Genomic DNA, 57,671 nt, shown 5'->3' with positions numbered 1-57,671 from the left:
ATCCTCCAGATACGAAGAGGACTGGCCCAGCATTCCCCATACCCACGCTTTTACGGAGCTTTTTTATGTTTCCAGAGGAAGCGGCGAATTTCTTATAGAAAATCAGCGGTTTTCCATTGCCAGGGACGATCTGGTCATTATCAATCCACATATCCTGCACACGGAAACTTCTCAGAGCGCTGCGCCCCTTTCTTATTATACTGTAGGAGTGGATGGAATTAGTTTTTCTTTCCGGGATCAGAAGGAATTCCAGATTTTCAACTGCCGGAAGATTAATACAGATCTTTTGTTTTATTTCCACTCCCTTTTTCAGGAATTAGATGAGAAAAAAGAGGGTTATGAAGAGATTTGCAGACATACGCTCTCCATTCTTATTGCCCAGCTTCGCAGGATAACAGATTCCGGCTTCCAGCTGGTGCCTTCTTTTCATCCAAGTAAGGAGTGTGCACAGGTCAAGCGCTATCTGGATTCTAACTATGGGGAAGATATCAATCTGGATCAGCTGGCGGCATTAAGTCATCTGAACAAATATTATCTAAGCCACGAGTTTACACGATATTATGGGATTTCTCCCATTAATTATCTGAACCGGCGCAGGATTGAGGTTTGCAAAAATCTTCTGGAAAATACAGATCATGATATTTCTGACATTGCCCATCTTGCAGGCTTTTCTTCCCAGAGCTATCTGGCGCAGAGTTTTCGGAAATCTTGCGGTATGACTGCTATGGAGTACAGACGAAGCAGGCGTGAATAAACAGAGATATTATTTCCGGAGGATTTTTTGAAGAAACGTTACCAGTGACCAGTCACATTTTGGTTAAAATGCCAAAAAATAGTTGAAGACACAGGTGAAAAATTGTATAATTGACTATAGTAAAAAGTGAAATCGTATTAAAATCATATACAGGAGGAAACTATTATGAAAGAAGCGAATGACAAAAAAGAGAGCATGAAGCCTGTGAGTCAGGCAGTTGTTGAGTTGGATGATGAAGCATTGGATCAGGTCAGCGGAGGCCTGAAGAGGCTGGACAGCGATTGGAAGCCGGAAATAACAGAGGTTTGCAAGTTATGCGGCTCCACCAGAAACGTCCGTGGTGGTTTATGCCTGGCATGCAAAAACAAATGTTAACAGCAAAAGAAAGGATAAATTTAAAACGGTATTATGCTTTCACGAGAAAAAACAAAGACAGACGATCAAAGGCAGGATGTAAATGATTATCCGGTGAAAGAACAATATGTTTTAAGCAGATTATTGTCCGAGTATGTATCCTTATACCGGATAGAGCTTAATTCCGGCAAATATGAAATACTGAGACTGGATGCGAATACCAATGCCAGGCAGCTGGCGGAGAAAGATCCCCATCCGGCTGAAAATTTTGATGAATATGTGAGAAGATATGCAGACAATTTTATTCTGGATGAAGAGAAAGAAGAGTTTATAGACTGGCATCTTTGCGCAAATATGAAAAGAAGGCTTTTACATGAAGAGAAGTTTACTTACCATTACCACAGTGTTTCAAAGGAAGGGAAAGATAGCTATTATGAAGCCTATGTAGTGAAGGGAAAGACAGATGATGAGACCTTTAATGCTTTTCTTGGATATCGCAATATAGACAATATCCTTTACAAAGAGAAGGAAATCCAGGAGAAACTGCGAAAAGCTCTGGATGAGGCCAGATTGGGAAATGAGATCATTTCCTCCATTGCCAGAACATACCAGTATATTTCCAGAATTGATATCCAGGCAGATTATTTTGAGGAAATTTCCAACAGGGATGTGGAGCATTTGAAATATATTCATTCAGGCATTTTGTCTGAAAGCAATAGAAAAGTTTGCAGTGAACTGGTTGCAGAAGAGTATCAGGATGCTTTTTACAGATTTACAGATATCTCTACACTGCCTGAACGAATGAAAGACGAAGAATCTGTCGTTATGGAATACCGGATGAAGGATGGAAGCTGGCATAGTCTGCGCTTTATTGAAAAGAAAAGGGATGAAAACGGCCGCCTGACCCATGTTCTTTGTGCAATCCGAAGTATCAGTGATGCGAAGAGAAGGGAGCAGACTCTTATATACCAGGCTGCAGAAGCGAAGAAGGATGCGGCGGTTAAAACCAGATTTCTGTCTAATATGAGCCATGATATCCGAACTCCCATGAATGGGATCATAGGTATGATCGAATTGGCAAACCGTTATCCCAATGACCCTGAAATGCAGCAGAAATGCAGGGATAAGATCATGGAATCCTCCAGATATCTGGTTTCTCTTGTAAATGATATACTGGATATGAATAAACTGGAGTCGGGAGATATTGTTGACCAGGAGCTTACTTTTGATCTGACAGAAATCCTGAGCAGGAGCAACACAGAAAAGCAGCTTCAGGCAGCTGAGAAAAATATAGAATACATCGTGGATTGGGAAAGATCAAAGCTAAGTTATATATTATTAACCGGAAATCCTGTTTATCTGGAACGGCTTCTGAATGCGATTTCTGATAATGCGGTGAAATTTACGAAACCAGGCGGAAGGATTCATGTATGGTGTAAGGAGAAATTTGCGGATGAAAAGCAGGTAGTGTATGAATTTGGCTGTGCAGATAATGGTCCTGGTATGAGCCAGGAGTTTGTGGCACATGCGTTTGATCTTTTTACCCAGGAGAAGGAGACCAGCCGGTCGAAATATGAAGGTACCGGACTGGGACTTTCCATTGCAAAGAAGCTGACAGACAGAATGGGTGGCACAATCCGGATCGAAAGTAAAGAGGGAACCGGCACAACTGTGGTCATGACAATTCCGTTCAAAATCGGAGAAGCAGAAAAAGCCCGGAAGCTGGAGGATTTTGTAAAGGATCCGAATACGATTTCCCTTGAAGGTCTGCGTGCACTGGTAGTTGAGGATAATGAACTGAACATGGAAATCGCCAGCTTTATGCTGGAAGATAATGGAATAATTGTGGATTGCGCCAAAGACGGACTGGAGGCAATTGGAAAATTTGAAAAGTCCGAGCCAGGCTATTATGACGTGATTTTAATGGATATCATGATGCCAAACTTAAACGGCTGGGATACTACCCGGAGAATTCGTTCCATGAAAAGATCAGATGCAGAGCGTGTACCGGTTATTGCCATGAGTGCCAATGCATTTGCAGAAGACATTATAAACAGCCGGATATCCGGCATGGATGAGCATCTTACCAAACCCCTTGAACCGGCGAGGCTTGTAAATGTACTTAAGGATTGTATCTGGAGGAGAAAACATAAGCTGTAAACAGGCTGTTGATCAGTGGAGGAAGGATGCGTGCAATGAGCAACAGCCGCATCCTTGATCGTTGCAAAATCAAAAAAGAAGCTTGATATTGACAAATATATGAGTTAAAATCAGAAGACATAATTCGTTTATATTTTATTGGTTTATGTCAAAAAATTTGTCAGGAGAAAACAGATATGAGTAGTAAATCTAATACACAGGCAATGGAAACGGAAAAAATCCCACGTCTTTTGGCGCAGCTTGCAATTCCTGCTGTTGTGGCACAGATCATTAACCTTTTGTACAACATTGTAGACCGTATTTATATTGGACACATTCCCGGTGTTGGTGCGGCAGCATTAACCGGTGTGGGGTTATTTACGCCAATTCTTATGCTGATCAATGCCTTTGCCATGCTCGCAGGTTCAGGCGGTGCTCCCAGAGCCGCAATTTCCATGGGGAAAAAGGACAATGCGACAGCGGAAAAGATTCTTGGAAACTGTTTCTCGCTTCTTATTCTTATGGCTGTGGCTCTTACGGTGATTTTTTTCGCTTTTGCTCCACAGCTTCTGACAATATTTGGTGCTAGTGATAAGACCCTTCCTTATGGAGTGTCATACGCAAGAATCTATATACTGGGAAGTATTTTTGTCCTGATCGTAATGGGAATGAATCCATTTATCACCACACAGGGATTTGCAAAGATCAGTATGATGACCACTGTGATCGGTGCGGTGATCAACATTATTCTGGATCCTGTTTTTATTTTTGTATTTGATCTGGGCGTAAGCGGTGCTGCAATTGCTACTGTTTTGAGTCAGGCTGTTGGTGCCATCTGGATTCTTCGTTTCCTGTCAGGAAAAAAGACCATTCTCCATCTCAGGAAAGAGAATTTCAAATTACAAAAAAATATTATCTTACCATGCCTGGGGCTTGGAATATCCACTTTTGTCATGTTGTCTACAGAAAGTATTCTGTCCATCAGTTTCACCTCCAGCCTTTCAAGATATGGCGGAGATCTTGCGGTTGGAGCCATGACCATTATCACAAGTGTCAGCCAGCTTGCAACCTTACCGCTGCAGGGAATATGCCAGGGCGGACAGCCGATCATGAGTTATAATTTCGGTGCCGGCAATAAAGAGCGTGTTAAAAAAGCATTTTTTACGCAGTTTACAGTCTGCACGGTTTTTACCGGCTGCTTCTGGCTGATCATGCTTCTGTTTCCCAGGCTCTTTGCAGGTATTTTCTCCAATGATACGGATCTGATCACGTATACCGCATGGGCACTGAGAATCTATATGGCTGGTATTTTTTCACTGGGATTCCAGGTTTCCTGTCAGCAGAGCTTTATGGCACTGGGACAGGCGAAGGTCAGTCTGCTGCTTGCATGCTTAAGAAAACTGATCCTGTTGATTCCGCTGATCTTTATTCTGCCGCTTTTCATTCAGAATAAGGTATTTGCCGTTTTTCTGGCTGAACCAATCAGCGATATACTGGCAGCAATCATTACAACTTCAACTTTCTTCAGGCGATTTGATAAAATACTGGATAGAAGATAAGAATAAAAGCCATTTGGTTGGATATGTTTCTGACTGAATGGCTTATTTTTTTGCTACGGCAACCGAATTCAGGCTGAATATGGCGGAAACACATCTTTATACAATCTTAATACAGAATCAAATACTCTTATACCATCTTTAAAGGCAATTATATATAATGGGTGCAACAAAAAAGTAATCATTCGTAAGGAGTTTTGATCATTTATGCCGGAAAAATCATATAAGAAAAAACATCTGACATCTTTTCAGCTAATAATTCTGGGATTTGCAGGAGTGATCCTTTTGGGAAGCATTCTTTTAATGCTTCCATTTTCATCTGTAGATAGAATACCAACTCCGTTTCATGAGGCTCTTTTTACAGCCACTTCGGCGGTATGTGTAACCGGGCTTGTAGTAAAGGATACCGGAAGCTACTGGTCTCTGGCAGGACAGACGATTATTCTTATACTCATACAAATAGGCGGTCTGGGAGTGGTAACGGTGGCTGCATCTGTTTCCCTTCTTTCCGGTAAAAAAATATCCCTTATGCAGAGAAGTACCATGCAGGATGCGATTTCCGCGCCTAAGGTTGGCGGAATCGTCAGATTGACAAGGTTTATTTTAAAGGGGACATTTTTGATTGAAGCTGCAGGGGCAGTGTTACTGCTGCCGGTTTTTTTATGGGATTACAAAGGAAAGGGAATTTGGCTGTCAGTCTTTCATTCTATTTCCGCTTTTTGTAATGCAGGCTTTGATATTCTGGGAACATCTGCAAATCCTTTTCCTTCCCTGACAGGGTATTCTGCAAATGTTCTTATAAATGTAGTGATTATGCTTCTGATCATCATAGGGGGAATCGGTTTTCTCACCTGGGACGATATTTATACCAACAAAATGAAGTTTAAACGTTATCGCATGCAAAGCAAGATTATCCTTGTGACTACTGCATGCCTGATTTTAATTCCGATTATTTTTTTCTTCACCTGTGATTTAAAAAATCTATCCGCAGGGAATCGCTTATTAGCTGCGGCGTTCCAATCGGTAACTACAAGAACTGCCGGATTTAACACGATTGATATTTCAAAGATGAGTGAAGCCTCAAAAGCTGTTATGATATTGTTAATGCTGATTGGCGGTTCACCTGGTTCTACAGCTGGTGGAATGAAAACCACAACGTTTACAGTTCTTTTGTTAAATGCAATTGCCACATTCCGAAGCCAGGAAAATGCAGGGGCTTTTGGCAGGAGGCTGGAATACCATGTGATAAAAAATGCGGCGACAATAGCCATGCTTTATTTTACGTTATTTTTTTGCGGCGGACTTGCAATCAGTGTATATGAAGAGCTTCCTCTTTTAGACTGCCTGTATGAAGCTGCTTCAGCTGTGGGAACAGTAGGACTCACACTGGGAATTACACCGAAGCTTCATATGTTTTCGCAAATTGTGCTGATTATACTGATGTATCTGGGGCGTGTAGGTGGTCTGACTCTGATTTATGCGGTGCTTTCAAGAAGAAACAGGGGAAATGCAAAACTGCCTCTGGAGAAAATAACAGTTGGATAAGAAGGAGAAAATATAATTATGAAAAATGTATTGCTTATTGGACTTGGAAGATTTGGAAGACATATTGCTAAGCAGCTGAATCAGCTGGGACATGAAATTATGGCAGTTGACTGGAATGAGGAGAGAGTAGATAAAGCATTACCATTTGTGACCAATGCGCAGATTGGTGACAGTACCAATGCTGAATTTTTACGTTCCCTTGGAATAGGAAATTACGATATCTGTTTTGTAACCATTGGAGGAAGCTTTCAGAATTCTCTTGAAACAACTTCCCTTCTGAAAGAACTGGGAGCGAAACTGGTGATATCCAGGGCTGAGCGTGATGTTCAGGAAAAATTCCTTTTGCGCAATGGTGCGGATAAAGTGGTTTACCCGGAAAAGCAGGTTGCAAAGTGGGCCTCGATCCGTTACACAGATGATCACATCCTCGACTATATGGAGGTGGATGCATCCCATGCGATTTTTGAAGTGGAAGTTCCAGAAGAATGGGTTGGAAAAACAGTAGGAGAACTGGATATCAGAAAACGCTACAATATTAATATTCTGGCAGTAAAAAATGAAGGAGAATTTGGTATTGCAATTTCACCGGATACGTATTTTGAAGAGAATCATAAATTACTGGTATTAGGGGAATACAGAGCCCTTCAGAAATGTTTCCGAATATAATATAGTCATTTGTTATAAAGAGGCTGCTATAGAGGTGAAGACAATGGCAGAAGGAATATTGGCTGTTACTGTATTTTGTTTGTTTGGACTTGGATTTTATATTGCAAATAAAGCAGATCAGTTTTGGGGTGAAATTCAGGAAAATACGGAAGAAAAACAGCAGTCATCGAAGATATTGTTTTTGAATACTCTTTCGGATGAAGAATTGTTAAGAGAGATTCATGAGTGTAAAATTGAATATAAGGAAGCTGAAATTATAATTCTTGATGGACAGTCCGGGTATGAAAAAAAGGATTTTGACCATAATACAGTCGCATGATATAATTGCAAAAACGGCAGAAAAGGGGACTGGCAGGATGAGTCTGGGAATTGAAGAGGATAATAAAAAAACAGACGAACCGGATATTGATATCCATATTATTCCGGATACGGTCAAAACAGAAAACTATCAGAAACGGTCATTTACATGGTATATGGAAAAACCGTCTGCAAAGGATTATTTTCTGACAGTTTTTATATTTGCAGTATGTACTTTGATTGGTCTGCTGTTTCAGAAGCTGGATTTCACAGATACAAATATTGTAACCATATACATTTTGGGAGTTTTGCTTACTTCCATTGTGACAGATGGTTATCTATGCAGTGTGGCCGGTTCTTTCTTAAGTGTCTTTTTATTTTGCTTTTTTCTGACAGAACCAAGGATGTCTTTTCAGACCTATGCGGTGGGTTATCCGGTGACCTTTTTCATAATGCTAATTTCATCCGTACTTACAGGGGCACTTGCGGCGAAGCTGAAAACACATGCAAAGCTTTCTACACAGCTTGCCTTTCGTACACAGATTCTGTTTGATACAGACCGTTTGCTGCAAAAGGCTAAAGGAGAGAGAGAAATTCTTGATGTCACCTGTACACAGCTTCTTCGTCTGCTAAACCGCAATATTACAGCATATGTAGTAGAAAACGGAGCTTTATCAGCGGGAAAGCTTTTTTCCGGTGAGGAAAGAGAGGACGCGGAAGATTTTTTAACACCTGAAGAACAGAAGATAGCCAGATGGGCCTATGAAAACAGACAGCGTGCCGGTGCATCCACACATCATTTTCCACAGGCCAAATGCTTATATCTGGCAATCCGGAGCGGGAACAATGTTTATGGAGTAATAGGAATACCGCTGCAGAAAGAAACACTGGACTCTTTTGAATACAGTATCCTGCTGTCCGTGATAAATGAATGTGCACTTGCAATGGAAAACGCACAAAATGCCATGGAAAAAGAGAAAAATGCAGTGATAGCAAAAAACGAACAGTTGCGGGCAGATCTTCTTCGGGCAATTTCCCATGATCTTCGAACTCCCCTTTGCTCCATTTCAGGCAATGCAGACATGCTTCTTAGCAACAGTGAACGGCTGGATGAAGCTACAAAGCATCAGATCTATACGGACATTTATGATGATTCTGAATGGCTGATCGGAGTTGTGGAGAATCTGCTTTCCATTACCAGGCTAAATGATGGAAGACTGAAATTCAAATTTACAGATCAGCTGCTTGATGAGGTGATCGCAGAGGCTCTGCGGCATATCAGCCGGAAGCATGACGATTATAAAATCGTAACTGACTGTGAAGAACTTGTTCTTGCACGTATGGATGTCCGCCTTATTATACAGGTTCTGGTAAATTTAATTGACAATGCCATAAAATATACGCCGCCAGGTACTGTAATCAGCATCCGGGGAACTAAAACAGATGGAAAAGCGCAGATAAGCGTGGAGGATAATGGACCTGGGATTCCGGAAGAAATGAAGCCGCATATTTTCCAGATGTTTTATACCGGCAAAACAACAGTTGCGGATAGTCACCGAAGTCTGGGACTGGGGCTGGCGCTTTGTCACTCTATTATAGAAGCCCATGACGGAACCCTGATTCTGACGGACCATGATCCCCATGGATGTAATTTTACTTTTACTTTACCTTTAAGTGAGGTGACATTGAATGAATAAAACATTAATTCTGGTGGTTGAGGATGACAGACCTATAAGAAATCTGATCATTACGACGCTAAAAACACATGACTATAAATATCTGGCAGCAGAGAATGGTTCTTCGGCCATTCTGGAAGCTTCCTCTCATCATCCGGATATTGTTCTTCTTGATCTCGGGCTTCCAGATATGGAAGGGGTAGAGGTAATAAAGAAAATCCGTACCTGGTCGAACATGCCGATTATTGTGATCAGTGCCAGAAGTGAGGATACAGATAAAATTGAAGCACTGGACGCTGGTGCAGATGATTATATTACAAAACCGTTTTCCGTGGAGGAATTGCTTGCGCGTATTCGTGTTACGCAAAGGAGACTTGCAATAACGCAGACCGGAGAACAGCAGGAAACCTCTGTTTTTAAAAATGGTGAATTAGAGATCGATTATTCGGCTGGCTGTGCATATCTGAAGGGTGAAGAATTACATCTGACTCCTATTGAGTATAAGCTGCTCTGCCTTTTATCCCGTAATGTGGGAAAAGTATTGACACATACATTTATTACCCAGCAGATCTGGGGACAGTGTTCTGAAAATGATATTGCTTCCCTCCGCGTTTTTATGGCAACACTTCGAAAAAAACTGGAACCAGAAAAAAATGGTGTGCAATATATCCAGACGCATATTGGAATCGGATATCGTATGATCAGAATTGAAAGCAATAGTCTGGCCAGGTAATTATTTCCTTAAAAATCATTCTTGAATTACCTTCCTGTTTGTGATAAAATGCCTATTTGCATAAAAACGGGAGGTGCTATATGACATTTTATCAGGAACTTCAGTTGAATCAGGCAGGTTCAAAAGACCTGCTGAAAAAAAGTGAGACCGCAAAAGAAAAAATCTATCATCTGTTTGTATATATGGCGAAGGTAGCGGTCACAATGGCGTTTTGTTTTTTATTTGTTACTATTTTCAGCATTCTGCTTGGAAATGAGAACAGTATTGTAGGTGTCGTTGTCTTATTATGTCTTATGGTATTTCGAAATGCCGATCTCGGAATCCATACCGGACAGTCTACCATACTTCTGGCTTTGTTTTTCGCAGTTATGACTGTGTGTCCACATCTGGCAAATCAGCTTTCCCCGGTACCGGGAATGCTGTTAAATATTGCTGCATTGGCAGTGCTGATTCTGTTCGGCTGTCATAATCCATTTATGTTTAATCAGTCCACACTCGTTCTTGGATATCTGTTGCTGTATGGATATGACGTAACAGGGAAAAGCTATGAGATGAGACTGGTGGGAATGGCAGCAGGAGCTGTACTTACCTGTCTGGTATTTTATCGGAATCACAGAAACCGGGTTTATAAAAGAAAGATACAGGATGTACTGCAGGAATTTGATCTCTCTTCTTCCAGGACAAAATGGCAGTTATGCCAGATCCTGTGTGTACCGGCTGTACTTTGTATTGCAGAGCTTTTTAAAATGCCACGTGCAATGTGGGCAGGTATTGCAGCTATGTCAGCGATCTTACCGTTTATGGAAGACATGCAGTACAGAGTGAAGAAAAGAATTGTGGGAAATATTGCAGGAGTTCTTTGTTTTACAGCATTGTATTTCCTGCTTCCGTCATCCATCTATGCATATATAGGAATCCTTGGCGGAATCGGTGTAGGATTTTCCGCAAAATATGGCTGGCAGGCTGTATTTAATACATTTGGCGCTTTGGCTATCGCTGCAGAGAGTTATGGATTAAAGGGTGCAGTCAGTCTCAGGGTGATTCAGAATGTATTTGGTGTTGTGTTTGCTCTGGTATTTTGCGCTGTGTTTTATTTGGGTATGTCAAAAAAAATGGCAGGAGAAAACTGATATAAGTAGCCATTTGGTTGGATGCAATTCTGACTGAATGGCTTATTTTTATGCAATAGAAAATATAAAATTTCAAAAATATATACGCTGAAATCAGCCTATTGCAGTATACGAAATCTCAATAACGTGATATAGTTAGCTTAAATAGGCTTTTTAGAAAACATGCCGTATTTCATATGGCTTCCTGTAGAGCATTGCATCCGCGGTACCTATGGTTGGGAAATCAGGGAGGAGATTGCAGAGCTTCTGGAATCTGGTCCCATTGATAAAACTACCTTTGGAAGCCATTTTTGCCGGAAGTGCCAATCATTGTAGATTCGCTCTGTTGCGCAGGAGTAACGCCAGAGAGTCATGAACTGGCTCTGGAAGCTATGAAAGCGTGTTAGATCAAGGTTATTTAAGCAATCATGATATCTGGGAAAGGTGATATTATGCATTATATTAGAATTACAAAAGAAAACATTGACAAGGAACATATCTGCTGTGCTATGTCAGGAAAAAACAGTATCGTAAAAAAAGAGTGGTTAAAACAGCGTTTTGAAGAAGGATTGGTTTTTTATCGGAGTGCAGAGCGCGGAAAGTGTTTTATTGAATATATTCCTGCTGAGAATGCCTGGGTGCCCATTGATGCAGACGGATATATATACATTAACTGCTTATGGGTTTCCGGTTCCATGAAAGGACACGGCTATTCCAATGATTTGCTGAATGAATGCATTCGTGATGCAAAAGAACAAGAGAAAAAGGGAGTCTGTATTCTGTCTTCAGAAGGACGAAAAAAAGAATTTCTGGCAGACCCGAAATATTTAAAATTTAAGGGATTTTCTGTTGCAGATACTTCGGACTGCGGAATCAATCTTATGTATTTACCATTTGACACAGATACTGAGCCGTCAAAATTCAAAGAATGTGCAAGACACCCGAAAGTAGAAGAGGAAGGATTTGTTCTCTATTATACAGATCAATGTCCTTTTACCTGTTACTGGGTGCCTCGTGTAGTGGAAGTGGCAAAAGAACACAATATTTCTTTAAAGGTAATTCATGTTACAAGCAGAGAAGCTGCACAGAACGTTCCGGCACCGGTGACAACGTATGCGCTATTCAGAGATGGAAGGTTTCTGACACAGGGAATACAGTCTGATAAAAAATTTCTGGCTCTTGCAGGCCGGGAATCTGATAGAAAATGAGTTGGCAGAGGAGAAACGAATATGGTAAAAATTATTTCAGACAGTACCTGCGACCTTTCGCAGGAATTATTGAGAAAATACGAGATTGACATTCTTCCACTTCATATTCTTCTGGGTGATAAAGAATATGGGGATGGAAAAAACATTACCCCGGATCAGATTTATACCTGGTCTGACGCAAATAAGACAACGCCTAAAACTTCTGCTCCTGCCCTGGCAGATGCCATGGAACTTTTCCGCCCATATGCAGAGGCTGGAAGGGAAATTGTCTGCTTTTCTATTTCAGCAGGTATGTCCACCTCTGGAAATGTGATGCGCCTTGCTGCTGAAGAGCTGGGGGCTTCTGACAGGATAAAGGTAATCGATTCTGCAAATCTTTCTACAGGTATCGGTCTTCTTGTAATAGAGGCTGCAATTATGGCAAAGAATAACCGGACAGTTTCCCAGATTGTTTCTGAGATAGAGAGGCTAAAGCCAAATGTGCGAGCAAGCTTTGTGGTTGATACCCTCACCTATTTATACCGCGGTGGACGCTGCAATGCAGTAGCGGCTATGGCCGGAGGTATTTTAAAACTGCATCCCAGGATTATAGTAGAAAATGGCGCCATGAATGCTTCTAAGAAATACCGGGGGAAAATTAATTCTGTTATCATGGACTATGTTAAAGATATGGAAAAAGATTTAAAAAATGCGAGACCAGAACGTGTATTCATAACACATTCTGGCTGTAAACAGGAAACTGTAGAGAAAGTGCGGGCTTATCTGGAAGAGCTTGGCGTTTTTGATGAGATATTGGAAACCAGGGCAGGTGGTGTTATATCAAGTCATTGTGGACCTGGCACATTAGGTGTGTTGTATATTGCAAAATCGTAAAGCATGCCCCCCTTTTTATAAAACTGCACAGTATAGTTTTTCATTTGGCTTTGTAATTGTTATTCATCCCTGACACACTTCCATAAATTGCTCAGCTCGCTTTTTTCCTGGCTTTTGATAAATTCATCAACCCCAATCATGGCAGTATCACCAAAATCATCAAAAGCGCTTGCAGGAGTCTTACAGAAAACAAATCGGATACTTGAAACATCGTAATTTGGTGATTCGTCGAAGTGCAATGCAACATCCTTTGCTCGCCGAAGGCTGTTGATTGCTTCTTCTTTTTTACACAGCGACAGCAGAACATCCGCTCGCAGTGCCCAAAGAAATGCTTCGCTTTTGTCCATATATCCCTGTTTTTCGGGATCTTTTAGCCCGGGATAAAAGGCAAGAGCCCAATCCACAAGAGCTAGAGCATTTGCATAATCTTTTGTCTTACAGAAAACATTCATATATCCCACCACAATTTCAAAGTGCGTCACAGTTAAATCTAATAATGCCCTCGATAAAAAGGGAAGTGCTCCCTCCGGATCATTGCAAGAGGACGCAAGCACCATTCCAATCGAAGAGTGGTTCAGCCGACATGGATTGTTCTCTTTCAATAATGCAATTCCTTTGTCATATTCCCCAAGCGCAAAATGGATTTCAGCCATTTCCCTGCGAACAGAAACATCACTTATCTCCGGATCTTTGTTTTGTCCGATCAGTATACATGCACGTTCACAAAGGGAAAGCGCCTTCTTTGAATAAACAGCATTCTTTTGCGTCAGTCCTCTTAAACGGTAGATTCTGGCACTGTAATAAACAACATCAAAACAATTCGGATAACACTGTAATGCCTTTTCAACATCAGAAAAAACATCCTCAGTATCTCTGTCGTGAGAATACTGCTTCAGCCTTGTAATTACAGTTTCTCTGTTATTGTTTCTAAACTGGTATCCGATAAGCGCATCGATAGACACCTCAAACAGATCTGCCATCTCCGCAATCAGGTTTAATTCCGGCGTCGCCACACCCCGTTCCCATTTTGAGACAGATGCAAAGGTAACGCCTAAAGCTTCCGCTAACTGCTCCTGTGTCATAGCGTGTTCTTTTCGCAACTTGCTTATATTTGCAGAAAGTGATAATTTCATCTTTGGTACCTCCCTTTTTCTTTATATCTATATTTTACTGCAAATTTGCAAATAAGGAAGGTATCAAGAGTACAATTAGTTTAGTTTTTTTTGGACTGTTAGTTTAGCATTTGCATAGTCAGCTTATCATAATTATTTATGCGAAAATGAATTATTGGGGGATATTTTTGTTTTCTATGCGTCTAATAGATGTAAAGAAAAAGCTGGCCGGCATGAAAAAGAGGTGGTATTTAAATGACAAAAGAACAACTGGGAAATCTGATCCTGGATTCGGAAAGACAATTATACTCAACTGCAAAAACAATCTTATTCAGTGACCAGGACTGTGCAGATGCTATCCAGGAGACAATTGTAAAAGCTTTTTCCAAAATAGACACATTAAAAAACGATAAATATGCCCGTACCTGGTTGATCCGAATTTTGATCAACGAATGTTACAACCTCGTACGTAAGTCCAGTAAGTTTATTTCGTTTGAAGATCTGGAGGACAGACTGGAAATGGAATCAGAAAAGTCAAAGGATTACAGCGAATTGTATGCCGCTGTAAATTCCTTAAAAGAGGAGCTGCGTTTGCCCGTTATTTTGTATTACATAGAAGATTTCAGCGTAAGAGAAATCGCCCAGATCCTTGAAATATCGGAAGGTGCTGTTCAGAAGAGACTTGCAAGGGCAAGGGGAAAATTAAGGCAGGAATTGCAGGAGGTGCTGGTATGAGATTAGAAGATATGAAAAGCGATATTCCCGAAACACCTGATTTTATCCATAAAATGATTCAAAATGAGGTTGCAAAGCAGATACAGGATACAAAGGTGATGAATCTTCAAAGAAGAAAAACATGGACGATTCCCAAAATCGCAGCTGTAGCAGCTGCTTGTACGCTGGCAGTTTCCACAGCAGCATATGCAGGTGTAAATCTGTATCACTGGTTTCTGGAGAAGCAGGGCGCTTATGGTGTAGCGGTTAAAATTGATGCCGATAGCATGGCAAAGGAAACCATGCTTCCAGATGAGGTTCCAGAGGTAAATCTGTTTGCCAGATACATTCCAAAAGGCATGAGCTGGAATGACGAGTATCATCTTCAGTATCCGGAACATGAACAGACCGGCGGGTTTAGCTTTGCATCTGTTCTGTTGGATAAAAATGATCTGGGACAGGTTGTGCAGGATCAGAATGTTATTGATAGCGAGGAGCGTACATTTGGAGAATATCAGGGAGTATACCTAAAGTATAATAGCATCGCCAAAAGTGGAACTTTTAACCAGAGAATTTACCTTGTCTGCCCGGATTTATACCGTGTGATTATGATCTACATAGGAGATGACGTATCAAAAGAGGATGCCATAAAGGTGGCTGAGAATCTGGTGATTACGGGAAACACAACTATGGTAAAAACTGCCGGGATGCCTACCTGGAGTGAAGACATGATAGCTGAAAAGATAGAAAATGATGATGATGAAATAATCACTTCTGTAAATGAGAAGGAGCTGCCTGTTTACCAGATCGGTGACACCTTTGATCTGAATGCGACTGGGGAAGACACAAATGGTGAGTATCTGACGAAAACCATTTCTGCAAAGGTGGATTCCATCCAGATCGCAGATGACCTTCAGCTTCTTGAGCCTGACAAAATACCGGAGGAATGGACAGAAGCAATTGGGGCTGATGGAAAACTGTCTGCAAATACATTGAATTATGTAAAATCTGGTGATGGAATCAATTCCCTGGATGAGATTGTGAAGTCAGAAGCTGTGAACCAGAAACTGGTTTATGCCACAGTGACCTATACAAACAATTCAGATGAGGAAATCGACCATATGCTTTATCTTGGTGCTTTGCTAACCATGACAAAGGAAAATGGAAGAGTACAGATTTACGTTCCAACGGAACAGTCCGGCGATGGCTATGACCGCATCACCTGGGATGGCATGGCAAAGACCGGAGAAATGGTTTATTATAATGTCTCTGAAAATTATGGCAATGGCGGAAACTACATTTCCTCTATAAAGCCAGATGAAAGCGTGCAGCTGAACATGGCCTGGATCGTAAATGAAAATGACCTGGAAAATCTGTATCTTAATGTAACCGGTGATGGAGCCTCGTATGAGTTTTCTGAAAATATACTAAAAAATGGACTTGTAGATATTCGCAAATAATAGTTTAAATATGTAAAAAACGAAGCAAATTAACCATTTCCGGCAGTCAACAGCTGTCGTGTTAAAAGTCCCGGAATGCCAGTAATGTGGATTCCGGGACTTTTGGATAAAAACTAAAAAATGGTTGTCTCACGTTTAATTAGAGTGGGTAGTACTGTTTTGTGAATGGGGGTCTCCATAATAGCTGGGCGACGCTTTTTACGGTTTTTCATCTGCATGACGAGGATATCCATGGCTTCTTTAGTAAGAACATCGATTTGCTGATGTATCGTGCTGAATGGTATAAGGTATTCTGACGCAATCGGTGAATCGTCAAAACCAACAACCTGATAGGTTGGAGGTAATTCTCCGTATTTCTTTAGAACCAAATTTAAAAAAATAGATGCCAAAGGATCCTGACGCAGGACTTTCACTTATTCGAATCTATGATCAACTGGAAAATTATATTGGAAAAGAACTTTACTTTGTGATAGAAAACGGAAATGAAACAGGCTTTTCTTTTATCAATGTGGATGATTTCAGGACTTCTATGACGGAAAAATATGCCCTGCTCCGATACGAAGTTATGATGCCAAAGCAATCAGGCTACCGGATGGGACAAGTATGAATCGAGCAAATCATATATTGCTGGGCTGGGCAGAAACACGAAATACCAATGTAATTGATCCTGCCACCAATGAAGATGCTTACGCACAAATAATTTATATGCCAGGTAGTTCATATCCGATTCAGGATAAAGATGTTACATTGTATGCAGTTTAGGCACAAAACAGTGGAACGCTGATGGAAGATATTACGATTGCGGTAAGAAATGATGGCAAGGTACCCTCAGAACCCGCCATTTAAATAGCGTTTTTCGAAATCAGAAATGAAATCGAGAAACGCTTCTTATTTCCGCAATTTTGCTTCGTCCTGTAAATTTCAGTGTACCTATTCTTTTGGGTCAGATCATATCGTAAAGGAAAATTATTGGATTAAACATAATTTTACTGGCTGTAATGATAGTGACAATAAAATTCTTTTACTATATTCTGATAATGTAAAGATTTCATAATATTGATTGTGGAAAGGGGGCAGCAGAATGAAGAAAAGGATATTGACTTTGTTGACTGTAATTGCAATACTGGCAGGAATTGCGGTACCGGTAAGGGCAGAAGAAACTGTTTCGGAAGAAGCCGTGGAGTGCCTGACAGAGATGCCTTATGAAGCATTACCGGAAGAGGATTTTGAGTTTGATGAAGACAGCAGAACAATTACTGCGTATATCGGAACATCTGTGGATGTTATTATACCGCGTACGATTGGTGATGTGCCGGTAGAAAATATTTCTTATAATGCTTTTGAATGTGCAAGAGATTATGTGCATTCGGATATGGCAACCAATCAGAAGGAAGGCGAGTGGCTGCCAATGCGCTGTCTGATTCTGCCGGAGACATTGAAGTCTATAGAGGATAGTGCTTTTACCCACTGCCATGATCTGGAAACTGTGATTTGTTATGCACCTCTGGAAAATACGAATAAAGGTTTATTTGAGGAATGTAAGGGATTGAAAACAGTGATTTTTGTGAACGTGGTTGGAGAGATGGACAATTACCTGTTTAATTACTGTAAGAATTTGAAGACCGTATGGTGGAAGGGAAGGGATTGATCCAGATGTAATGGAAGCAGACTGGGTGAACTTACAGAACAGCACAGTTACTATCCTGGTGCCAGAGGATACTACTGATGAACAGCTGCAGCTTGTGACTCAGAAGTTTGCAAGTGCATATATAATTATAAATAAATCCCAGGTACAGAAGGGTAGCTGCCAGCTGTCGGAGAATCCAATGCCGGATATTGATGGCATAGTTGGTGAATATGGTATTTAACCGAATCAAGTAGCGAAGCGGACCTGGAATATCCGCTTGACAGGGAAATCTGATTAACCGTCGAGGTACATTAACATTGTATGCATGAAAAGATCCCAGTAAAGTGGAGGCGTTTTAGCCATTCGCTTTGCAAAGGGATCTTTTTCTGATTTGCATACTCAAATGTCTGCAAAAACAGGTTATTTTGATCCGAAGAATATAGAATAGTTAAGCTATATATGATAATATAAAGATATCATACACATAGGAGCTTCGATAATTTGAACACAGGTCACGAAGCGACTGCGTTCATGAGCAAGTAGCAAAGCGGACCTGGAATATCCGCTTTACTTTCTCAGAAAGGAAAACAAATGAGAAAAGCAATCGTATATGCATCTGTGCATCATGGAAATACAGAAAAATTAGTAAAGCGCATAGCAGAAGAGTGTCAGGTTGATTTGATTGATGCTGTAAAGCAGCCAAATGCAGATCTGAGCAGCTATGATATGATTGGTTTTGCATCGGGAATCTATTTTTCGAAATTTCATCAATCATTATTGGGATTTGCGGAGAAAAACTTACCAGACAACAAAAAGGTATTTCTGATTTGTACTTATGGTGGAAATGCGAACTATAAATCCATAGAGCAGATTTTGAGTAAGAAGCATTCTAAGGTAATTGGAAAATTCGGATGCAAGGGCTATGACACATTTGGTCCATTTAAACTGGTTGGTGGAATTGCAAAAGGGCATCCAGATGCTGAAGATATTAAAAATGCAGTTGAGTTTGTAAAAGGATGCCAGATAAAACATGGTTGATAGTATTTCTTGATTTTAGAGATGGAAATATTGCGATTGGGGAAGGAAAATGAGGATAAATTAATCTGTTAAAAGGAGAGCGAAAATGATGATTAGAGACGCAAAAGAAAAAGACATTCCGAGAATTTTAGAGTTATTAAAACAGGTGCTGCAAATTCATGCAGATATAAGACCTGATATTTTTATTCCGGGTACAACAAAATATACCATAGACGAATTGAGAGAGATTTTGAAGAATAAAGAAACACCAATATATGTTGCAGTAAATGAGGCTGATGTTTGCGTAGGGTATGCATTTTGTCAATTACGGGAGCAGCCTTTTTCAAACAATATGGTTCCATTTAAATCTCTTTTTATTGATGATCTGTGTATTGATCAGGAAGCACGAGGTCAGCATATTGGTGAAAGCCTGTTTGAATATGTAAAAAACGAAGCAAAGCAGCTGGGCTGCTATGAAGTGACATTGAATGTATGGACAGGAAATACTTCAGCAGAAAAGTTTTATGAGAAAATGGGGATGCGAACAAAAGAAAGACAAATGGAATACATATTATAAGTCCTGTTTTTATGGTATTATTAAAAAACAATGTGGACTGGATATCAGATGGAGGGACCTATGACAGAAAGAGAAAAAATGCTGGCAGGAGAACTGTACGATTGTGGAGATGCGGAACTGCTGACACAATGGCATAAGGCAAAAGATCTGGTAAGAGATTATAATCAGATGAATTCTGCGGATGCAGATGAAAAAGAACGAATTCTGAATGAACTTCTTGGCGGAAAAGGCAAAAACTTATGGATAACGGCTCCTTTTTACGTTGACTATGGTAATAATATCTACTTCGGAAATAACTGTGAAGTAAATATGAATTGTACCTTTCTTGATGACAATATAATTCGTATCGGTGATAATGCCTTAATTGCACCGAATGTACAGATTTATACGGCATTTCATCCGACAAATGCCATAGATCGCTTCGGGATACCTAAAGAAGACGGATCATTTGAATTTTGTAAAACACAAACAGCACCAGTTATCATTGGAAATAATGTATGGATTGGTGGCGGAGCTATTATTTTACCGGGCGTTACCATCGGGAATAATGTTGTGATTGGAGCAGGCAGTGTTGTAACAAAAAATATTCCCGACAATGTGATTGCTGTAGGCAGTCCTTGCAGAGTGGTCCGTAGGAATCAGTAACAAACATGTTTTATCCAGATAAATATACAAGTGGGAGATATTATGCTTGAAATACAGAAGAAAATTGAATTACTACAGAAAATTGCACATCGATTTAATGAGGCAAATATAGAGTGGGCTTTAGGCGCATCTATGCTGCTGTACTTTAAAGGGATTATTTCAGAATTTCATGATATTGATTTAATGATCTCTGTTCATGATGCTGAACAGGTCCGGACGATTTTATCAGAAATGGGAGAACTTCACACACCGATTTGATTTCCGGTATTATTGCAGTTATATCGGTATTGGTAGGAACTTATATGACGTCAAGTGGAATCAAAAACTGTAAATAAAAGATTTTAGGGTTAGGAGGGATTAAAAGAACTATGAGCAAAAGATTGCTGGTAGAGCAGAAGCATACAAAAGCGGGAATAGAGTTTATCAAAGAAGGTCTGGAAGAGTTTGGCATAGAGAAAAAGCAGACCATAAAGACAATGCTTTTAGTAGAGGAAGTATTGGTGAAATTAAGGGAGCATGCCAAAGACCCTGATGAAAATATCTGCATTATTTTGAATAAAAGGTTTGGCAGGGTATATGTGAATCTGTCACTCCGTGGTGAGAAATTCCAGTTTATTTATGGTCATACCATAGAAGAAGTACTGGACCAGGAAAATGATGATCTTCAGAGCGCACAGGAAAAAGAAGAAAAAATAATCCGGGATGTCCTTCTCAAGGCGAATGAAGAAAGACTGCGCTATAAAAACAAGAACAACATGAACCTGGTAGAAATTACAGTACAGAAAAATCCCCATGCCATGGTATTACATACAATGCTGGCTTTAATAGCTGCAATCGTAATAGGTGTATTGATGAAAGTGTTTGTACCTTCAGGCGTGAACGAAGCACTGAACAATACTATTTTTACATCTATCAGCACAATGTTCCTGAATGCTTTGAAGATGATTGTAGGCCCGGTAGTATTTTTCTCCATAGCATGCTGCATTTCCCAATTTGGAGATCTGAAAGAAGCCGGACGTATTGGTGGAAAAGTCATGGGCTTTTACCTGCTTACCACGGTTCTGGCAATTCTTACGGCAACAGGTGTGTTTGAATTATTGAAGCCAGGTAATCCAGAGCTTGCGGCAAAACTGGCTGGAGATGCAGCTACGGTGTCGGTTTCGGATGTAAGTATTTCAATCAAGGATACAATTGTAGGAATCATTCCGGCAAACTTTGTAAAACCGTTTTTAGATTCCAACATGATGCAGCTCATCTTTTTGGCAGTTCTGATTGGAATTGCATTAGAGAAGATCGGGGAGCATTCCAGATTATTAAAGGATATATTCGAAGCATGCAATGACCTGTTCCTGAAGATTACAGTGATGCTGGTACGCTTCATACCTGTTGCAACCTTTTGCTCCATTGTATCGGTTGTATTAAAGACAGGACCGGATGTGCTGTTGTCCATGCTGGCCATGCTGGGAACTTTTGCAGTAGGAATCGTGGCGATGATCACTGTATATTGTATATTACTTGGAGTAATCGGCCGTTTGAATCCGATTCCCTTTTTGAAAAAATACAGTCCCACAATGCTTCAGGTGTTCGGCATGGCTTCCAGTAATGCGGCGATCATTGTGAACATGGATGCCTGCGAGAATAAACTTGGTATATCAAAGAAAATCTATTCCCTGTCTATTCCCCTTGGGGCAACGGTAAATATGGACGGAACCTGTATATATCTGGTGATATTTGGCATGGCACTGGCAAGAGTTTTCGGTGTTGATATCAACGGTGGAATGATGCTGTCTATGTTTTTCTCCGTGTTTGTTCTTTCTGTAGGTGCGCCAGGAGTTCCAGGAGCGGGGCTTGTATGTCTGTCTGTACTTCTGACACAGTTGAATGTTCCGCTTGCAGGAATCGGACTGGTCATGGGACTGGACTCCCTGCTTGGAATGATGCGTGCAATGAGCAACAGCCTGGGCGATGTGACAGCATCCCTAATTGTTGCAAAATCAGAAAAGAAGCTTGATATGGAAAAATATATGAGTTAGATTGAAGAAACTATAAAAAATAGGTATTAAGCTTTCGTATAGAAGCTACATGCCAATCCATGGTTTATGTTAGGTACATGCACTTGCTTATAATATATTTAATTAGTTTAGATGATTGGCGTTATCTGCAAATATGAGAAAACAACGCATAGAATTTCTCCAATTTTTAAATTTTCGACGACGGTCAGGATGGTGATTTATACTACAAATACCATTGAATCCCTGAATTCTACCTACCGGAAACTGAATCGCCAGAGAAGCGTATTTCCAAGCGATACAGCTCTATTAAAGGCACTGTATCTTGCCACATTTGAAGTTACCAAGAGATGGACCAGTACGATCCGGAACTGGGCACAGGTGTATGGTGAACTGAGTATTATGTACGAAGGGCGCCTTCCAGAGTAACGAATAAACAGGCGAATAAGACGGGCGGAAAACCGTCTGCTCTCACAAAGTTCTTCCTCAGCTTAGCATCCCATTTCCTTCGTATGCCACGCCCCCACGCAGTGAATAGTCCCTCACGTCCCCTTTTCCAACGCGGAGACGTATAGTGGTGTCATGAGCAGGAGTTAAGGTGTAGGTGACATTCTTCCCCTCCCATTTAAGATCCACGCAGATGTTTCCGCGGGCAATGAACCCGGTGGCTTCCCCATTTTTCCAGGAGGGTGGGAGCGCAGGGAGAAGGACAAGCTCTTCGCCCTGGCTTTGAACCAGAATCTCGGCAACAGCAGCACTGTAACCTAAGTTTCCGTCAATCTGGAACGGTGGGTGGGCACAAAATAAATTGGGATAGATACCACCTCTTCGTATTCCCATTTCTTCCATTGGATCTACTACATAAAACAGGTTTTTCATAATTTTCTCCACATGAGCGCCATCTTCCATACGGGCCCACATCAGAACCTTCCAAGCCAGACTCCATCCGGTTCCCTCATCCCCCCGAAGTTCAAGACTCTTTCTCACTGCTTTATATAATTCTGGTGTCTGTGGAGTAATGCCGCAGCCAGGATGAAGCTCATAAAGATGAGAAACATGGCGATGATGCACATCCTGTTCTGGAAATTCCTGGTTCCATTCCAGAATCTGTCCCTTGCTTCCAATAGCAGTAGGTACCATGCGCTCCAGCGCTTCCAGCACATCACACATTATCTGATTCTGCAAGTCAAGCGCTTCGCAGCCTTTCACATAATCCTGAAACAGATTCCTTGCAATGGCCAGGGTATTTTCGCTGTATTCTGCCACGGAACAATCCTCATAAAATAGATTTTCCGGTGAGGTGGCGGGACAGATAGCAAGTCCCTGATCTGTTTCCTGAAGCTGAGCCAGACAGAATCGCACATTTTCCTCAAGTATAGGCATGATTTCTTTCAAATACTCTTTATCTTCTGTAAATAAGTACTGGTCGAACAGATTTCGGCAGAGCCATGCCTCCCCAAAAGGCCAGAACGCCCACACCGCTTTTCCTGTTGCAGGAGAAGTTTTACCCCAGATATCCGTGTTGTGAAAACAGGCAGTTCCTTCACAGTTAAGCAGTTCTCTGGCGGTTTTCTGTCCATTTTTAACCAGCGCTTTGCAAAGATTTACCAGTGGTTCCTGCATTTGGGCAAGATTCAGAGGCCCTGTCATCCAGTAATTCATTTCGGTATTGATATTTACGGTGAAATCACTGAACCATGGTGGAATAATATCATTGCTCCAGATTCCCTGCAGATTGGCAGCCTGGGTCCCTGGTCTGGAAGATGAGATGAGCAAATATTTTCCGAAAGCAAACAGGATTGCATAAAGCTCCGGGTCAGATGCGCCCTCATGAAATGTTGCAAGACGCTCCCGCAGATCATACTGAGAAGTTTCAGCAGAAATCTTCGGTACATCATCCCACAGTCTCAATGAAGTTCTCCCATAAAAAGACCTGTATTCCTCTACGTGCTCGTTCAGCAGCTCTTCAAATGGTTTTGAAAGTTTTTCTAAATCGGTAGCCAGCATATGATGAATTTGGGCATCGGAATATTGTTCAGTATATGCTTTGTCAAATCCCCGGAAGCTGGTACGGATTGCCATACGGATTTCCACCCCAGTTACATGCTCCAATAGAATTCCGTCAGCAGCTCCAGTAGCTCTTCCACCTTCTGCAGTTACGCACCCTTCTCCTATAAAGTGTACACCCTGAAGCTCTGGTTCGTCCGGGAAAAGGAATTCTTCCGGTTTATTTTCCTTAGTAACTTTCAGTCCGCTTCTTCCCGGACAGATTCCGGTAAGCGTGAAATGATTTTCCGTATAATTTTTCTCACGGATAAAGGCTCCGTCACAGTGGACCAAAATAGAAAAGGGCCGGCTGCTTTTAATCTGATACACAAGTCCCTGAGCCGGTGCGCTGATAAAGCAGGTACGTGTAAGCTTAGCGCCATTTCTCACATAGCACTCAGAAGCCACAGCCCGGTCTAAATTCAAATGTCTCTCATAATCTGTCACAGCTGTATCTGAATCCGGCGAAGTACCTGCAGCTGTATCTCCATCAGCATCATAATTATCATCCACAAAATCCAGATGCAGATCCCCAAAGGGCAGATAAACCTGTACATCCTCAGCTTCTTCCAGCTTCTTTTCCATAACCTGTTTTGCTTCTTCATATTTCCCGGCTTTTGCAAGCTCCCGGGCTTGCTTCACTACTTCAGGGGAAAGTCCGGTCTGTCCGCTGTAAGGAGAGCCTGACCATAAGGTATCCTCATTTAACTGTAATACCTCATGGTCCAAAGCTCCGTGAATAACCGCTCCCATTCGTCCATTTCCCAGTGGAAATCCCTCCAGCCAGCATTTTGCCGGATTTTTAAAATACAATTCCATATATTTATTCCTTTCATTATGATTTGCCTACTGATGATACCTCTTTCCATATTCCGATGGCGAAATTCCCATGCATTTCTTAAACAGCCTGCTGAAATAAAGCTGATCATCAATTCCTACCATGGAAGAAATCTCTTTCATGGACATGGTATTCTCCTTGATCAAGGTTGCAGCCTTGCGTATCCGCAAATTATTCAGATAGTTGGTAATGCTTGTGCCAACCTCAGATTTAAAAATCCTGCACAGATAACTGGAGCTTAAATTTACGTTTGCAGAAATAGAAGACAGGGTCAGCCTGTACATGTAATTTTCCTCCATGTACTCCAGGGTCTTCGCAACGTCAGTTTTATAGTGTCCCTCATTAGAGGAAAATTCCCGGAACACACTTCGCGCTTCTTCGTAATTTTTCAGCATCTCCTGATAGGGCATATCCGGTGCAAAGGACTGGTACATGGTAAAACGATTGTATAGCTTTTTTACCAACTGTTCCACCTTAATTTCACTGCCGGACAGCTCAGTCTGGGAAAAAATAACCAGTGCGCTATAATCGTTCAGCACCAGAATATAGGGCTGCAACACTCCCTGAACCGCATCCAGGATCATATCCCGCAGAAGACTCCCGGAGATGGAAAATGCTTCATTAGATAAAAACTTCTCAAAGGTTACATAGCAGACGGCGCAGGAAGCTTCCATAAATGCAAGTCTGGTTTTAGCATGCTGTCCCATAAAATCTGAAAGCTTTATATCCTTCTGGAAAAATTCCAGCAGCAGCTTTGATATATTCTCTTCCTGATCCCTTTTTTCAGTTTCCCAATGCCTGGGTGCTCTGTCCTTTAATTTTTCTACCGTTTTATTCAGACAGGCAAGAAGGGTATCTGGCTGGATCTTAATTTTCAGCAGATAATCTGCCGCACCAAGCAGCAGTGCACTTCGCACAGAATCAAAATCCTCGTAATTGCTAAGCACCAGAATTTCTCCCGGACAATTCTTTTCCTTTAAAGTCCGAATCAGCTCAAGCCCGTCCATCCCAGGCATTTTCAGGTCTGTGATGATCACATCCGGATGATGCTGTTCGATCAAAGGCAGAGCCTCAAGTCCATTTGATGCCGTTCCGCAAATAGAAAAGCCATGCTCCTCCCAGGGTAGGATGGAACGAAGCGCAATTTTTACAATGGGCTCATCATCCACAATCAGTATACTGTACATGTATCGTCCTTTCTGACCAGAGCGTGTTTGAAAAAGGCTCTAGTTGTGTATTTTATGAAAGCGTGTCCGCATAAAGCTCCGGCAGGGTCAGGGTACAAGTAGTTCCTTTTCCCGGCTGGCTGTTAATTTTCAGCCCGTATTTTCGTCCGAAATTCAGCTGGATCCGGTCATTTACATTGGCGACGCCAATCCTTTTCCGCTCCGGGTGAGGCGCCAGGGCGTCGTCTGTCACCTCAAAGCCTTTACCGTCATCAGACAGTTCGATAATTACATCCTCATCTTCCCGCCAGCAGGTAATCTGAATCTCCATCACCGTGCCATTATCTGACGAACCGTGCATCACCGAGTTTTCTGCCAGAGGCTGCAGAATAAGCTTTGGAACCAGACAGGAGAGCAGCTCATCCTCCTCTACATGAAAAGAATATTCAAAGCTTCCTGCATATCGGATCCTAAGAATGGAAAAATAATTTTCCAGATTTTCCAGTTCCTCCTGAATCGTAATATATTCATTCTTATTAGTAAGAGTATTCTGTAAAAGACTGCTTAGCGCCTGGATTCCGTCACTTACAATCTGATCCTTATGCATGGCAGCCACAAACCGAAGACTGTTCAGAGTATTGAAAAGGAAATGAGGATTCAGCTGATACTGAAGCATCTGCAGCTCCAGCTCTCTTTTTTTCTTTTCCTGAGTCTTCTGCTGGTCCATCAGATGTTCGATGGTATCTGCCATATGATCCATGCTGCCGGAAAGCCGGGAGAGTTCATCCTTATGCTTGTCCTGAATACGCACAGATAAATTTCCTTCGGAAACCTCACTGCAGAATTCCAGCATTCTTTTAATAGGAGACATAATTCCCTGATATACCATGGCTACAATTACGATGCATAGTAAAACCAGAAACACTACCACCACAAGAATCTGTTTCAGCATGGCATAAACCTCTGAATTGATATAGTGGTAAGGCATGGTATATACAAACAGCTGATTCAGATTTTTATTAAAAATATAGGTCACCAGCTGTTCCTCTCCATCCTCCTGAATACTAAAGGAATCGGTTTTCTTTGGAAGCCTTTCCTGGATTTTTTTCAGAAGCTCCTCATTAGTTTTCTCCCCCAGGGCGATACTTCGGTTCCAGGAAGAGAGCACCGTTCCATCCAGATTCATATACATAATATTGGAAGAATCTGACAGTCCCACAGGCTCCAGTACCGTCTTGGAAAAGATTTTTTCTTCAATAGAAATCAGAGTGTATCCGATCACCCGGCTTTTGGAATATTGCTCGTAAATCCTTCTTCCGAGAACCAGAATATTTCTGTCACGGTAAGTATGTGCATAAGCCCACACATCCTGTTCCTGCTCCTCAAGCTGCGATAGGATCCGGTCCACATCTTCCTGATAGAACCCGTCATAGCCCAGATCATAAAAAATATTTCCATCTGTATCATAAACAGTAATATTTTTCGCCTGAGCAGGGTAAATGATCTTGCTCCGGATCATCTTCTGGATTTCGATAATTGCCTGATTCTTTTCCATATCAGTCATATCTTTTTTCAGAAGACCTTCCTTGATTTCCTGGCTGATACAGATGGAACCACACAAATACTGATATTTCTCGACTTCACTTACCATATTCAGATTGATCATGGACAGGGTCTGGGAAATAGATGCAGAAAGCTTCTCTTGAAGTGCCGCGGAAAATATATGAAAAGAATAGCCGCTGATTCCTGCTAATGGGATAATAGAAATCATCAGAAGGGCAATTACAAGTCTTGTTTTGATGCTGAATTTACGAAATCCCTGAAAATGATGTTTTTTTTCCATGGAGGCTCCTCCTGTTGCTGACCACTGACGGGTATCTGTCAAAATATTATTATTTTCATTCATTATACAGGAAAAAAACAGAATAATCTATGTAAAAAGCAAAAGATGAAAAAATAATACATATATGCTGCAAGAAAATCCATATCAGATATTATTTACAAGAAAATGTTCCATAATGAGAATTGTTTTGTTAATTTACGACAAAAGATTTTTGCACTATAATAGCATCATCAGGCAAACGTAATAAAAGCCAACAAGAAGGAGGAAACAACCTATGAAAAAAAGATTTGCAGCATCTGCAATGATTCTTGCCATGAGTGCAGCTACTGTACTTTCCCCGCTCACAGCATTTGCGGAAGCAGAAGAACAGGAACTGAACATTGCCATTTTCCAGGGTGGATACGGAGATGCTTACTGGAACCAGATGGTAGAGCTTTTCGAAGAGAGCCATGAGGGCGTGAAAGTAAACATGACTATTAGCCCGACTATTGGTGATATTATCCGCCCACAGATCGTAGCCGGAAACGCACCGGATTTTATCTGCCTTAATGATGGCGCTGAGGATGGCGTAATCCTTTCCCTGATCAAAGAGCATGCGCTTCTGAACCTGGACGATGTATTTGACGGAGAGAACTATGCAGGAACCGGAACTCTTCGGGATGATATTACAGACGGTATTCTTTCCAGTACCAAATGTGCTCCTTACGGAGATGGCGAAATCTATCTTGCACCATTTAGCAGCGGTCCGCAGGGTCTGATCTACAACAAGACCTTTTTCGATGAGAACAATCTGGAAGTTCCAAAAACATGGGACGAGTTTTTTGCACTTGGCGATACCTTAAAGGATATTGACGGACGTGCTCTTTTTACCTATCAGGGAATTTATCCGGGATATATGGAAGAAATGCTCTGGCCGGCAATTGCAAATGAATGCGGCGAGGAAGCTCTTACCAAGATTGCCAATTATGAGGAAGGCTCCTTCAACAACGAAGGTGTGTTAAAGGCTCTTACCCATATCAAAGAAATTGCAGAGAAAGGCAACCTGTTAGAGGGTACTGTAGGTATGAACCATACTGAGTCCCAGACAGAGATGATGCTTGGAAAAGCTGCATTTATCACGAACGGAACTTGGATGGAAAATGAGATGCAGGATGCTCCAAGAGAAGACGGATTCGAGTTTGCAATGGCTCCGATCCCAACCGAGAATGCTGATGATGTGCATTATGTATTTGACAGCTGCGAGCAGTTCTCTATTCCGGCAGCTGCCAAGAACCCAGAGCTTGCAAAAGAATTTCTCCGTTTCCTGTACAGCGATGAATCCGTATCTGCTTTTGCAGAGGCTTCCGGTGCCCTCTATGCTACCAAGAGTGCCCGTGAAGTAGCAAAAGATAAGCTGTCTACTGCAATCTACAATATGTACGGAATCTACGAAGAGGCAAATGCTTCCTCCCTGATCATGAGCTTTGCAGCAGTTCCGGCTGACTGCAAGATCAACCCGAAAGATGAGATTTTCAACCCGATCACTTCTGTTATGAACGATGAAATGACAGTAGAAGAGTGGGCACAGAACGTAGAAGCTGCTTTCGCACAGGTTCGTGCTGATATGGAAGCTGCCAACTAAACTTCATATGCCAGCCGGATAAAAACGGTAAAGCATGGAAAGGCTGCTGCACAATGTATGCGGCAGCCTTTTGTAACCCTAAATAGATATATTGCCAATCGGTGATGTCATCCACAGTTATTCAATATTTAAATTTAAAGAGGTGAGCAAGCGTGGTAAAAAAGCCCAGATTATTTATAGCCCTGTGTACGCTTCCTGCATTGATCTTAACCATTGTTTTTATGATTGTCCCTATGGTAAATGCCATTTATCTGTCTTTTACCAGTTCCACTGCACTTAGCGTAGGCTTTAACAGCAAATTTGTATTTTTGGATAATTACAGGTATATGTTCCAGGATAAGGATTTTCTTCAGGCACTGTTTAATACTCTTAAGCTGATGCTGGTAATCCCGGCTGTGACCATATTTCTAAGTCTTGTATTTGCATTTATCCTTACTCAGGGACAGCTTAAGGAAAAGTCATTTTACCGGACCGTATTCTTTTTCCCAAGTATTGTTTCCATGACTGTAGTTGGTATTGTGTGGTCCTTTGTGTTTAATCCCACAAGAGGAATTCTGAATCATATACTGGATCTGTTCCATCTCTCCACCTGGAAACATGCATGGCTTGGAGAGGGAAAAACAGCTCTCTGGTGTATTGGTGCGGCCTTGGTGTGGCAGGCCATTGGTTATTACATGGTCATGCATGTGGCTTCCATTGATGGGATTTCCCAGGAGGTTTATGAAGCTGCTTCCATTGATGGCGCAACAGGAGTGCAGAAGTTCTTTAAGATCACCATTCCGCTGCTTCGCAGATCTATTGGAACGACCTATATACTTTCCCTGTCTGGTACTATCAACTTAAGTTTTACCCTGTCCAATGTTATGACAGGTGGAGGACCAAATGGTGCTTCCAGTGTACTTTTACAGTATATGTATACCCAGGGTATGCGAAACGCCAATTTTGGATATGCCATGGCAATTGCCATGTTTACCCTGATTCTTGCAATCGTGCTTGCAATGATTTCTAAAAAAGTATCATCTGAAAAAGAATAGGGAGGGAGACTGATGAAAACTGTAAGAACCTGGTGTATCAGGATCCTGATGATTCTGTTTACCGTTATCTTTTTGTATCCGCTTTTCTGGAATCTGATGTCTGCGTTTAAGACAAATGCAGAATATCTGACAGATCCTTATGCATTGCCCGCAGCTTTGAATCTGGATAATTTTGTGGCAGCATGGCAGAAAGCAAATATCGCCGCTTATTTTGGAAATTCCATATTTGTGACAGTGCTTTCCACTGTATTGCTTCTGCTTTTTGTCATTCCCATCTCTTATGTACTGGCAAGATACCGTTTTGTGGGCAGCAGGCTGATTTCTACGGTCTACATGGCTTGCATTTTTCTGCAGGCTACTTACATTATGATTCCTTTGTTTCTGGAATTACAGGCTGTGAACGGATTAAATAACCTGCCGGTATTATGTCTTGTTTATGCAGTTATGCAGTTTCCTTTCTGTATCTTTACCTTGCAGGGATTTATGTCTGCGGTACCAAGGGATTATGAGGAGTCTGCAAGAATTGACGGTGCTACTAATATCCAGCTGTTATTAAGAGTTATGGTGCCTCTTGCAAAACCCGGAATCGCTACCATTACCATGTTAAGTGCCATGGGCTTCTGGAATGAATATCCACTGGCACTTGTTCTTCTTACGGAAGATGCAAAGAAAACCCTTCCCATCGGTATGGCAAATTTGTTTGAGGTGCAGAAATATGCTACAGACTGGGGTGCCCTGTTTGCCGGACTTGTAATCGTTATGATCCCAACAATTATTATCTATCTCATTGGACAGAGATATCTGCTTCAGGGAATCGGTGCAGGCGGGTTGAAGGGATGAAACTATTTTTTGCAGCTGTCTGCATAGTATCTTCTTTCTGAAAAATATATGAAAATTAAAGGAGAAATCATATGCCAACTGATCAGGAATTAATAAAAATTGTTCCCTCCCGCCGTCAGCTTGCCTATCAGGCAACAGAGTTTTATGCGTTTTTTCATTTTGGAATGAATACATATACCAATCGGGAATGGGGAGATGGAACGGAAAATCCGCAAATTTTTAATCCTACAGAGTTTGACGCAGACCAGTGGGTGACTGCAGCACAAAATGCCGGCATGAAAGGCGTAATTCTTACCTGTAAGCACCATGACGGTTTCTGCCTGTGGCCTACCAGATATACCAGTCACAGCGTTGCAGCAAGCCCATGGAAAAATGGCAGGGGAGATGTGGTTCGGGAAGTGTCCGAAGCATGCCACCGCCATGGAATGAAATTTGGAATTTATCTTTCCCCATGGGACCGCAATCAGCCTTGCTATGGAAGTGGAAAAGAATATGACGATTACTATCTGGCACAGCTGACTGAGCTTCTCACCGGCTATGGGGATATTTTCAGTGTCTGGCTGGATGGTGCATGTGGGGAAGGACCTAATGGGAAAAAACAGGTCTATGACTGGAATCGCTATTACGAATGTGTTCGAAAATATCAGCCAGACGCATGTATCTGTGTGTGCGGGCCAGATATCCGATGGTGTGGAAATGAAGCTGGCGATGTAAGAAAATCTGAGTGGAGTGTTGTTCCTGCGCGTACAGCACTTGCAGAGAGTGTACAGGAAAGAAGCCAGCAGACCGATGATGAGGAATTCAGAATGCGCCGGATTACCAGTGATATGGAAGATCTTGGAAGCAGAAAAGCGCTTGAAGGTGAAACGGATCTGATCTGGTATCCGGCAGAAGTAAATACTTCTATAAGACCTGGATGGTTTTATCATCCAGAAGAAGATGATCAGGTGAAAAGTCTGGAAGAGCTGGTTCATATCTATATTGGGGCTGTTGGAGGAAATGCAACCTTTTTGTTAAACATTCCACCTATGCCAAACGGACTTCTTCATAAAAATGATGTTAAACGTCTGGAAGAATTTGGAAGCTGGAAAAAGAAATCTTTTGCTCATAATTTAATGAGTACAGCACATGTTTTTTCGGAAAATGAAGATCCAGCGCATCCGGCTTCCAATTTGACAGAGGATACTTTGGAAGCATGGTATCAGCCTGAAAGCAGTGAGCTGCCAGTAGAGATAACGATTTGCCTGGACGACTCATACAATTTGGGGTATCTGGTATTAAAAGAGGCTGTCTGCTATAGCCAGAGAGTAGAAAAATATGAGGTATTTGTTAAAGAAGGGGAAATATGGAACAGTATTTACACAGGAACGGTAATTGGCTATCAGAAGATCATTCCTGTTAAGGGGAAAAAAGCCAGGGAAATGAAAATTGTTTTACATGATTTCCGTGTACTTCCGCTTCTAACGTTTATTGGGATTTATCCGGAAAATACCTGAGCGGTTAAGTATTGTTTTATATTATTTCATAAATTAAATAAATAATTATTTATAAAAATACCCTTTAGGAGTAGAAATCATCCTAAAGGGTATTTTCCTCTTAAGCGATATACAGGGGAGGGGTGGTAGTTTCTACCTTAAGAGGGAAACATATGGCAAGTACAACGCCATATGATTTTCGAGTACATAATACGCTTGACGTAGAAATAAGTAAAAACTATAATTGATATAGCTGGAATAAACATATGATACGCCAAAAGAAAAGGAAAAATATTATGGACGTTAACTTCGAGTATTATAAGATCTTTTATTATGTGGCAAAATACCACAACTTTACCAAGGCGGCTCAGGCGTTAAACAACAGCCAGCCTAATATTACCCGGGCCATGAATTGGATTGATTTTGCAGTAGTTTCCACTCCGGCAGAGGTGGATTCCCCATTGAAACAGATCATGCTCATGCCCTTTCAGGAGATCCTGGTTGGTGGCACTACTTTTACCGCCCTTGGCAGCCAGGAACTTTCCCTTCGGGAGGTAAAGAACTATCCGATGATTTCTCTTGGGCGGGAAACTATGACCTATAAATTTTACAACAGCGTATTTTTATCTCATGGCCTGGATCTTTCCCCGGATACGGAAGCTGCCACTGCGGATCAGATCCTGCCTCTGGTAAAATGCGAGCTCGGGCTTGCCTTTTTGCCCCAGCCGATGGCTGCACCTTCCCTTTTGAAAAAAGAGATCGTACAGATCCCATTAAAAGATGAAATTCCGGAGCGCCAGATCTGCCTGGTGTATGACAGCCAGCATCCTATGGGAGCTGCGGCATGAGAACTAAAAAATACAATTCTATTGAATTGATTACATAAAAGAGGTGAAAGCGGAATGAATCCATATGTATCAGTAATCTTGACAATAGCAGTATGCCTTTTGCTATTTGTTTTATGGATTATATATGAAAATTATAAAAATAAAAAGCGTATCTTGACTAAAATTCGAAGAAACTGGGGGAAGCCGTATACCAGACAATATGAGCCTGGTGACATTGAGCAGATTTCCCATTATTTTAGGCGAAGAGAAAAAGAAGGTTTCGCAATAGATGATATTACCTGGAATGATCTGGATATGGATCGCCTTTATAAGATGGTAAATCAGACGATTTCTTCTCCTGGGGAAGATGTGCTTTATGATATGATGCGAAGACCGGTATTTTCTCAGGCTGAAATAGACAAAAGAGATGAGTTGATAGATTTTTTTTCCCAACATGAAAAAGAACGGGAGCATATGCAGCTGCTCCTGTCGCAGATTGGAAAAACGAGATTAGGTTCTTTGTCGGATACGGTATTGGCTCTTAAAAGTTCTTCTGAGGTAAAAACAGGAATCCATTGGTTTATGTTGATACTGCTGGTGTTGAATGTTGCAGTGCTTTTACCTGTGAAGCCAGTAGTTGGCTTTTTTTGCTTCATAGTCTTAATGATAACAAATATTACAATTTATTATGCAGGCAATGACCGAAAATTAATCGAAGCTTACCTGGATTGTTATGCACACTTGCTTCGAATGTTATCTGTTGCAGAAAAAATAAAGAATGTGCAATGGTCAGAAACAAGAAAGCAGATGTCTGCTATTGCAGAAGCCAGAGCGGTGTTTAAGGGTCTTAACCGGAAAGCAATTTTTTTGACCAGTAAAAATACAGATGGAGGAGATCCGGCACAGATTCTTATGGACTATATCAGAATGCTGACTCATATAGACATTCTGGTTTATAACGGTCTTTTGAAAAAAATTCAGGACAAAACGGACTCTATTTTGAAGCTTATTGATAATATTGGAGAACTGGACGCGTGTATTTCCATTGCATCTTTTCGGGAACTTCTTACGCTTTGGTGCAAACCTGAGTTTAAAAGCTGGGAAAGTGGTGTCACGCAGATTGAAATGGCTGTAGAAGATCTGTATCACCCACTGCTTCAGGAGGCAGTTGCCAATAGCTTTCAAGTAGCCGGAGGAACTTTGGTAACCGGTTCTAACGCATCCGGAAAATCTACATTCCTAAAAAATGTTGCAATGAACAGTATTCTTGCCCAGACGCTTGTTACCTGTACTTGTTCATTCTACCAGGCACCGTTTTTGAAAGTTATGACATCTATGGCATTGCGGGATGATATAGAGAGTGGAGAGAGCTATTTTATTGTAGAAATCAAGTCGCTGAAACGAATATTGGAAGAAAGTAAGAAAAGGGAGCCACTTTTATGTATTATTGATGAAGTGCTTCGAGGTACAAATACGGTTGAGAGGATTGCTGCTTCATCCAGAATTTTAAATGCACTTCGGCAAAAATGGGTGCTGCCTTTTGCAGCTACTCATGACATAGAACTGTCGTACATTTTGGATTCCCAGTATGAAAACTATCATTTTGAGGAAGACGTACAGGAAAAAGAGGTGGTATTTTCCTATATCCTGAAAAAGGGAAGAGCCACATCCCGAAATGCGATTCAGCTTTTGGATATGTTAGGTTATGACAAGGAAATTGTAGAGGATGCACGAAATGCGGCATTTAATTTTGAAAATAAAGGAATCTGGGATGCCTTATAAATGCAGCAGATCATGTCTGGAAACAGTATTGTCAATGCTGCGTGGATTTTGGAAGTAGGAGAACAGTTTGAGTATATGTATCGGCTGTTCTTTTTCTATTTTTAAGTGTTAAAGCGGTGAGGTTTTTCTTGTGTAAAGTAGAGCAATGGAGTATAATAAAATAGGTTTTTGCATAATTTTAAAAGCTATAATAAGAAAATCGGCAAAACAGACGAAAGTCTGTGACGCAAAGCTACAGGGCCTGTAAAATGGTAGCCAGTTGCATGAACTGAGGTGCACTGTCTGTGAGACAGTGTTTTTTTACGGTGTTATTTCATAGACATAACAATAATAATTTTATGGCAGGGAATCAGATATGAAAAATACGAGAAGGATAGTTAGGATAGACAGAAAATGAAAGGAAAAAAAGTGATTGCAGGCATTCTGCTTGCGGGAATTTTAGCAGTCACCCTGGCAGGGTGTAAAAACACAGATAACACGAAAGAAGAAACTGAAAAGCCTGTTATTACCCTCGGAAGCGATAACTATCCACCATACAATTATCTGAATGAGGATGGTGTACCGACGGGTATAGATGTAGAACTGGCTACAGAAGCTTTCAAAAGAATGGGATATCAGGTGGAGGTTGTCCAGATCAACTGGGAGAAGAAAAAAGAACTGGTGGAGAGCGGAGAGATTGACTGTATCATGGGTTGTTTTTCTATGGAAGGACGTCTTGACGATTACCGCTGGGCAGGACCGTACATAGCAAGCCGTCAGGTGGTCGCTGTAAATGAGAACAGTGATATCTATAAACTGAGCGATCTGGAGGGAAAGAACCTGGCTGTCCAGTCCACAACCAAACCGGAAGGCATTTTTCTGAACCGGACAGATGATAGAATCCCAAAACTGGCAAATCTGATCAGTCTCGGACACCGGGAGTTGATTTATACGTTTCTGGGGAAAGGATATGTAGATGCAGTTGCTGCACATGAGGAATCTATCGTCCAGTATATGAAGGATTATGATGCAAGCTTCCGTATCCTGGAAGAGCCTCTGATGATCACCGGAATAGGTGTCGCTTTTGCAAAAGGTGATGACAGAGGAATCTGTGAACAGATGGAACAGACATTGGAACAGATGCGTCAGGATGGCACATCCCTGAAAATTATTGAAAAATATCTGGATGATCCCCAGAAGTATCTGGAGGTGGATGACCTTGGATATTAAGAGAAAGAAAAAAGAAAAACGAATCCAGATGATCGGAGGTCTGATTGGATTCTGTGTGGCTGTAGTCTCTCTGTTTTATTTCTTCCATATAGAGAAAGCGGAAGCAGAAAAAAGAATGGTGGAGATCGTAAATTATGTTAAAGTGCAGTGTTCCACCTACACCCATTATAATGAATCTTCCGAATCCAAAAGTCTTCTCCGCTCAATTGAAAGTGCCAGACAGATGAGTACAAATATTAACATGGAAATCGAAAACGGCGGTCAGCTAAGCCAGGATTTCCTGAAAGAAAACCTGCAGACTCTCTGGGCGGATGGTATCATTGTACTGGATACAGAAGGAAAGACGGACTGTGAATACAGCACGGACGAGGCTTTGGCTAATGAGATTACGGAGTATCTGCAAAAAGAAATTATCATGGATTTTGCCGGATATGAAGAAAGATCTTATTCAGAACGGTTTGCCAGGGAAGATGGATCCTATATTGACATTGCAGCCTGTGCCAGAAAAGATGCACCTGGTATTGTTGCAATCTACTATTACACATCTCCCGAATTTACCAGAAATTATACTTTGACGATACAGAGTCTTTTAAATGGCTATAGTACCCGGAAAGATGGAACGATTATTGTTGCAGACGAGGGATTCGTTGTTGCCAGCAATGATCAGAGCCTGTTGGGGCAGAATACGGCTGACAACGAAGTTGTTCAGGCAATGAAGAGGCATACAGACAGTCAGCACATTTATCATTTGAAGAATGAAGGAACAGGATGCTACGGAATCATGCTGAAGCAGAGGGATTACTATATTTATGCATATCTTCCGGATACAGAAGTGTTCCATAATCTTCCATTAAGTGTGATAAGTGTTATTTTTCTTTATTTTCTGATGTTCAGTATATTCTGGTTCTGGACATACAGAACCAATCTGGCGCACCGGAAACAGGAACAGGAAAAAGATGAAAAATATAAAGCAGAACTTCTGATAGCAGCAAAAAAGGCAGAAGCCGCCAATGAGGCAAAAACAGAATTTCTCCAGCGGATGAGCCATGATATCCGGACTCCGATCAATGGAATCTGCGGTATGGTAAATATGGCAGACCATTATGCAGATGATATGGAGAAGCAGACGGAATACAGGACAAAGGTGAAAGAGGCATCCAATCTGCTGCTGGAACTGGTAAATGAAATTCTGGACATGAGTAAGCTGGAGTCAGGCGAAATTGTTCTGGAAAAGATTCCATTTAATCTGAGCAGTATTTCAAGGGAAGTACTTGCTGTAATCGAGCAGATGGCTGCAGAACAGAATATCAGGATTGTGTGGGAGAAAAAAGAAATCACACACCGGGATTTTATTGGAAGTCCGGGGTATGTGAAACGGGTGATGATGAATATCCTGTCCAATGCGGTGAAATATAACAGAGAAAACGGACATATCTATATCAGCTGCATGGAAATCCCATCCGAACAGCCAGGAATGACCACAATGGAATTTGTCTGCCGGGATACAGGAATCGGAATGACTGAGGAGTTCCAGAAATGTGTGTTTGAACCATTTGCACAGGAACACACAGGAAGCCGCACAAAATTTGCCGGAACAGGACTTGGGATGCCGATTGCAAAGAATCTGGTCGAGAAAATGGGCGGAACCATTACCTTTGAAAGTGAAGAAGGCACAGGAACTACATTTGTGATCCGGGTTCCGTTCAAAATAGATATGAATGCGGATAAACGTGAAAAACAGAAGGATGTATCAGAAAAATCTATAAAGGGGTTGCACATTCTTCTGGCAGAAGATAATGAGCTGAACATGGAAATTGCAGAATTTATGCTCCAGAATGAAGGCACTGTAGTGACGAAAGCATGGAATGGACAGGAAGCTGTTGAGCTATTCAGAAAAAGTAAACCTGGTGAATTTGATGTCATTCTTATGGACATTATGATGCCGGTTATGAATGGTTATGAAGCTACAAAGAAAATTCGTTCTCTGGACAGAGAGGATGCAAAGGTGATTCCGATTATTGCAATGACAGCAAATGCATTCACGGAGGACAGACTGAGAGCTAAAGAAGCAGGAATGGATGAACATATAGCAAAGCCTGTTGATGGAAAATTATTGATAAATATAATTTATAAACTAATGAAACACAGTTTCAGGGGGAGTCATAATGAAAAAGAAAAACCGGAGTAAGTTACTTGCTGTACTTCTGGTGATGACGACAGGCACATCACTTTTGTCAGGCTGCGGCAGAAAAATTGCAGAAAAAGAAGATGCAGAAACCATCACAGTGTATTTATGGAGCACCAGCCTGTATGATAAATATGCACCATACATCCAGGAACAGCTTCCGGATATCAATGTTGAATTTGTAGTCGGCAATAATGATCTGGATTTTTATAAGTTTCTTGATGAAAACGGTGGTTTGCCGGATATTATAACCTGCTGCCGGTTTTCCCTGCATGACGCAAGTCCGCTGAAGGACAGTCTGATGGATCTTTCCACAACCAATGAGGCAGGTGCTGTCTATGATACCTACCTCAGCAGTTTTATGAACGAGGATGGCAGCGTAAACTGGCTTCCCGTGTGCGCGGATGCCCATGGTTTCGTGGTCAACAAGGACCTTTTTGAAAAGTATGAAATTCCGCTGCCAACCGATTATGAAAGCTTCGTTTCTGCCTGCCAGGCATTTGACGAGGTGGGAATCCGTGGCTTTACTGCAGACTATTATTACGATTATACCTGTATGGAAACACTGCAGGGTCTGTCTGCATCAGAATTGTCTTCTGTAGACGGACGCAAGTGGCGCACCACCTACAGTGACCCAGATAATACAAAGAGAGAGGGTCTGGATGGTACCGTCTGGCCGCAGGCTTTTGAACGTATGGAACAGTTTATCCAGGATACAGGGCTGAACCAGGATGATCTGGATATGAATTATGATGATATCGTTGAGATGTACCAGAGTGGTAAGCTTGCCATGTACTTTGGCACCTCAGCTGGTGTAAAAATGTTTCAGGATCAGGGCATTAACACAACATTTCTGCCATTCTTTCAGGAGAATGGCGAAAAGTGGCTGATGACGACCCCATATTTTCAGGTGGCCTTAAACCGCGACCTGACACAGGACGAAGCCCGCCGAAAGAAAGCAATGAAGGTATTGAAAACAATGTTTTCAGCGGAGGCACAGAACCGGATCATTAGTGATGGACAGGATCTGTTGAGCTACAGCCAGGATGTGGATTTCAGGCTTACGGAGTATCTGAAGGATGTGAAACCTGTGATCGAAGAAAACCATATGTATATCCGCATTGCGTCAAATGACTTTTTCTCCGTTTCCAAGGATGTGGTGTCTAAGATGATTTCAGGAGAATACGATGCAAAGCAGGCCTATCAGTCATTTAATTCCCAGCTTCTTGCGGAAGAATCTGCTTCAGAGAATACCGTGCTGGATTCACAGAAATCCTATTCCAACCGTTTTCATAGCAGTGGGGGAAATGCGGCTTATTCGGTTATGGCAAACACTCTGCGTGGTATTTATGGAACGGATGTACTGCTCGCAACTGGGAACAGCTTTACGGGAAATGTACTGAAGGCAGAATATACGGAAAAAATGGCTGGCAGCATGATCATGCCAAACAGTCTTTCTGCGTATAGCTGCAAGATGAGCGGGGAAGAACTGAAAGAGACAGTCAGAAACTTTGTAGAAGGCTACCAGGGCGGCTTCATTCCCTTTAACCGTGGTTCGCTGCCTGTGTTCAGCGGGATTTCCGTGGAAGTCAAAGAAACAGATGATGGCTACACATTGAGTAAAGTTACAAAAGATGGAAAAAAAGTTCAGGACAATGATACATTCACGGTAACCTGCCTTGCGATACCAAAACACATGGAAGCTTATCCCACAGATGAGAATATTGTGTTTGAGGGAGGAGATACCACTGTGAAGGATACCTGGACAGGATATATTTCAGATGGTGATGCCATTCTTGCAGAGCCTGAAGACTACATGACTCTGAGGTGAGAAGAATGGATATTAAGAATCGTAATAAAGGCAGAAAGAAACCTGGCATGGGAAAACGATCCCGGATTGCTGTCTTTACAGCTGTTTTACTGGGAATTGTTCTGATGGTTTTTCGATATTTTGACTTTGTGTCGAAAACCATTTATGAGGAAAGCGTTTCTCATCTGACAGAGATTTTTCATCAGTCTGATAATATGCTAAGGGAACTGACAGATAAGAACCTGACTTATCTCCATATATGGGGGGAGAATCTGCAAAATATCTCCAGTGAAGATGAAATCCGTCATTATATAAAGAATGCGCAGGAGGATGCCGGATTTTTGGATTTCTTTTTTCTGTCAGCCGACGGAAACTATAAGCTGGTGACAGGGGAAAACGGATACCTTGGATTACAGGAAGATATTGAAGAGGACATCCGGCAGGGAAATGATGTGATATCAAATGCAGCAGTTCCAGGAAAATCCCAGCTGCTTGTTTTTGCCACTCCCAGGGCCCATGGAAGCTATCAGGGATTTGAATATGATGCCATCGCCATTGCCTATGAAAACTCTGATATCGTAGATGTACTGGATATTTCTGCTTTCAATGGAAATGCACAGAGTTTTATTGTTCATCCGGATGGCCGTGTTGTGATCGATCATTCTTCTGAGTCATGGGGGAATGTATATAATTTCTTCGGTGTTCTGAGAGAGCATTCTGATATGTCTGAGAAAGAGGTCAATAAGCTTTCGGAGAAGTTTAAAGCAGGACATACCGGTGCGCTGCTGATAGATCTGGATGGAAGGAACTATTATCTGGTTTATGAAAAATCGGATATTCAGGACTGGGTATTTCTGGGACTTGTACAGGCGGATATTGTCAATGCCAGTATGAACAGTCTGCAGCGTAACACAATGTTCCTTGTAGCTTCTGTTGTGTTCTGTATTGCCGTCTTTTTTATCAGCCTTATTATCCAAAAAAACAGGACAAGCCTTAGAAGAAAGGACACACAGATCCGGTACAGAGACGAACTGTTTCAAAAGCTGTCAATGAATGTGGATGACGTTTTCCTGATGCTGGATGCCAAAACATATTATGCAGATTACGTCAGCCCGAATGTGGAAAAGCTGCTGGGCATTACGATAGAACAGATCTGTAAAGATATTCGTGTTCTGAGAAAACTGCATCCAGAGGAACAAGAAAATCCGGAGAAAAATTATCTGGAGGAAATCCAGGTGAATGAACAAAGAGAATGGGATTATGAATATGTTCATCAGAAAACAGGGGAAAAACGCTGGTTCCATAATATAGCAATGGGCAGTGGGATAGACGGAAAAAAGAAATATATCCTGGTTATGTCGGACCGTACCGCTGACTGGAAAATGAACCAGGCACTTTCTGAGGCAGTCCGTGCGGCGGAAACTGCAAACAGGGCAAAGAGTACCTTCCTTTCCAATATGTCTCACGATATCCGGACACCAATGAATGCAATCATCGGTTTTACCACACTGGCTGTAAGTAATATTGATGATAAAAACAGGGTTCGGGATTATCTGGGCAAGATCCTTTCCTCCAGTAACCATCTGCTTTCCCTGATCAATGATATCCTGGATATGAGCCGGATTGAGAGTGGAAAGATCCATCTGGAAGAAACGGAGGTCAGTCTGTCGGATGTGCTTCATGATCTGAAAACGATCATCAGCGGGCAGATCCATGCGAAGCAGCTGGAGCTCTATATGGATGCCATGGATGTGACAAATGAGAATGTCTATTGTGATAAGACACGACTGAATCAAGTGCTGCTGAATCTTTTGTCCAATGCGATCAAGTTTACTCCTGCTGGCGGAACCGTTTCTGTTCGGCTGAAACAGTATCCGGGGCTACAAAGAGGCAGTGAACTGTACGAGATCCGGGTAAAGGATAACGGAATCGGCATGAGTCAGGAATTCGTGAAGAAGATCTTTTCTCCTTTTGAGAGGGAGCGGACTTCCACTGTGAGCAGGACTCAAGGTACAGGACTTGGTATGGCCATCACCAAGAATATTGTGGATATGATGGGCGGCACCATTGAGGTCCGGACAGAGCAGGGGAAAGGTACCGAATTTATCGTCCGTCTGCCATTCCGGACTCAGCCTGAGAATCACCGTATAGAGAAGATTGCAGAGCTGGAAGGTCTTAAGGCTCTGGTTGTAGATGACGATTTTAATACCTGTGACAGCGTGACCAAAATGCTTGTGAGGGTTGGAATGCGTTCGGAATGGACACTTTCCGGTAAGGAGGCTGTTCTGCGTGCACGACAGTCTATGGAGCTTGGGGATGCCTTCCATGCTTATATCATCGACTGGCGTCTGCCGGATATGAATGGTATTGAGGTCACCAGACAGATTCGCAGTCTTGGTGACGATACACCGATTATTATTCTGACTGCTTATGACTGGTCAGACATCGAAGTGGAAGCCAGGGCTGCAGGGGTAACTGCATTCTGTGCGAAACCTCTGTTTATGTCTGATATCAGAGATACCCTGATGACTGCCATTGGCCAGAATCAGGCTGAGCAGGAGAATCCTGTTCTTCCGGCGGCAGTCCCAGATTTCAGAGGCAAATGTATATTGCTTGTGGAAGACAATGAGCTGAACAGTGAAATTGCGGTGGAAATCCTTAATGAATATGGCTTCCTGGTGGATACTGCAGAAAATGGGGCAGAGGCAGTAGAGAAGGTCAAGAGGTCGAAACCGGGCGGTTATGATCTGGTGCTGATGGATGTGCAGATGCCGGTAATGAACGGATATGAGGCCACGAAGCAGATCCGTGCCCTTAGGGATCCGGCACTGGCAGGAATCACCATCCTTGCCATGACGGCCAATGCTTTTGACGAGGACAGAAAGAAAGCGTTGGAATGCGGTATGAATGGATTCTTATCCAAGCCAATCGTTATAGAGGAATTGATCAGTACATTACAAAATAATCTGACAGATTAGTAATAAAAACCTGCTAAGAAGTTCGGTTAACAACTTTTTAGCAGGTTTTCAAATTATTTTTAAGCGTTAAAGCGGTGAGGTTTTTCTTGTGTAAAGTGGAGCAAGGGAGTATAATAAAATCAGTTTTTTTGTATAATTTTAAATGCTCTAATATGGAAATCGGCAAAACAGATGAAAGTCTGCGACGCAAAGCTACAGGGCCTGTAAAATGGCAGCCAGTTGCATGAAATGAGATGCGCTGCCTGTTTGGCAGCGTTTTTATCACCCGGGGCATTGCAGAGATGATGGAAATTACACAGCAGCAGTACACAGCAACAGGGATGAATGCACATATTGCAAAACCGATTGATATAAAAACAATACTTGCTGTTTTTGACCTGGTGTTTGGAACATCATAAAACACAAACGGATGAAGGAAATAAAAAATATGGATAAAAGTAGAAAAAAATCAGCCGTACTATTTGCATGTATATTTGTGGTCCTGGGAATGTGGATGATGTTATCGGTACACTGCCAGGCTGCTGAAACGAATAATGATGAAAAACAGCCACAGACCATCCGTGTCGGCTCATTTGAGGATACCTTTAATTATGTCGATAAAAACGGTGTCAGACGAGGTTATGGCTACGAGCTCATGCAGGCTCTGGCAGGTTATACCGGATGGAAATTTGAGTATGTGAAATGTGACTGGTCCAACTGTTTTGATAAGCTTGAAAATGGTGAGATTGATATCATGGGCGATATTTCTTACACCGATGAACGTGCACAGAAGATGCTTTTCCCGGATGAACCCATGGGTGAGGAAAAATATATCCTTTATGCTGATTTATCGGATACGGATATTGGGACGTCTGATTTCAAGTCTATGGATGGGAAACGTGTAGGTGTGCTCATGGGGACTGAGCCTGAAATCATGCTGACAGAATGGGAAAATAAGAATGGCATACATACAAAACATGTAAATGTGAATAGTGATGATGATGTCGAAAAGAAATTAGCGAATCATGAAATCGATTGTTTTGTATCTCTGGAGGAATCCATCTGGTCTGAACAGGGAATATCATCCGTTACCACGATTGGTAAATCCGGCATATATTTTGTAATAAATAAAGAGCGCAGCGATATCAAGACAGAGTTGGACTGGGCTATGCGTCAGCTGGATCAGGATAGTCCTTTTTTCAAGGCGGATCTGTATAAAAAGTATTTTACGCTTGATTATTGTCAAAGTCTTACAGGCGGAGAAAAGTCCTGGTTGGAAGAACATGATGGGATCCGGATCGGATTTCTGAGTAATGATGCGGCAGTATTTTCCCTGGACGAAGAGACTGGAAAACTTACCGGTATGCTGGCAGAATATTTCTCTTATGCCAAAGACTGTCTGGGAAATCAGATACTGGAATTTAATATACAGGAATATGATGAATATGATGAAATGCTTCAGGCTTTACAAGAACGAGAGATTGACATGATTTTTTATGCTGGCAGGAATCCATATTTTGCAGAAAAAAACGGATATACACTTACAAACACAGCCTGGACCTACAGCCTGATGGCGGTAACAGATGAGGAAAAATTTGATGAGAATAAGGTGTATACTGTAGCTGTGCCCAGGGAAAAATATGCCTTAAAACAGCATATTGCATTCAGTTATCCCCAATGGAAGCTTATAGATTGTGATTCGCTTGACGATGCAGCAGATATGGTCATTCATGAAAAAGCAGACTGTTTCCTCATGGGCGCAAGTCAGGCACTAATATATGATAACAGTCAAAATTTCAAGAGTATTCCACTTACAAAAACAATGGAGGCATGCTTTGCAGTTAGAAGTGGAGAGGGAACCCTCTTATCAATATTGAATAAAACCTTAAAGGCTATGCCGTCTGACATGCTTACAAGTGCACTTGCTATTTATGACAGTACAGCAGATAAGGTAACATTTTTGGATTTTGTAAAAGACAATATGCTTGCTTTTTTTGCTACGGCAGGATTTTTTGTACTCACTATCATTAGTATTATCCTCGTACTTTTACGGAAGGCAAGGAAAGCAGAAGCTGTCGCAAAGCTTGCTGCAAATGATACACAAAAGCTTAATGACAAGTTGGAAATCGCTCTGAAAAAAGCAGAAGAAGCTAATCTGGCAAAGACTCGTTTCCTTAACAATATGTCACATGACATCCGTACTCCTATGAATGCAATTCTGGGCTATGCACAGCTTATGGAGAATGAACTGAAAGGAAAGGATTTGCCTGAAACTTCAGAACATTTAAAAAAACTTCAGCAGTCAGGAAACCTTCTTCTGTCAATCATAAATAATGTACTTGATATGGCTCGGATTGAGAGCGGAAGGATGGAAATTGATGAGAACTATGGACGGATTGAGGATATCCGGCAGACTCTGTTTGAAATATTTGAGGATGAAGCAAAGAAAAAGAATCTTGCTCTTCATTACACAATAAATGTAGAACATGAAAATATACTGACAGATACTACCAAGGTAAAAGAAATATTTGTCAACATCCTGAGTAATGCCGTAAAATATACTCCAGCCGGTGGTTCTGTTATGGTAGATATAGATGAATTACCCTGCGAGGAGCCTGGGTACATGATTGTAAGGACCAGGGTGAGCGATACCGGAATTGGTATGAGCCAGGATTATCTGTCAAAAATTTTCGAAGCATTCACTCGTGAACGAAACACCACGAAGAGCAAAATCACAGGAAGCGGACTTGGAATGTCAATCGTAAAGAAATATGTTGATCTGCTCGGTGGAACAATCGATGTGGAGAGTGAGCTTGGAAAGGGCAGCACTTTTACTGTAACACTAAAACACAGGATAGCGGATGAAAGCTATTATGTAAAAAAACATGCTGAAAATCCAGAATCCTGCAGTGAAATACTTGAGGGAAGGAATATCCTTTTGGCAGAGGACAATGATCTGAATGCAGAGATTGCAGAAGCAATACTTGAGCGTGCAGGTCTTAAAACAGAACGTGTGGAGGATGGTATCCAGTGTGTAAACAGGATAATGCAAATGCCGGTTGGAACATATGATGTGATCCTCATGGATATCCAGATGCCTAAAATGGACGGTTATAAGGCAACACAGGAAATCAGAAATTTACCAGATAAGGACAAGGCGTGTATACCAATCATTGCAATGACAGCAAATGCATTTGAGGAAGATAAGCGGGAGGCTATTGCAGCCGGAATGAATGAACATATAGCAAAGCCAGTCCAGGCTGATAAGCTGCTGTCAATATTATCAGAAGTAATAAGGCAGCAGGAAAAATATTAATTGCATGTTATACTAATGGAGTGCCACTCTGGAAAATTGCATAGGACTTTTTTCTTTAAAGAGTGCTTTAACAATTTAATCTTTGAAAGTACCACGATATAAGAATGGGGAGGATTCCCTCCCCAAAAATATTTTTTCAGAACTTACATAAGTTCCTTTCAGATGCCATGATATGACCGGTATTCCAGGTACATTTCAATCATATTTTTTCTTACTGGAAGGTCTGTTTGTTTGAGAATTTCGCTGATTCCAGTAGCAGAATATCCATTTTTCCATAATAATTCAGCCGCACACTCAATCAGGAGTTGTCTGGATTCTTCACCTTTTTTCATTTCGCATTTCCTCGTTCAGTCTGGAAAACAGATGTGTAAGTGCAAACATAAGCGTTTCATAATGCATGTAATCTAAAGTATTCCTGTCTGCAAGAATTTGAAGACTTGCCGGGAACTCATCATCAGCTTCCCAGAAACGAATGATAATCGGCAAAAAAGGAAAAAGATTTAATTTAAAAGCAACATCTCCTTTTTCCAGTTCCTTTCCGGAAAGTGCTATACAGGCATTACGCAATTCAACGGTTTTTCCGTTAAAAAAGTCAGCGGTATTCTGAAAAAATCCGCTGCTCGTTGAGAGATTTCCTGTTCGGACAGAGGAAAGGCTGTTTATGTTTATAAATTCATGTGACAGATGGCATCTATCCTTTGAATAACATAAAACATCATAAATAGTCATTGCTTCATTGTGATTGGCTTCATGAATTATTTCAAAATCATTATCTGACCACTGAACACTTCCCGTTTTTCGATTAATACGATAGGTACGGTTAATAAAAGTAATATATAACCAGTCAGAATTGTAATCTAATGAATATTTATGTATCATTGTAGCCTGATTATATTGCAGGAAAACATGTGCTGTAGAAATTTTTATTTTATCATAATTAGTCAGAGCTTTCGTCATATACCCCTCCAAGAATATTTTTGTTGTAGTTATTTTAGAATAGACTAATTGGTCTATAAAATCAATGCTTTTTGTGCCATTTTGTTATAGCAGGTCAAAGGAACAATGGCTGTAATGAGGATCAGAGGGATAATAGTAGTAACGAATAATACGCGAGAGTTTTGTAGAGGGTCTGGCGTTAGAGGATTGGATTAAGGAAGTATCTTTTTTGTCTGACTGGTTGTTTTACGGCATTTCCGTTACAATAGAAATATAAAAAATCGCGGAAAGAAGGTGGTCTGAATGCCAGTTAATATCACAGAAGAATTCGTTCGTTTTCTGATGAAGCAAAACGAAGAACAAAGTGCTCGCATTGCTGAGCTTTCTGCTGAGATTACAAGTCTGAACCAGACCATCCGAGAACTGAAAGAGCAGTTAAACAAAAACTCAAAAAACAGTTCCAAGCCACCTTTATCTGACGGACTTAAGAAGCATGATTGTAAAACACAAACAGCACCAGTTATCATTGGAAATAATGTATGGATTGGTGGCGGGGCTATTATTTTACCAGGAGTTACTATCGGAGATAATGTTGTGATTGGAGCAGGCAGTATTGTAACAAAAAGTATTCCCGACAATGTGATTGCTGCAGGCAGTCCTTGCAGAGTGATCCGTAGGAATCAGTAACAAACATGTTTTATCCAGATAAATATATAAGTGGGAAGTATTATGCCTGAAATACGGAAGAAAATTGAATTACTACAGAAAATTGCACATCGATTTAATGAGGCAAATATAGAGTGGGCTTTAGGCGCATCTATGCTGCTGTACTTTAAAGGTATTATTTCAGAATTTCATGATATTGATTTAATGGTCTCTGTTCATGATGCTGAACAGGTCCGAACAATTTTATCAGAAATGGGAGAACTTCACGCACCGGCTTCTGCTTCTGATCCAATGTATCGTACAAAGGTATTCATGGAATTCACCATTGATTCTGTAGATATTGACGTTATGGCTGGATTTTCTATTGTAAGCGAAGGGAAGGTTTATGATTGTTCTCTTGACAAAGAACAAATCGTGGAACGAATGACACTTGGAACAGAAATCGTTCCTTTGCAATCGCTGCGATTATGGTGTAAATACTATCGGCTGATGGGGAGAAACAAAAAAGCTGACATGATTGAAAATAATTGTAAATAAATATAGTATCTGATATATGTAAAAAAGGAAACTGCCTGGAAGCAGGGTTCGGTCTGTTTCATTTGGGCTGTGATAATACAAGATCACGTATATAAATTAGCAGTTGTTACAAATGCCGAATTAGAGTATAATATAACTATATTCGGAAAAGGATTTTTGAATATACCCGAAAAGGAGTAATGCCAGTGAATACAGAAACGAAGAATGCAATTCTCATAACTGATAAAGATGCACAGTATGATGAGAGAGCGAAAAGACTGCTTGGTCAGAAAAGCATTCTGGCACATATACTGGTAAAAACAGTAGATGAATTCATGGGAATGAATCCAAAAGATGTAATATCTTACATTGAAGGAGAGCCATTTATTAATACTGTTCCGGTTGAACCTGGGCTTACGAATACTGTTGTTGAAAAAGATAGTCAGCGAGTCGTAGGTTTTAATTCTGAAAACCAGGAGATTCATGAAGGAACTATAAGGTTTGATATTATCTTCTATGTACGGATGAGAGATGGATTATCACAGATTATTGTGAACGTGGAAGCACAAAAGGATGAGCCTGAGAAATATGAGATTTTAAACCGAGCTATCTTTTATGTGAGCCGCATGATTTCTTCACAGAAAGAAAAAGATTTTTCAAACTCAAACTATAATGACATCAAACGTGTTTATTCCATCTGGGTGTGTATGAACATGCCGGAAAATAGTTTAGAGCATATTCACTTGGTAAAGGATAGTCTTGTCAATTCGCATGTCTGGAAGGGCAAGTTGAATCTGATTAATATTGTCATGATCGGACTGGCAGAAGTGCTTCCTGAACATGAAGAAAAATATGAGTTACATAGATTACTTGGAGCATTGTTATCCCAGGATCTGTCTGTAAATGAAAAACTGAATATCATCGAAAATGAATATGATATTCCAATGGAAGAAGACTTCAGAGAGGATGTGAGTGTTATGTGTAATTTAAGTCAGAAAATTAAAGAAACTGGAATTGAGACAGGAATTGAGATTGGTAAAAAAGAAATGATTGTAAAAATGCACAGCAAAGGTTATACAACCGCTCAGATCGCTGATGTGGCGGAAATGGAAGAGAAAAAGATTGAAGAAATTATTAAAAATGAGGAATTGCTACCAGCATAATGTAGTGTGAAGGAAAAGTCATTCAAATGGATGTTCATTTGGATGGCTTTTTATCCATTCCCAGATAAAAGGAGAACAGCTTTTCCTTGAACAAAAGGAGATTATAAATGCGTGAATTAGTAGCGACTCTGGTAGGCGTAATTGTTGGCTGGATTTTGAATGAGATTACGATGTTTTTTCGTGAAAGACCAAAGCTTACTTTTCAAATGGTTTCTACACCCGAAACGGAACTGATAGATAAAGAATACCGTACTAAAACAAGTTTATCAGAACATGGAATTGAAATTTATAATACAGGTAAAAATCCATTTATACTAGAGAGCTTTGAATTGTGTTATAAAAACAAATTGCTTGTAGATTGTCACATAGTAGAAAATGCCAAGGTTCTTATGCCCTCTGAAAGTTTCACATATACACTTATGGAACAAGAGGCAGATTCTCTACAATACCATTGCAATCAAGAAAAATTTGAAACTTGTGACGTGACGGCTTATAGTGTGGATGGTAAGAAAATAAAAACAAAATTATGGGTTCCATTGTTTTATATAAGGGCTGGCAGATAAAATGCAATATCATCGGAAACGAATATGATATTCCATTGTGAGAAGACTTCAGAGAGGATGTGAGTGTTATGTGTAATTTAAGTCAGAAAATTAAAGAAACTGGAATTGAGATGGGCAAAAAAGAAATGATTGTAAAAATGCACAGCAAGGGCTATATGATTGCTCAGATCGCTGATGTAGCGGGAATGGAAGAAAAACAAATTGAAGAAATTATTAAAAATGCGGACTTGCTGACAGCATAAATGAAGAAGTTGTCGCCATCTGGTTGGATAAATATCTGATCGGATGACAATTTTATTATAGAAATTCAACTATTTCCCTATATCGATACAGAAATCATTTTATATCATCAAACCCTGCAAATCTAAAGTGGTAATCACATTTCAATTCCATTTCTTTTATAAATCGAGAAAATCTTAAAAAAATCGCAATTTATTTTCAAATTTTTACACTTTTCGTCGAAAATTTTTATTATTTATAAGTAGGAGAGTAAAGAACCACTCCATATTATGAAAACGGAGGGATAAAAGAATGTGGGTATTTTGGCTTGTGTTCTTCGTTCTGATGGCAGTGGTGATTACGCTTATGTATTGCTGCCTTATCAGAGCTAGTGTGGTGGACGACGAAATGGAGAAGGCGTTTCAACAAAAGATGAAATTACGAAAGGATGAGGCAGAAAAATGTCAAGAGGACGAGCAGGAGTAATATCGAAAGAATACAAAGGGGAAGAGAATACAGAATTTCATGACATCATAAAACTTTTTAAGATTTACCGAGTAGTAAACTGGCAAATGCAGATTAAGATCAATCAGGTAAGTGTCATGCTTTCGCTTATGTATCAGGCAAATCATAGGAGTTCGAATTACTGGTTACGAAAAGAAACTAATATTTTTTCTGTTCTTTTTTCCTTGTTTATGATATGTGGAAGATTATTATATGGTGTACACTGGTGTACAGATATCATCGGAGGTGTTCTATTGAGCTTCGGATTGTTTGGAATATATCGGGGAGCCACTTTACTTTGCTGTAGGAATCAGTGACAGATTGGAGAAAAAACGGGTAGAGAAACATATGCAATAGCAGTAGGGGTGCTGTTTCTGATAATAAAAAGAATCATCCTTTGTATCGTGTGAAAAACGAATAAAGTTTTATAAAAAGGGATTGTTCAGAGTGAACATTCCTTTTTCTATTGGAAATTTGCCATAAATTGTCAAATAACAGTTGCTTAAAGGTGCCAAATAATATATAATTGACTATAATCAATAGTTGAAATATCATTGTAATTACAAGAAAAGGCAAAAGCATTGCCAAAAGGGAGGAGGAAATGTATGAAGCATTTCAGAAAAACAATTGCACTCTTTCTGGTGGTAGTTATGCTGACAATCACAATGGGAAGTACTGTGCTTGCAGGAAATGAAAATCAGGGATTTTCGGATCAGGCAGAAACGACCGTGGATAGCAGGTTTCTGGATGGAATTGATACAGCTGGTTACGATTACGTGATCACATCCCAGGAACAGGCCGATGAACTAAGGGTGTCGGATGATTCCAAATCCATTTTGGTTGCATGTGGGTCGGTTTATCTTTCCGGCATCACAGCAGGAACCATCACAATCCGCAATACAACAAAGATCCAGCTATCTAATGTTACTGCGAAAGCACTGGACATCAGCCAGGGTACTGCGATCAGCTTCACTGGTGTGAAAGCAGACCAGCTGTTGATAGCCGGGGAAAAGACAGAAGAGTCTTCCCTGCAGATTGATTCTGAAACGAATATTTCCAAACTGGAATTAAACGGCGGCCAGGCAGTAACACTGGAAGGAAGCGGAACCATCGGAGGTGTGGAAGTAAAAGAACCGGTAAGTTCCCTGGCGGTTTACGCCACCTGTAAAGTAACAAACCAGTCCGGAAAAGCACTGGAACTGGAAAAACCAGACGGAAGCAGTGAAACCCTTCCAAGTGGTGCAGCAAGCTCTCTGAAACTGGAAACTTACACCGTTACATTTGTAGCTGATGGCAGCGAAGTGGCTGTCCGTCAGACAGTTCCCGGAACTCCGGTGGATGTTACCGGGATCACGCCGGAAAAAGAAGGATACATATTTACTACCTGGTATCAGGATGCAGCCTGCACAGAAGCATATTCCCAGTTTGACTGTGTGAACGGACCTCTGACCTTATATGCAGGATTTACAGATGCTGCTGAAGCTGTGACTGTTACCTTTGAAACGTTTGGTGGTACACCGGCAGCACCTCTTACCTTTGCAAAAGGGGAAACACTTCTTTCCAAACCAGTATCCAGAATTTCTACAAATAAGGAGGGCTATACCTTCGGCGGATGGTGCCGTGATGAAGCGTGTACCGAATTATTTGCATATACAGAGCCGATTCAGGAAGATATGACTCTGTATGCGCTTTTTACTTCCAATGAAGCCATAAGCCAGGAAAAGGATGGAAGCTGTGCGGAGTTAAATGATTTCGACTGGCAGGGAGAGATCCCGCTGATTACAGATACCAAAATGACAGAAGACGAGGTTCTGTCCGCTGTCTCCTTAGAGCCGGGAGCCGGTGATCTGGATCCGATCCTGTCTGTAAAAAAGACACCGAACGGTTTCTCCATTTTCGGTGAATATTACGAAAAAGATGGAAAAAAAGGATTTGAGCCGGGAGCCACATTTACAGTAAGGCTTCCTAAAGAAATTAATTTTGCAGATTATTCCAAAGATGTTCGCTCAGTTACAGTTTCTGTTTATAAAGAGAAGGTGGAGATTGTTGGTTTTTCAGAAGATATCGATTATATTCTCTGGGACCAGGTAATATCCTACACCCCTGCTGTTGAGAAAGAAAATTCAGAAGAAACAGCAGGACAAACAGAAAAAGAAACAACTGAACTCCTTCAGGAGGAAGAAAAGGAAATTCTTTCCCGGCAGGAAGCGGATGAGCCTTCCACAACAACAGAAGAAAATGAAGAACTTCCTTCCGAAGAAAAACCGGAAATTGAAACAGAAGAGGATGTACCGGAAACCGAAACTCCGGCATATGAGCCTGGGGAACTTCTTGTAAATGGGACGCTTAACTATGAGCCCGGGGAAATCGTAGCCTTTTATGACGGCGAAATCGGCCGGGATGAAAAGAGCATGGATTCCTATACCGAAGGCTCTTTTGACGGATATGTGCTTTTTGCTCAGGTTGTGGATGTCCAGAGCGAAGGGGATCAGACAAGGATCTGGTTCGGATATGCCAATCCACAGGATTACCTGGCAGATTTTGATGTAAACACTACAGATGATGTAGATCTGGAGAGCCAGCTGTCCGAAGAAGAACTCCAGGTAGTGGAATCCAAAATCGTCAGCCAGGTAGAGGAAAACGAGGAATTAAAAGCCCAGATGCTGATGGCGGTTATGACTTCTGAGGAAACCCAGAAGATGATCAATGAAAAATACGGGGAAGGAGTTTATTCCCTGGCAGGAATGAATGCCACCCTGAAGCCGGGCAAACCATCCGTAAAGATCTCTGCATCCGGCAGCAATGTAACTGCGACGATCAGCATCTCGGCAAGTGCAGCCATTAAGAACGGTTCGAAGACGATTCTTACCATTTCACCTAAGCTGTCCTTTACCCAGAGCCTGTCCGTACAGACTAATGTAAAAGGTGGAAAATTCTGGATCGATATGTCCGTAACTTTGCGTTCCACATCCAAGATTTCCCTTACGGTTACCGCATCCTCCGGCGGCTCTGTAAAGCTGTTCAATGATGCGAAGAAAACACTTTCCGAGATCGTAAAACCAGAAGGGTTAAAGGATTCCAACGACTACAGCCAGTATGACAAAAATGTTTCCGAACTAATGAAGACAGTTGGTTCCATTGTAAATTCCTCCCTGGTCTACAATGATATTTTCAACGTCGTTCTTTTGAAGCTGCGGTTCTCTTTCTACGGAATCATTACCTTGGGTGTGGATATTGACCTTGTGGGCCAGGTCGGTGTGCTGGCAACCTTTGGCGTGGAAATTGAGGTAAAAAGCGGAGAACGCATTGGATTTGAGTATAAGTTCCTGAAGTTTGAAGGAAGCTCCTATACACAGAAGCTGGAAAGCAGCGTGACCAGCAGTGTTTACCTGATTGGTAAAGTAGGGGCAAGGGTGGGAATCCGTGTTACGATTTCCATTACCTTCTGCGGCTTCATCTCCACCAGCATAGAAGGCAGCGTCTACGCTTACGCAGAATTGTCTGGCTTCTATTATAACACCGCGAATCTGGTAAGCGGTGCAAGCACAGAGCTGGGCGCATTGAAATTTGAGGTCGGTATTGATGTGGTTGTCAAGCTTCAGCTGAAAGTCAAGCTTATCTTTAAGACCAAGAAAAAGAGCTGGACCGTATACAGCGGCAGATGGCCGTTGTGGTCGAAAAGCTATTCCAGCGGTTTTTCCTATATGAACCAGACCACGTTGGCTGACATGTGGAAGGTTGTGTCCAAAAATGCAGACCAAAAAGATTCCTTCGGTTTTTCTTCCATTCCGATGAAAAACTGGGATATGGCGAAAGGCACATGCAAAGAAAGCTTCGTTCTGGCGACCCAGAAGGATGCAGGTATTTCCCTTCAGATCCAGAATCTGAAAGTTGATGGGAAAGCAGTATCGGACAAAGATCCCCTGGCAAAACTCTTTTATGTAGGAAATGGAAAGAACAACACCAGCCCCGGATTTATTTATCTGGATCAGGGCCTAGCGGCAAAATATAACTGTAAAAAGGCAGAACTGGACCTTGTTGTAACTTATACCAACAACAGCAAATCTGCTATCGTGAAAAAGCAGGTCAGCAGGTTCCATCTTAGTAAAAAAATTTATGTTGCAACCACAAACCACACGATAAAAGTCGTGCTCAGGGACTGGTGCGCAGACGAATGGGGACTGGATCCTGCCGGCTGGGACAATGCCCTGGTTTATCAGAACACTTTTACCAGTTATCTAAGTACAGGCCAGAAAACAGCAGAGTGGAAAACCGTCAGCCTGAATTTAAACCAGATCATCCAGAAAGCAAAAGATGCTTATCCGGAACTGGCAGGTATGGAATGTAAGTGGATAAATGGAAGCGGTTCCCTACAATCCGGAATTGGTTCCGTGAAGGACTGTTCACTGGATGCGCAAAATGGAACCTTAAGATATAAAGTTTTTGCGGATGACCAAAATTATGAAACAACTTATTATCTTTATGTGCACAGATTCCCGGGTGAAAGCAGCCAGGTAAATTATCACATAAGCCTGAACGGGAAAGAAGCAGATACCACTTATAAGCTGTGGGTAACTGCTGCGGACGGTACCGTGAAGGAATTTAAGAAGCAGAAGAACGGCAGCTATGACCTCACCATAAACAAACGGGATTTTAACGGGGAACAGCAGGCGGTGATGATGTCCGTAAATAACGAACCGGATCAGAAGACCAGCCTGTCCATAACCGGCAGGGAGAGCCAGAAAGACGTCTACCTGAAACTTGATCTCCGTCAGGTACAGCTTGTCATACAGGCTGGAGACGGAATCAGGACTTTTAAGGCATATCGGAAATCATTTTTTAGAAATGTGCTGATCCGTTCTGAGGAGATCCGTTCCGGAACGAAAGTGGAAATAAGGACTGTGCTGGACCCGGATTACAGTGACCTGGAAGTCGTCAGTACATATGATAACTTTAAATACAGCGTTACTGGTGAGAATAAAATCACCTTTACCATGCCACAGAGAAATATCACGCTGGTTCTTCGGGCCTATAAACGCCATAAGATCACATTTGATTATAATTTAGACGATTACGGGGTTTATAAGACCATTTACTCCACAGAAAAGCAGGATGTAACAGCACCAGAGGATCCGTCTGTGCCTGGTTACGTATTTAAAGGCTGGTATCTGACAGCAGATGGAAGCGGGGAACCGTATGAATTTGACCGTAAGTTAAAAGAAGACAGTACACTTTATGCACAGTGGGAACCATTAGTTTCACCGGAGCAGATACTGGAATCCATAACAGGAGTTTTATCCAATCATTATACGGACTCCCTGGAAAAGTATCTTCCACTGGAAAATACCCCCAAAAAGCTTCAGGCAGAAATCACTGGAAGACTGACAGAAATCCTGGAAAAGGAAAATGTGTATCAGCTGTATGGGAACCGGATTTCTTTCCATGTGGTGCTCTCTGACAAAGTAGAAGAGACAGAAAACCAGTATATCTATACTTACCAGGCAGATATCCTTTATAAAGATCTGGCTGGAAAAGAATGGGAAGGTACTGCCAAGGGCAGTTTTGTACTGGGAAAAATGAAACCTGAGGTTTCGGTACTGCCACTGGCTGGAAACCTGAAATATCAGGAAAAACTGGCGCTCAGTCCGTTTACGGGAGGCGAAGTGACCTACAAAGAAAACAAGGTGACCGGAAGCTTCCGCTGGAATGAACCGGAGCTTGTGCCTGCAGGAGAAGATAACGGAACCGCAAAATACAAAGCGACATTTATACCGGATGGTGACAGCGCAAAGCTTTATACCCCTGTAGAATTTGAATTACCAGTGAAAACACAGATCGGTGTCCGCGTAAGCTGTAAAGCTGACAGCCGAGATTATGAAAAAGGTAATGTTACCACCACCGGAACCTATGAACTGACACGTGCCGGTGACGGTATGAAACTAACGGATCTGGAACTGACAGACGGTATCTTTAAGTTTGAACAGGAAACACCTGGTGAAAACCTTAAAGTTACCTTCAGCGGTTATAAAATCCGGGAAGACCAAAATGCAGATAACCTGTATGTGCTTCTGGATACTACAGCTG

General features: G+C 41.4%; 49 protein-coding genes, 3 pseudogenes and 2 riboswitches (1 of these 54 running past the window's edge). Of the genes and pseudogenes, 45 read left to right on the top strand and 7 right to left on the bottom strand.

Annotated features, from left to right (window positions below):
* From LIZ66_RS04690 to LIZ66_RS04630, 13 genes and pseudogenes are all read left to right on the top strand, one after another.
* A protein-coding gene (locus tag LIZ66_RS04690) for a helix-turn-helix domain-containing protein (RefSeq protein ID WP_148462020.1) crosses the window boundary here: on the top strand, positions 1 to 754 show its 3' portion. It extends 71 nt beyond the left edge of the window; the window shows 754 of its 825 coding nt (coding positions 72–825); its start codon lies beyond the left edge, outside the window; it ends in the stop codon at positions 752 to 754.
* 165 nt (positions 755 to 919) lie between these two features.
* Positions 920 to 1,129, top strand: coding sequence for a hypothetical protein (locus LIZ66_RS04685; protein WP_187564817.1), 210 nt, complete (start codon positions 920 to 922; stop codon positions 1,127 to 1,129).
* A gap of 33 nt (positions 1,130 to 1,162) precedes the next feature.
* Positions 1,163 to 3,268, top strand: a complete 2,106-nt coding sequence (locus LIZ66_RS04680) for an ATP-binding protein (RefSeq protein ID WP_195991023.1) — start codon at positions 1,163 to 1,165, stop codon at positions 3,266 to 3,268.
* Positions 3,269 to 3,444: 176 nt separating this feature from the next.
* Positions 3,445 to 4,806, top strand: coding sequence for an MATE family efflux transporter (locus LIZ66_RS04675; RefSeq protein ID WP_118578079.1), 1,362 nt, complete (start codon positions 3,445 to 3,447; stop codon positions 4,804 to 4,806).
* A 204-nt stretch (positions 4,807 to 5,010) separates the two neighbouring features.
* On the top strand, positions 5,011 to 6,348 hold the full coding sequence (locus LIZ66_RS04670) for a TrkH family potassium uptake protein (RefSeq protein WP_173717782.1): 1,338 nt from the start codon (positions 5,011 to 5,013) through the stop codon (positions 6,346 to 6,348).
* Positions 6,349 to 6,366: 18 nt separating this feature from the next.
* Entirely contained in the window at positions 6,367 to 7,014 is a 648-nt protein-coding gene (locus LIZ66_RS04665) for a potassium channel family protein (protein WP_173735587.1), read from the top strand.
* A 43-nt stretch (positions 7,015 to 7,057) separates the two neighbouring features.
* Positions 7,058 to 7,333, top strand: a complete 276-nt coding sequence (locus tag LIZ66_RS04660) for a hypothetical protein (protein WP_148462027.1) — start codon at positions 7,058 to 7,060, stop codon at positions 7,331 to 7,333.
* A 37-nt stretch (positions 7,334 to 7,370) separates the two neighbouring features.
* Positions 7,371 to 9,008 (top strand): ATP-binding protein, encoded by a 1,638-nt coding sequence (locus LIZ66_RS04655; protein ID WP_227200496.1) that lies wholly within the window; start codon positions 7,371 to 7,373, stop codon positions 9,006 to 9,008.
* A complete protein-coding gene (locus tag LIZ66_RS04650; RefSeq protein WP_118578082.1) occupies positions 9,001 to 9,720 on the top strand; it encodes a response regulator in 720 nt (239 codons plus the stop codon). Before LIZ66_RS04655 ends, LIZ66_RS04650 begins: the two co-directional genes overlap by 8 nt.
* A gap of 80 nt (positions 9,721 to 9,800) precedes the next feature.
* A complete protein-coding gene (locus tag LIZ66_RS04645; protein ID WP_173717784.1) occupies positions 9,801 to 10,850 on the top strand; it encodes an FUSC family protein in 1,050 nt (349 codons plus the stop codon).
* A gap of 180 nt (positions 10,851 to 11,030) precedes the next feature.
* Positions 11,031 to 11,236, top strand: a pseudogene (locus LIZ66_RS19020) (amidase); the annotation flags it as partial.
* Between the two features lie 45 nt (positions 11,237 to 11,281).
* Positions 11,282 to 12,037, top strand: coding sequence for a YoaP domain-containing protein (locus LIZ66_RS04635; protein ID WP_187564821.1), 756 nt, complete (start codon positions 11,282 to 11,284; stop codon positions 12,035 to 12,037).
* A gap of 21 nt (positions 12,038 to 12,058) precedes the next feature.
* Positions 12,059 to 12,910, top strand: coding sequence for a DegV family protein (locus tag LIZ66_RS04630; RefSeq protein WP_227200495.1), 852 nt, complete (start codon positions 12,059 to 12,061; stop codon positions 12,908 to 12,910).
* 59 nt (positions 12,911 to 12,969) lie between these two features.
* Here the strand turns inward: LIZ66_RS04630 and LIZ66_RS04625 are convergent, their stop codons facing one another.
* The gene (locus LIZ66_RS04625) at positions 12,970 to 14,043 is read right to left on the bottom strand and encodes a helix-turn-helix domain-containing protein (RefSeq protein WP_227200492.1); all 1,074 of its coding nucleotides are present in this window, start codon (positions 14,041 to 14,043) and stop codon (positions 12,970 to 12,972) included.
* A 234-nt stretch (positions 14,044 to 14,277) separates the two neighbouring features.
* Between LIZ66_RS04625 and LIZ66_RS04620 the strand changes: the two genes are divergently transcribed.
* Complete coding sequence (locus tag LIZ66_RS04620; RefSeq protein WP_118578087.1) at positions 14,278 to 14,757, top strand: sigma-70 family RNA polymerase sigma factor; 480 nt, start codon at positions 14,278 to 14,280, stop codon at positions 14,755 to 14,757.
* Entirely contained in the window at positions 14,754 to 16,196 is a 1,443-nt protein-coding gene (locus LIZ66_RS04615; RefSeq protein ID WP_148462034.1) for a hypothetical protein, read from the top strand. Before LIZ66_RS04620 ends, LIZ66_RS04615 begins: the two co-directional genes overlap by 4 nt.
* Before the next feature lie 113 nt (positions 16,197 to 16,309).
* On the opposite strand, the gene LIZ66_RS19815 is transcribed toward LIZ66_RS04615, so the two are convergent.
* Positions 16,310 to 16,609: a substrate-binding domain-containing protein gene (locus tag LIZ66_RS19815; protein WP_148462035.1), complete on the bottom strand. Its 300-nt coding sequence runs from the start codon at positions 16,607 to 16,609 to the stop codon at positions 16,310 to 16,312.
* On the opposite strand from LIZ66_RS19815, the gene LIZ66_RS04605 reads away from it, so the two are divergent.
* The 10 genes from LIZ66_RS04605 to LIZ66_RS04560 all read left to right on the top strand — a co-directional run bounded on the left by LIZ66_RS04605 (position 16,579) and on the right by LIZ66_RS04560 (position 22,500).
* Positions 16,579 to 16,803, top strand: coding sequence for a hypothetical protein (locus LIZ66_RS04605; RefSeq protein WP_227200525.1), 225 nt, complete (start codon positions 16,579 to 16,581; stop codon positions 16,801 to 16,803). The two genes, LIZ66_RS19815 and LIZ66_RS04605, sit on opposite strands and share 31 nt — an antisense overlap.
* Complete coding sequence (locus LIZ66_RS04600; RefSeq protein WP_173771427.1) at positions 16,800 to 16,958, top strand: hypothetical protein; 159 nt, start codon at positions 16,800 to 16,802, stop codon at positions 16,956 to 16,958. Before LIZ66_RS04605 ends, LIZ66_RS04600 begins: the two co-directional genes overlap by 4 nt.
* 319 nt (positions 16,959 to 17,277) lie before the next feature.
* On the top strand, positions 17,278 to 17,844 hold the full coding sequence (locus tag LIZ66_RS04595) for a leucine-rich repeat protein (protein ID WP_227200490.1): 567 nt from the start codon (positions 17,278 to 17,280) through the stop codon (positions 17,842 to 17,844).
* Positions 17,845 to 17,869: 25 nt separating this feature from the next.
* Positions 17,870 to 18,064: a hypothetical protein gene (locus LIZ66_RS04590; RefSeq protein WP_227200488.1), complete on the top strand. Its 195-nt coding sequence runs from the start codon at positions 17,870 to 17,872 to the stop codon at positions 18,062 to 18,064.
* A gap of 350 nt (positions 18,065 to 18,414) precedes the next feature.
* Positions 18,415 to 18,861, top strand: a complete 447-nt coding sequence (locus LIZ66_RS04585; RefSeq protein WP_173717304.1) for a flavodoxin family protein — start codon at positions 18,415 to 18,417, stop codon at positions 18,859 to 18,861.
* A gap of 85 nt (positions 18,862 to 18,946) precedes the next feature.
* Positions 18,947 to 19,417 carry a GNAT family N-acetyltransferase gene (locus tag LIZ66_RS04580; protein ID WP_148462037.1) on the top strand — a complete coding sequence of 157 codons (471 nt, stop codon included), beginning with the start codon at positions 18,947 to 18,949 and terminating at the stop codon, positions 19,415 to 19,417.
* 60 nt (positions 19,418 to 19,477) lie between these two features.
* Positions 19,478 to 20,062 (top strand): sugar O-acetyltransferase, encoded by a 585-nt coding sequence (locus LIZ66_RS04575; RefSeq protein WP_118578091.1) that lies wholly within the window; start codon positions 19,478 to 19,480, stop codon positions 20,060 to 20,062.
* A gap of 42 nt (positions 20,063 to 20,104) precedes the next feature.
* Complete coding sequence (locus LIZ66_RS04570; protein WP_173717303.1) at positions 20,105 to 20,320, top strand: nucleotidyltransferase domain-containing protein; 216 nt, start codon at positions 20,105 to 20,107, stop codon at positions 20,318 to 20,320.
* A gap of 110 nt (positions 20,321 to 20,430) precedes the next feature.
* Positions 20,431 to 22,095, top strand: coding sequence for a dicarboxylate/amino acid:cation symporter (locus tag LIZ66_RS04565; RefSeq protein ID WP_227200486.1), 1,665 nt, complete (start codon positions 20,431 to 20,433; stop codon positions 22,093 to 22,095).
* A 114-nt stretch (positions 22,096 to 22,209) separates the two neighbouring features.
* A complete protein-coding gene (locus LIZ66_RS04560; protein WP_308768380.1) occupies positions 22,210 to 22,500 on the top strand; it encodes a transposase in 291 nt (96 codons plus the stop codon).
* 57 nt (positions 22,501 to 22,557) lie between these two features.
* Here the strand turns inward: LIZ66_RS04560 and LIZ66_RS04555 are convergent, their stop codons facing one another.
* Genes LIZ66_RS04555 through LIZ66_RS04545 form a run of 3 tightly spaced genes read right to left on the bottom strand, consistent with a single transcriptional unit; the run spans position 22,558 to position 27,964 of the window.
* The gene (locus tag LIZ66_RS04555; RefSeq protein ID WP_227200483.1) at positions 22,558 to 24,936 is read right to left on the bottom strand and encodes a glycoside hydrolase family 95 protein; all 2,379 of its coding nucleotides are present in this window, start codon (positions 24,934 to 24,936) and stop codon (positions 22,558 to 22,560) included.
* A gap of 27 nt (positions 24,937 to 24,963) precedes the next feature.
* On the bottom strand, positions 24,964 to 26,142 hold the full coding sequence (locus LIZ66_RS04550) for a response regulator transcription factor (RefSeq protein WP_195982960.1): 1,179 nt from the start codon (positions 26,140 to 26,142) through the stop codon (positions 24,964 to 24,966).
* 52 nt (positions 26,143 to 26,194) lie between these two features.
* Positions 26,195 to 27,964 (bottom strand): cache domain-containing sensor histidine kinase, encoded by a 1,770-nt coding sequence (locus LIZ66_RS04545; RefSeq protein ID WP_227200481.1) that lies wholly within the window; start codon positions 27,962 to 27,964, stop codon positions 26,195 to 26,197.
* 274 nt (positions 27,965 to 28,238) lie between these two features.
* Between LIZ66_RS04545 and LIZ66_RS04540 the strand changes: the two genes are divergently transcribed.
* The 11 genes from LIZ66_RS04540 to LIZ66_RS04490 all read left to right on the top strand — a co-directional run bounded on the left by LIZ66_RS04540 (position 28,239) and on the right by LIZ66_RS04490 (position 47,020).
* The gene (locus tag LIZ66_RS04540; protein WP_173771442.1) at positions 28,239 to 29,585 is read left to right on the top strand and encodes a carbohydrate ABC transporter substrate-binding protein; all 1,347 of its coding nucleotides are present in this window, start codon (positions 28,239 to 28,241) and stop codon (positions 29,583 to 29,585) included.
* 152 nt (positions 29,586 to 29,737) lie between these two features.
* Positions 29,738 to 30,619, top strand: coding sequence for a carbohydrate ABC transporter permease (locus tag LIZ66_RS04535; protein WP_173771444.1), 882 nt, complete (start codon positions 29,738 to 29,740; stop codon positions 30,617 to 30,619).
* Between the two features lie 12 nt (positions 30,620 to 30,631).
* Positions 30,632 to 31,459, top strand: a complete 828-nt coding sequence (locus tag LIZ66_RS04530; protein WP_173771446.1) for a carbohydrate ABC transporter permease — start codon at positions 30,632 to 30,634, stop codon at positions 31,457 to 31,459.
* A gap of 71 nt (positions 31,460 to 31,530) precedes the next feature.
* Positions 31,531 to 32,955, top strand: coding sequence for an alpha-L-fucosidase (locus tag LIZ66_RS04525; RefSeq protein WP_173771449.1), 1,425 nt, complete (start codon positions 31,531 to 31,533; stop codon positions 32,953 to 32,955).
* 275 nt (positions 32,956 to 33,230) lie between these two features.
* On the top strand, positions 33,231 to 33,782 hold the full coding sequence (locus tag LIZ66_RS04520) for a LysR family transcriptional regulator (RefSeq protein WP_227200480.1): 552 nt from the start codon (positions 33,231 to 33,233) through the stop codon (positions 33,780 to 33,782).
* A gap of 153 nt (positions 33,783 to 33,935) precedes the next feature.
* Positions 33,936 to 35,543: a MutS-related protein gene (locus tag LIZ66_RS04515; RefSeq protein ID WP_227200478.1), complete on the top strand. Its 1,608-nt coding sequence runs from the start codon at positions 33,936 to 33,938 to the stop codon at positions 35,541 to 35,543.
* 191 nt (positions 35,544 to 35,734) lie between these two features.
* Positions 35,735 to 35,810: riboswitch (cyclic di-GMP riboswitch) on the top strand.
* Positions 35,811 to 35,936: 126 nt separating this feature from the next.
* Positions 35,937 to 36,752, top strand: coding sequence for a substrate-binding periplasmic protein (locus LIZ66_RS04510; RefSeq protein WP_227200476.1), 816 nt, complete (start codon positions 35,937 to 35,939; stop codon positions 36,750 to 36,752).
* Positions 36,736 to 38,940, top strand: a complete 2,205-nt coding sequence (locus tag LIZ66_RS04505; protein ID WP_227200474.1) for an ATP-binding protein — start codon at positions 36,736 to 36,738, stop codon at positions 38,938 to 38,940. The genes LIZ66_RS04510 and LIZ66_RS04505 overlap by 17 nt, the downstream gene beginning before the upstream one ends.
* Complete coding sequence (locus LIZ66_RS04500) at positions 38,918 to 40,768, top strand: ABC transporter substrate-binding protein (RefSeq protein WP_227200472.1); 1,851 nt, start codon at positions 38,918 to 38,920, stop codon at positions 40,766 to 40,768. Before LIZ66_RS04505 ends, LIZ66_RS04500 begins: the two co-directional genes overlap by 23 nt.
* Before the next feature lie 5 nt (positions 40,769 to 40,773).
* Positions 40,774 to 43,725: a response regulator gene (locus LIZ66_RS04495; protein ID WP_227200470.1), complete on the top strand. Its 2,952-nt coding sequence runs from the start codon at positions 40,774 to 40,776 to the stop codon at positions 43,723 to 43,725.
* Between the two features lie 151 nt (positions 43,726 to 43,876).
* A riboswitch (cyclic di-GMP riboswitch) is annotated at positions 43,877 to 43,952 on the top strand.
* A gap of 200 nt (positions 43,953 to 44,152) precedes the next feature.
* Positions 44,153 to 47,020 (top strand): transporter substrate-binding domain-containing protein, encoded by a 2,868-nt coding sequence (locus LIZ66_RS04490; protein WP_227200468.1) that lies wholly within the window; start codon positions 44,153 to 44,155, stop codon positions 47,018 to 47,020.
* 158 nt (positions 47,021 to 47,178) lie between these two features.
* Here the strand turns inward: LIZ66_RS04490 and LIZ66_RS04485 are convergent, their stop codons facing one another.
* Complete coding sequence (locus LIZ66_RS04485) at positions 47,179 to 47,352, bottom strand: hypothetical protein (protein ID WP_173717288.1); 174 nt, start codon at positions 47,350 to 47,352, stop codon at positions 47,179 to 47,181.
* Positions 47,339 to 47,977, bottom strand: coding sequence for a DUF3786 domain-containing protein (locus tag LIZ66_RS04480; protein WP_148462054.1), 639 nt, complete (start codon positions 47,975 to 47,977; stop codon positions 47,339 to 47,341). The genes LIZ66_RS04485 and LIZ66_RS04480 overlap by 14 nt, the downstream gene beginning before the upstream one ends.
* Positions 47,978 to 48,259: 282 nt before the next feature.
* Between LIZ66_RS04480 and LIZ66_RS19810 the strand changes: the two are divergent.
* The 9 genes and pseudogenes from LIZ66_RS19810 to LIZ66_RS04440 form a co-directional block, all read left to right on the top strand.
* Positions 48,260 to 48,451: pseudogene (locus LIZ66_RS19810) on the top strand (DUF6444 domain-containing protein); the annotation flags it as partial.
* 3 nt (positions 48,452 to 48,454) lie between these two features.
* A pseudogene (locus LIZ66_RS19805) lies at positions 48,455 to 48,643 on the top strand (DapH/DapD/GlmU-related protein); the annotation flags it as partial.
* A gap of 42 nt (positions 48,644 to 48,685) precedes the next feature.
* The gene (locus LIZ66_RS04470; protein ID WP_118584022.1) at positions 48,686 to 49,159 is read left to right on the top strand and encodes a DUF1897 domain-containing protein; all 474 of its coding nucleotides are present in this window, start codon (positions 48,686 to 48,688) and stop codon (positions 49,157 to 49,159) included.
* Between the two features lie 185 nt (positions 49,160 to 49,344).
* Positions 49,345 to 50,301 carry an Rpn family recombination-promoting nuclease/putative transposase gene (locus LIZ66_RS04465; protein WP_227200466.1) on the top strand — a complete coding sequence of 319 codons (957 nt, stop codon included), beginning with the start codon at positions 49,345 to 49,347 and terminating at the stop codon, positions 50,299 to 50,301.
* Positions 50,302 to 50,408: 107 nt separating this feature from the next.
* A complete protein-coding gene (locus LIZ66_RS04460; protein ID WP_227200464.1) occupies positions 50,409 to 50,864 on the top strand; it encodes a hypothetical protein in 456 nt (151 codons plus the stop codon).
* 68 nt (positions 50,865 to 50,932) lie between these two features.
* Positions 50,933 to 51,106, top strand: coding sequence for a hypothetical protein (locus LIZ66_RS04455; protein ID WP_195991003.1), 174 nt, complete (start codon positions 50,933 to 50,935; stop codon positions 51,104 to 51,106).
* A 289-nt stretch (positions 51,107 to 51,395) separates the two neighbouring features.
* On the top strand, positions 51,396 to 51,569 hold the full coding sequence (locus LIZ66_RS04450) for a hypothetical protein (RefSeq protein ID WP_173717811.1): 174 nt from the start codon (positions 51,396 to 51,398) through the stop codon (positions 51,567 to 51,569).
* Positions 51,545 to 51,904 carry a phosphatase PAP2 family protein gene (locus tag LIZ66_RS19800; RefSeq protein ID WP_173717812.1) on the top strand — a complete coding sequence of 120 codons (360 nt, stop codon included), beginning with the start codon at positions 51,545 to 51,547 and terminating at the stop codon, positions 51,902 to 51,904. Before LIZ66_RS04450 ends, LIZ66_RS19800 begins: the two co-directional genes overlap by 25 nt.
* Before the next feature lie 288 nt (positions 51,905 to 52,192).
* A partial coding sequence (locus LIZ66_RS04440; protein ID WP_227200462.1) for an InlB B-repeat-containing protein occupies positions 52,193 to 57,671 on the top strand: 5,479 nt, incomplete at its 3' end.

This window comes from Blautia faecis (genome assembly GCF_020554845.1).
GTDB lineage: Bacteria > Bacillota > Clostridia > Lachnospirales > Lachnospiraceae > Blautia_A > Blautia_A faecis.
This window is presented reverse-complemented; position numbering and strand designations above follow the sequence as displayed.

What these genes read in the sequence shown, in the direction of transcription:
- LIZ66_RS04685 (WP_187564817.1), top strand. Translation starts at nt 920, where the DNA reads ATGAAAGAAGCGAATGACAAAAAAGAGAGCATGAAGCCTGTGAGTCAG.
- LIZ66_RS04680 (WP_195991023.1), top strand. Translation starts at nt 1,163, where the DNA reads ATGCTTTCACGAGAAAAAACAAAGACAGACGATCAAAGGCAGGATGTA.
- LIZ66_RS04675 (WP_118578079.1), top strand. Translation starts at nt 3,445, where the DNA reads ATGAGTAGTAAATCTAATACACAGGCAATGGAAACGGAAAAAATCCCA.
- LIZ66_RS04670 (WP_173717782.1), top strand. Translation starts at nt 5,011, where the DNA reads ATGCCGGAAAAATCATATAAGAAAAAACATCTGACATCTTTTCAGCTA.
- LIZ66_RS04665 (WP_173735587.1), top strand. Translation starts at nt 6,367, where the DNA reads ATGAAAAATGTATTGCTTATTGGACTTGGAAGATTTGGAAGACATATT.
- LIZ66_RS04660 (WP_148462027.1), top strand. Translation starts at nt 7,058, where the DNA reads ATGGCAGAAGGAATATTGGCTGTTACTGTATTTTGTTTGTTTGGACTT.
- LIZ66_RS04655 (WP_227200496.1), top strand. Translation starts at nt 7,371, where the DNA reads ATGAGTCTGGGAATTGAAGAGGATAATAAAAAAACAGACGAACCGGAT.
- LIZ66_RS04650 (WP_118578082.1), top strand. Translation starts at nt 9,001, where the DNA reads ATGAATAAAACATTAATTCTGGTGGTTGAGGATGACAGACCTATAAGA.
- LIZ66_RS04645 (WP_173717784.1), top strand. Translation starts at nt 9,801, where the DNA reads ATGACATTTTATCAGGAACTTCAGTTGAATCAGGCAGGTTCAAAAGAC.
- LIZ66_RS04635 (WP_187564821.1), top strand. Translation starts at nt 11,282, where the DNA reads ATGCATTATATTAGAATTACAAAAGAAAACATTGACAAGGAACATATC.
- LIZ66_RS04630 (WP_227200495.1), top strand. Translation starts at nt 12,059, where the DNA reads ATGGTAAAAATTATTTCAGACAGTACCTGCGACCTTTCGCAGGAATTA.
- LIZ66_RS04625 (WP_227200492.1), bottom strand. Translation starts at nt 14,043, where the DNA reads ATGAAATTATCACTTTCTGCAAATATAAGCAAGTTGCGAAAAGAACAC.
- LIZ66_RS04620 (WP_118578087.1), top strand. Translation starts at nt 14,278, where the DNA reads ATGACAAAAGAACAACTGGGAAATCTGATCCTGGATTCGGAAAGACAA.
- LIZ66_RS04615 (WP_148462034.1), top strand. Translation starts at nt 14,754, where the DNA reads ATGAGATTAGAAGATATGAAAAGCGATATTCCCGAAACACCTGATTTT.
- LIZ66_RS04605 (WP_227200525.1), top strand. Translation starts at nt 16,579, where the DNA reads ATGCCAAAGGATCCTGACGCAGGACTTTCACTTATTCGAATCTATGAT.
- LIZ66_RS04600 (WP_173771427.1), top strand. Translation starts at nt 16,800, where the DNA reads ATGAATCGAGCAAATCATATATTGCTGGGCTGGGCAGAAACACGAAAT.
- LIZ66_RS04595 (WP_227200490.1), top strand. Translation starts at nt 17,278, where the DNA reads ATGAAGAAAAGGATATTGACTTTGTTGACTGTAATTGCAATACTGGCA.
- LIZ66_RS04585 (WP_173717304.1), top strand. Translation starts at nt 18,415, where the DNA reads ATGAGAAAAGCAATCGTATATGCATCTGTGCATCATGGAAATACAGAA.
- LIZ66_RS04580 (WP_148462037.1), top strand. Translation starts at nt 18,947, where the DNA reads ATGATGATTAGAGACGCAAAAGAAAAAGACATTCCGAGAATTTTAGAG.
- LIZ66_RS04575 (WP_118578091.1), top strand. Translation starts at nt 19,478, where the DNA reads ATGACAGAAAGAGAAAAAATGCTGGCAGGAGAACTGTACGATTGTGGA.
- LIZ66_RS04570 (WP_173717303.1), top strand. Translation starts at nt 20,105, where the DNA reads ATGCTTGAAATACAGAAGAAAATTGAATTACTACAGAAAATTGCACAT.
- LIZ66_RS04565 (WP_227200486.1), top strand. Translation starts at nt 20,431, where the DNA reads ATGAGCAAAAGATTGCTGGTAGAGCAGAAGCATACAAAAGCGGGAATA.
- LIZ66_RS04555 (WP_227200483.1), bottom strand. Translation starts at nt 24,936, where the DNA reads ATGGAATTGTATTTTAAAAATCCGGCAAAATGCTGGCTGGAGGGATTT.
- LIZ66_RS04550 (WP_195982960.1), bottom strand. Translation starts at nt 26,142, where the DNA reads ATGTACAGTATACTGATTGTGGATGATGAGCCCATTGTAAAAATTGCG.
- LIZ66_RS04545 (WP_227200481.1), bottom strand. Translation starts at nt 27,964, where the DNA reads ATGGAAAAAAAACATCATTTTCAGGGATTTCGTAAATTCAGCATCAAA.
- LIZ66_RS04540 (WP_173771442.1), top strand. Translation starts at nt 28,239, where the DNA reads ATGAAAAAAAGATTTGCAGCATCTGCAATGATTCTTGCCATGAGTGCA.
- LIZ66_RS04530 (WP_173771446.1), top strand. Translation starts at nt 30,632, where the DNA reads ATGAAAACTGTAAGAACCTGGTGTATCAGGATCCTGATGATTCTGTTT.
- LIZ66_RS04525 (WP_173771449.1), top strand. Translation starts at nt 31,531, where the DNA reads ATGCCAACTGATCAGGAATTAATAAAAATTGTTCCCTCCCGCCGTCAG.
- LIZ66_RS04520 (WP_227200480.1), top strand. Translation starts at nt 33,231, where the DNA reads ATGGACGTTAACTTCGAGTATTATAAGATCTTTTATTATGTGGCAAAA.
- LIZ66_RS04510 (WP_227200476.1), top strand. Translation starts at nt 35,937, where the DNA reads ATGAAAGGAAAAAAAGTGATTGCAGGCATTCTGCTTGCGGGAATTTTA.
- LIZ66_RS04505 (WP_227200474.1), top strand. Translation starts at nt 36,736, where the DNA reads ATGACCTTGGATATTAAGAGAAAGAAAAAAGAAAAACGAATCCAGATG.
- LIZ66_RS04500 (WP_227200472.1), top strand. Translation starts at nt 38,918, where the DNA reads ATGAAAAAGAAAAACCGGAGTAAGTTACTTGCTGTACTTCTGGTGATG.
- LIZ66_RS04495 (WP_227200470.1), top strand. Translation starts at nt 40,774, where the DNA reads ATGGATATTAAGAATCGTAATAAAGGCAGAAAGAAACCTGGCATGGGA.
- LIZ66_RS04490 (WP_227200468.1), top strand. Translation starts at nt 44,153, where the DNA reads ATGGATAAAAGTAGAAAAAAATCAGCCGTACTATTTGCATGTATATTT.
- LIZ66_RS04485 (WP_173717288.1), bottom strand. Translation starts at nt 47,352, where the DNA reads ATGAAAAAAGGTGAAGAATCCAGACAACTCCTGATTGAGTGTGCGGCT.
- LIZ66_RS04480 (WP_148462054.1), bottom strand. Translation starts at nt 47,977, where the DNA reads ATGACGAAAGCTCTGACTAATTATGATAAAATAAAAATTTCTACAGCA.
- LIZ66_RS04470 (WP_118584022.1), top strand. Translation starts at nt 48,686, where the DNA reads ATGCCTGAAATACGGAAGAAAATTGAATTACTACAGAAAATTGCACAT.
- LIZ66_RS04460 (WP_227200464.1), top strand. Translation starts at nt 50,409, where the DNA reads ATGCGTGAATTAGTAGCGACTCTGGTAGGCGTAATTGTTGGCTGGATT.
- LIZ66_RS04455 (WP_195991003.1), top strand. Translation starts at nt 50,933, where the DNA reads ATGTGTAATTTAAGTCAGAAAATTAAAGAAACTGGAATTGAGATGGGC.
- LIZ66_RS04450 (WP_173717811.1), top strand. Translation starts at nt 51,396, where the DNA reads ATGTGGGTATTTTGGCTTGTGTTCTTCGTTCTGATGGCAGTGGTGATT.
- LIZ66_RS19800 (WP_173717812.1), top strand. Translation starts at nt 51,545, where the DNA reads ATGTCAAGAGGACGAGCAGGAGTAATATCGAAAGAATACAAAGGGGAA.